This is a genomic window from Rhodococcoides kyotonense, from assembly GCF_001645385.1.
Taxonomy (GTDB): domain Bacteria; phylum Actinomycetota; class Actinomycetes; order Mycobacteriales; family Mycobacteriaceae; genus Rhodococcoides; species Rhodococcoides kyotonensis_B.
In genome coordinates, this window is record NZ_LVHI01000023.1 from 300,948 (window position 1) to 358,618 (window position 57,671).

Below are 57,671 nucleotides of genomic sequence, written 5' to 3' on the forward strand. Positions count from 1 at the left end.
CAAAGGCACCGATCTGTCCGTTCACTCCCCAGAACGGCTCGCCGAGGTCGAGGACCTACTCAACAACCGTCCCCGTAGGACCCTCGGATGGGATACTCCTCTGAAGGCATACGACAAGACGCTCGTTGCGATGACCGCTTGAGACCGCCCACATTCGCGCGCACGTCAGAAGAGTGCAGACTGCACGGCGGGCAGCGTCGAGTCGTAGTCACCGAACCGCACCCGACGACCGGTGAGCTCGTGGAGGTCGACGACGTAGGACTCGCCGTCGATGTCGACTATGGCCGTCTGGCCGATACAGGCATCGACGGTGAATCCGTGTGTGCCCGAGTCCAGTCGGCTCGGATAGGCAACCCGATTACCGGACGCCAGATCCCGGAAGCCGGCGACACGCCACGCCTCGTCGACGGTGTGGAAGCTGTCGTCGCCGGGACCGAGAATGTCGCGGACCCTCCCTGCCAACGCAGCCGTCGCCGCGTCGAGGCGAGCGGTGTCGACCGGCAACGCCAGCGCCGCAGCCTTGGCCGACGACCGCACCGACTGCCGCACCTGCAGCACCTCGGTGACCTTGTCCTCGAGCACACGGATCACTTTGCCGTCCGTGGCCCAGGCGACGTACTGCGCACAGATCGCGCCCTGCTCGGCAAGCCGACCCCACTTACGCGTGTTCGCCGCGGTGCCGACCTTGTGCACACCGTTCGCGAACGTCGCGATGTACAGCCAATGTGGTTGCATCACATGCGCTTCGAGGTCACGCGAGACGAAACCTCCACGGTGCACGGTGTGGACGAACCGAAACGGGTCCTTCGATTCGCACACCTCGCACTGCGCACCGACCTCGGCGGGCGATTGCGTCGGGCAGGGAACGTATTCGGAGCCCTTCGGCGAGAACGCAACTCGGCCCGTACACCATCGACCGTCCCCGAGAGACTCGAATCCGATTCTCGCACCACGTAGTTCGACGTACGCGACGTCTCGCGTCTCGACGTCGACGACGCGGAGCCGCGGATCGCCTTCACCGGCAGGCCACGTGACGCCGAGGACGAGCGAGACGTTCAGCGTGGGCCGAACTGCCGGTCGCCCGCGTCACCGAGGCCGGGGACGATGAAGGCGTTCTCGTTGAGTCCGTCGTCGATGCTCGCCGCCACGAGACGTACCGGCAGACCCGAGTTCTCGAGCGCCGAGACACCCTCGGGCGCGGCGACGACGCAGATGACCGTCACGTCGGCAGCGCCGCGACCCATCAGAATCTCGATCGTGTGCACCATCGACCCACCCGTCGCGAGCATCGGGTCGAGGACGTAGACGGGGGTCTGCGACAGGTCGTCGGGCAGCGATTCCATGTAAGGCACCGGCTGGTGCGTCTCCTCGTCGCGAGCCATGCCGACGAACCCGACGCGGGACTGCGGAATCAATCCGCTCGCCTTCTCGACCATGCCGAGGCCTGCACGCAGGACCGGAACCAAGAGCGGCGGACGGGAGAGTCGAGTGCCCTGAGTGACGGCGACCGGAGTCTTGACGTCGAAGTTCTCGATCTCGGCATCGCGGGTGGCCTCGTACACCAGCATGTGGGTGAGCTGGCGCAGGGCGGACCGAAATGTTGCGTTGTCGCTGCGCTCGTCGCGCATCGTCGTCAGCAAGGAGGCGGCCAGTGGATGTTCGACCACGTGAATTTCCATGGGCACAAGGATAGGTGTGGGAACCGTTCGAGCCGAACGTGCGTCGAAACGGGGTGTAGTCACTTTCCACGCGCAGGGAGTTCGAGGAACCATGGCGGAACTAGCGACGTCCACAGCCGAGCTACAGCGATACTCGGCCACCGCGGGTTCTCTCGCTGCACAGGTGGCAGGCGCGGCGGCAGCGTCGACGGCAGCGGGGCCAGCCCTGCTCGCCCCGATCTTCGGGCCGATCGGCTCCGAGTTCCTCGGCGCAGCCGCTGGCGTGCATGCGGCTCACACGACGGCAGTGGCACGCCTCGCCGAGGTCGTCGCCGGCCTCGGCGTTCAAGCGGCTGCATCGGGCGTCGGATACGAGACGACGGACATCGCCACCGCCGGGAGTCTTACGTGATCGAACTTCTTTCCAAACCGATCGTCGATCTACTCGGGGCGTTCGGCTCCGGCCATGTCCCGACGGGCGGTCCCGCCGACGTACTTCGAGCGTCGTCCCGCACGTTGGACACGGTGCAGCGCATCGGGCAGACCGCGGTCTCCGAACTCGCCACGACGTGGAGCGGCCCAGCTGCAGCCGCGGCCGTCGACCTCGCCGAGGAGGCTCACGGCAGCGCGACCCGCCTCGCCCGACACGGTGACGAGATGGCCGTGATCATCGACCGAGCGTGCGAGAAGGTACAGGCGGGAGTCGTCGAACTGCAGAGCATCGTGCAGTCGTTCACCTCGATCGCCGTGTCGTCCGCGCCGGTTCTGCTGACACCTCCGGGCCAGACGATGATCATCGCCGCCGCGGTCGAACACCTCCAGCGTGCGCTCGCCGTCGTCGCGCGGGTGCGGGCCGAACTGGCCGTGCATGCGGGCGAGATGACGGCCTTGGCGTCGCCACCCCCGGTACCGGAGCCGCCGGGCGCTCCCCCGGCAGCCACCGTTCCGACGGCAGCGACCGCGGCGACCGCCACAGATCCGAGCAACCGATTCCTGCGGAACTTCGCGCAGTCGGTCTCCGTGCCGTCGCTCCCCGACCCGCAGACCTACGCGTCGACGTCGACCGCGGCGGCCGTATCGGACCGCGACATGTCGACCTTCGCCCCGCAGCGGGAGTCTGCTGCCGTGGGCGCGCGAGGCCGCGGCGTCGAGGTCGCGCTTCCCGACGGCACCGTCGCCGTCGCTCCCAACGAGCAGGCGGCGGGCGCGGTGCGGAGCGCGCTGAGCCAGCAGGGCGTTCCCTACGTGTGGGGCGGCACCGAACCGGGCCGCGGACTCGACTGCAGCGGGCTGACGCAGTGGGCGTACGGCGAGCAGGGCGTCCAACTTCCCCGCCTCGCCCAGGAGCAGGACATCGGTACGCAGGTGAGCGAGGACGAGCTGATGCCGGGCGACCTCGCGGTCTGGGACGGGCACGTCGCCATGGTCATCGGAAACGGCCAGTTCGTCGAAGCGGGAGATCCAGTGCAGGTCAGCGCAATTCGGACGACCAACAGCGGCATGGGCTTCCAGGGCTTCTACAGGCCGACCGCATGACGCAGGACGTCACCGCGGTCGCCGGTACACGCAGCGACTCCGTGCGCGTCCGAGCCACGGAACACGGACGGCCCGTCGACATCTACATCGACCCGAACGAATTGCGTTTCGGCGGCGCCGAATTGGCAGCGACCATCCTGCAGTTGTGTCGGCGCGCCACCGACTCGGCCAAGGCGCACCGACGCGATCTCCTCGCCGACGACGGAGTGCCCACCGACGTTCTCGACCGTCTCGGCCTACCCACCCGGGCAGCCGTCGCCGACGCGGAGAACCGACACCTCGCCGACGACGAGGAACCGACCAGTTGGTTGCGGTCGGTATGACCGAACCGTTGGAGGGCTTGATCTCCCGCGGACAGCGGGCCCTGAACTCGATGCAAGGAGCAGCGGAGACGCTCGCCGGGCTCCGCATCGTGCATCGTTCCCCGGACGGTGTCGTCGAAGTCGAAGTGGACAGCCACGGCGCCGTCGTCGGGCTCGACCTGGCACCCGATCTGACACGCGAATCCGCGTCACGCCTGGGTTCGATCATCGTCGCGACCGCAGAGACCGCCGCCCGAGATGCACTGGCACGGCGAGAGGTGATCCTGCGCGACATGCAAAGTTCTCTCACGGAAACCTGAGATAGGCTTCCGGCCATGGCTGGCGACATCATCCCGATCGAACTAGGTCTCACCCGCGGCGACTTCGTCACCCTCTGGGCGCCGGAATGGCGCGAAGGCGACGACGAATGGGAAGCGTTCCTCGGTCACGAGGACGATCTGTACGGTTTCGAGGCGGTGGCGCACCTGGCCGCGTTCATCCGGAACGACGACGACAACGATCTGGTCGACCATCCGTCGTGGACGGTCGTGTCCGCGCTCGCCGCGAACGAGCTCGAGCCCGACGACCTGCACCGGTTCGACCTGGTGGGCGTTCCCGAACTCGTCGCCGAAGAACCCGACTCGGATGTTCTGGCCGAACTGAACGCGACGTTCGAGATGGTGCAGACACTCGGCGATGTCTGCGAACTGGGTTCCGTCACTTCGTTTTTCGCGAACAACCCACACCTCGGTGCGGTCGGCGTCGGCGTCGAGGCATTCCTCGGCAAGGACGGCGAGGCGCTCTGGGACCGGATCGGGTCCGCGGTCGCCAAAAGCTGGGACGACGTCGTCGACGCGATCGACTCCGTCGTGAAGACACCGGACGTCGACGCGTCCGCCGTCGAAGTCGCCGAGGCCGAACTACTCGCCGCTGCCGAGAACATCGTCGACGCCGACGACCTGTCGGAAGACGAGGACGAAACCGACGAGGACGAGACGGACGAGGAAGCCGAAGAAGACGTCGACCCCGTCGCCCGAGCTGCGTCGGACGACGGTTTCTGGACCGACGTCGGTATCGATCCCATCCGCATCATCACGTCCGACGACACGCTGTACACGCTGCGGTGCTACATCGACGACGAGCCGATCTTCCTCGGCCGCGCGGGCAGCATCACCGTCTTCGGGTCGGAGCGGTCGCTGGCCCGCTACCTCGCCGACGACCACGACCACGATCTGGCGAAAGTGAGCACGTTCACCGACGTGCAGACCGCAGCCGTCGACGGATCGCTCGAGATCGAGGTGACCGACGAGAACGTCTACGTGCTTCCGGGTCTCGCGGACGACCTCGCAGAGGGGCCTTCTGCCGTCGACGTCGACCAACTCGACCTGGCCGTCGAGTTGTTCACCGATGCCGCCGACTTCGCCGGGGACGAGTCCGTCGAAACCGCACTCGCGACGTCGACTCCGCTCGGGTGGTACGTCTCGTACACGCTGGAACCGGACCCGAACCGTCTCGCTCCGAGCGCGCCGTTCGACGCCGAAGCCGAGGCGTGGCGAGCACTCGAGCGTGAGTTCGAGGCCCGCCTCCGCAAGCAGTAGGAACAGCCGACACCAGCGAAAGCTAACCCAGGAGTACCGCGTATCCCGGCTTGACGACGTCGTCGATGAGTTCGAGTCGCTCGTCGAACGGGATGAACGCGGACTTCATCGCGTTGATCGTGAACCGTTCCAGGTCGGTCCAGCCGTAGCCGAACGCACCTACCAGCTTGTGCATCTCACGGCTCATCGTCGTGTCGCTCATCAGCCGGTTGTCGGTGTTGACGGTGACGCGGAAGCGCAGCCGCGCGAGCAGATCGAAGGGGTGCTTCTCGAGACTGTCGACGGCCCCGGTCTGCACGTTCGAACTCGGGCACAGCTCGAGCGGCATGCGGGTGTCGCGGATGTAGGCGGCCAACAGTCCCAGCGACGCATCACCGTCCGACCCGACGGTGATGTCGTCGACGATCCGGACACCGTGTCCGAGGCGATCCGTGCCGCAGAAGGCGACCGCCTCCTGGATGGACGGCAGACCGAAGGCTTCGCCGGCGTGAATGGTGAAGTGCGCGTTGGACGCTCGCATGTACTCGAACGCGTCGAGATGGCGGCTCGGAGGGAACCCGGCCTCGGCGCCCGCGATGTCGAACCCGACGACCCCGCGATCACGGAATCGGACGGCGAGTTCGGCGATCTCACGGGACCGGGCTGCATGACGCATCGCCGTCAACAGGCACCCGACCCGAATTCGCTTGCCCCGCACCCGCGCAGCCGACTCACCCGCCCGGAATCCCTCGAGCACGTGTTCGACGACCTGATCCAACGTCAGTCCGCGTTCGAGGTGCTGTTCGGGCGCGAACCGCACTTCCGCGTAGACGACGCCGTCGTCGGCGAGATCCTCTGCGCACTCCTGCGCGACGCGATTCAGACCCTCGGGCGTCTGCATCACGGCCACGGTGTGCGCGAACGTCTCCAGATACCGTTCGAGCGAACCACTGTCGGCCGCGTTGCGGAACCACTGCGCCAGCGCGGCACCGTCCGATTCGGGCAGACCGTCGTACCCGCACCGATCGGCGAGCTCGAGCACGGTCTGCGGCCGCAGACCACCGTCGAGATGGTCATGGAGCAACGCTTTCGGCGCGGTCGTGATGGACGGGAGATCGAGCGGCGTCGCGCCGCTGTTCGATGGGGAGACAGGATCGGCGGTACTCATGTCCGAACGGTATCGCGCCGATCCTGCCGCCGCCGGGTTACTGATCCCCGACCCGCCCGAGCACGAGGGCAGACGCCTCGAACGGCGAGTCGCCGATCGTCCAGGCGTCCGAGATGGCCTCGGTCGCGTAGTCGAACTTCTCCGGCGTGTCCGTGTACAGGGTGGCGACAGGTTGGCCGACGGCGACGCGGTCTCCCGGCTTCGCGTGCAGCCGCACTCCCGCGGCGGCCTGCACCGGTTCTCCCTGGCGTTCACGACCGGCGCCGAGACGCCATGCTGCACGGCCCACCGACAGCGCGTCGAGGCCGCTGACCACGCCGCTTCGCTCGGCGGTGACCGTCAGGGACTCCTTCGCCACGGGAAGCGCAGCCGTCGGATCGCCGCCCTGAGCGGCGACCATGGCACGCCAACGGTCCATCGCCGAACCGTCCGCGAGCGCATCCGCCGGATCGACGCCTTCGATGCCTGCCGCGACGAGCATGGTCCGTGCGAGCGTGACCGTCAGCTCGACCACGTCGGCCGGACCTCCGCCCGCGAGGACCTCGAGCGATTCCTCGACCTCGAGAGCGTTACCCGCCGTGAGGCCGAGCGGAGAATCCATGGCGGTCAGCAGCGCGATCGTGCGGACACCGGCGTCGGCGCCGAGATCGACCATCGCAGAGGCGAGCTCGCGCGCGTCGTCGATGTTCTTCATGAACGCACCGGCTCCGACCTTGACGTCGAGCACCAACGCCCCGGTGCCTTCGGCGATCTTCTTGCTCATGATCGAACTCGCGATCAGAGGAATCGATTCGACCGTGCCGGTGACGTCGCGCAGCGCGTACAGCCGCTTGTCCGCAGGCGCGAGATCCGCACCGGCCGCGCACACGACGGCACCGACGGCCGGATCGGCCAGTATCGAGTGAATCTCGTCGGCACTCAGATCCGCCCGCCACCCGGGAATCGACTCGAGCTTGTCCAGGGTGCCCCCGGTGTGTCCGAGCCCGCGTCCCGACAGTTGCGGAACCGCGGCGCCACAGGCTGCGACGACGGGGGCCAGCGGCAGCGTGATCTTGTCCCCGACACCGCCGGTCGAGTGCTTGTCGACGGTCGGTTTCGACAACGTCGAGAAGTCCATTCGACTGCCCGAGGCGATCATCGCCGACGTCCATGCGCTCAGTTCGGCGCGGGACATACCCCTCCACAGGATGGCCATGGCCAGCGCGGACATCTGCTCGTCGGCGACGCGGCCGTGCGTGAATGCGTCGACGACCCAGTCGATCTGAGCGGTCGAGAGTTCGTGGCCGTCACGCTTGGAGGTGATGACGGAAACGGCGTCAGACATGCCCGTCCACCCGTCCTGTCTCGAGGTCGTCGGGACCGAAAGCAGCAGGGAGAAGCCGCGCCAGCGGAGTCGGGCCGTCGTCGGTATCGACGAGGAGATCGCCGCCGCCGAACTCGTACAGCAACTGTCGACAGCGCCCGCACGGCATCAACCGCGCTCCGCGGCTGTCGCAGCAGGCGAATGCAACCAGCCGGCCACCGCCGGTGGAATGAAGGTTGGACACCAGGCCGCACTCGGCGCACAGGCCCAAACCATATGAGACATTTTCCACATTGCATCCGGTGACTATTCGGCCATCGCCTACGACAGCGGCCGCGCCGACGGGATAGTTCGAGTACGGTGCGTAGGCTTGCCTCATAGCGCCATGGGCTCTGTCGCGCAACGTTTTCCAGTCGATTTCCGGCATACGCACCATCCAATCACGCCGCGAGGGACGCCGCATCGCACTCCACTGAACCGATCACGAAGAATTGGGAAGGCATACCTAAGTCATATTTCGATCTCGGTACGAATCTCGAGTCGAATTAGTTCCGGCTTTCCAATGGGTTTACAGTTCAAAGACGGCGGCTCTTTGAATACCGGTGGAGCCGGAGTTCGACAAATCGAGCCAGGGTCAGCCCGGCAACCAGGCTCGACGCGTCCACCAATGACGTTGGAGGCTTTGCACTCGATGAGTAGCACGACGGAAGTCGCTCCGGCCAAGGAGCGTAAGCGGTCGTTGTACCGCGGAGATCCGGGAATGTGGTCCTGGGTTCTTCACCGAATCACTGGCGTGTTGACGTTCTTCTTCCTGTTCGTCCACGTCTTGGACACTGCCATGGTGCGTGTCAACCCCGAGACCTACGACGCGATCATCGACACCTACAAGACGCCGCTCGTCGGCCTCATGGAGATCGGCCTCGTCGGCGCAGTTCTGTATCACGCTCTGAACGGCATCCGCGTCATGCTGGTCGACTTCTGGTCACAGGGACCGAAGTACCAGAGGCTGATGCTGTGGATCGTCGCCGCGATCTGGTTCGTGGTCGTGATCCCCGGAGCGGGTCGAATCTTCTACAACATGTTCACGGCGGGCGGTCACTGATGGCAACGACACAAGGATCCGAGGCCAAGTCCCTCGGTAAGACCTACGACCGTCCGGCCAGCCTGGACAACCCGCGCTCGCCGCGGCGTTCGTCGCGCGGCAACTTCGAGCTGTACGCGTGGCTGTTCATGCGCTTCTCGGGCCTCGCCCTCGTCGTCCTCGTCCTGGGCCACATGTTCATCATGCTGATGCTCGACGACGGCGTGCACCGCATCAACTTCGCGTTCGTCGCCGGACGCTGGTCGAGCCCCTTCTGGCAGTTCTGGGATCTGACGATGCTGTGGCTGGCTCAGCTGCACGGCGGTAACGGCCTGCGGACGATCATCGCGGACTACTCGCGCAAGGACTCGACCCGATTCTGGCTGACGACGCTGCTCGTCCTGTCGATGATTCTCATCATGGGCCTGGGCACGTACGTCATCTTCACCTTCGATCCGAACATTTCGGCAAGCTAAGGGAACTGAAGCATTCATGCAGGAACATCGTTATGACGTGCTCATCGTCGGCGCAGGTGGCGCAGGCATGCGCGCGGCCATCGAAGCGGGCCCCCGCGCCCGCACCGCGGTACTGACCAAGCTCTACCCGACGCGTTCGCACACCGGTGCGGCGCAGGGCGGCATGTGCGCCGCTCTCGCGAACGTCGAGGAAGACAACTGGGAGTGGCACACCTTCGACACCGTCAAGGGTGGCGACTACCTCGCCGACCAGGACGCGGTCGAGATCATGGCCAAGGAAGCCATCGACGCCGTTCTCGACCTCGAGAAGATGGGCCTGCCGTTCAACCGGACGCCCGAGGGCAAGATCGACCAGCGTCGATTCGGTGGCCACACCCGCGACCACGGCAAGGCTCCCGTTCGCCGGGCCTGTTACGCAGCCGACCGCACGGGCCACATGATCCTGCAGACGCTGTACCAGAACTGCGTCAAGCACGACGTCGAGTTCTTCAACGAGTTCTACGCGCTCGATCTGTGCCTGACCGAGACCGACAACGGACCCGTTGCCACCGGCATCATCGCCTACGAGCTGGCGACCGGTGAACTGCACATCTTCCACGCCAAGTCGATCGTCTTCGCGACCGGCGGCTCGGGACGCATGTACAAGACGACGTCCAACGCCCACACCCTCACCGGTGACGGCATGGGCATCGTCTTCCGCAAGGGACTTCCCTTGGAGGACATGGAGTTCCACCAGTTCCATCCGACAGGTCTCGCAGGCCTCGGCATTCTCATCTCCGAAGCCGTTCGCGGTGAGGGCGGCATCCTGCGTAACGAGTCCGGCGAGCGTTTCATGGAGCGCTACGCCCCCACCATCAAGGACCTCGCGCCTCGCGACATCGTCGCGCGTTCGATGGTTCTCGAGGTGCTGGAGGGACGCGGTGGCGGTCCGAACAAGGACTACGTCTACATCGACGTGACGCACATCCCCGAGGAAGTTCTCGACGAGAAGCTCCCCGACATCATGGAGTTCTCGCGCACCTACCTCGGCGTCGACCCCGTCAAGGAGCCGGTCCCCGTCTACCCGACGTGCCACTACGTCATGGGCGGCATCCCGACCAAGATCAACGGCGAGGTCCTGCGCAACAACGACGACATCGTTCCCGGTCTGTACGCAGCCGGTGAGTGCGCATGCGTGTCGGTGCACGGCGCGAACCGTCTCGGCACCAACTCGCTGCTCGACATCAACGTCTTCGGACGTCGCTCGGGCATCGCGGCCGCGAAGTACGCCAACTCGGTCGACTTCACCCCGCTGCCCGACGAACCGGCCAAGATGGTCGAGGAGTGGCTGGAGCTGGTGCTGTCCGATCACGGACACGAGCGCGTCGCCGACATCCGCAGCGAGCTGCAGCAGTCGATGGACAACAACGCGTCGGTGTTCCGTACCGAGGAGCGCCTCGAAACCGCACTGAAGGACGTTCGTGCCCTCAAGGAGCGGTACAACCACATCACCGTGCAGGACAAGGGGAAGCGCTACAACAGCGACCTCCTCGAGGCCGTCGAACTCGGCTTCCTGCTGGAGATGGCGGAGGTCACCGTCGTCGGAGCCCTCAACCGGAAGGAATCGCGCGGCGGACACGCCCGCGAGGACTACCCGAACCGTAACGACGACGAGTACATGAAGCACACCATGGCCTACAAGGAAGGCACTGGCCTGCTCACCGACATCCGTCTGGACTACAAGCCGGTCGTCCAGACCCGTTACGAGCCGATGGAGCGGAAGTACTGATGAGCGCACCAGCGATCGACAAGAGCGAAGACAAGTCCGACCTTCCTCCCATGCCCGACGGCGCGGTGATCGTCAACCTGAAGATCGCCCGCTTCGACCCGGAGAACGGCGACGGACAGCGCTGGGACACTTTCCAGGTCCCGACGCTGCCGACCGACCGTCTGCTCAACCTGCTGCTGTACGTGAAGGGCTACCTCGACGGCACCCTGACGTTCCGCCGCTCGTGCGCGCACGGCGTCTGCGGATCCGACGCGATGCGCATCAACGGTGTCAACCGTCTCGCCTGCAAGGTGCTGATGCGCGACATGCTGCCGAAGGACTCGTCGAAGACGCTGACCATCACGATCGAGCCCATCAAGGGTCTGCCGGTCGAGAAGGACCTCGTCGTCGACATGGAGCCGTTCTTCGACGCGTTCCGTGCCGTCAAGCCGTTCCTCATCACGTCCGGCAACGAGCCGACGCGTGAGCGCATCCAGAGCCAGGCCGACCGCGCCCGATTCGACGACACGACCAAGTGCATCCTCTGCGCATGCTGCACCACGTCGTGCCCCGTCTTCTGGAGCGACGGCAGCTACTTCGGACCGGCCGCGATCGTCAACGCGCACCGCTTCATCTTCGACAGCCGTGACGAGGGCGCTTCCGAGCGTCTCGACATCCTCAACGACGTCGAAGGTGTGTGGCGCTGCCGCACGACGTTCAACTGCACCGACGCGTGCCCTCGTGGCATCCAGGTGACCAAGGCGATCCAGGAGGTCAAGCGGGCGTTGCTCTTCGCTCGCTAGATCCCGCACTTTTCGCGCATCGATGGCCCGCGGCAGCTGATGGACAGCTGCCACGGGCCTTCGATGTTTTCCGGGTCAGCGCGCACGCGTCGGCATCGATGTCACGCAGCATCCGATAGACAGCTGCTGCGGACCATCGATGCCGAGAGGGTGAGCAGATGAGAGTTCTCTCATCCCCTTCTCATGTCGGTCCCATCCGTCGACGGCACGGTGAAACGGTGAAGATCCTTGTGGCGGCTGTCCTCACACTTGCCTTCCTCGGGGCGGTGTTCACCGGTGTGTTCCTGGTGACCAGACAGTCCGATGCCGGCGGCCCGGCCCCGGCCCCCATCACGGCACCTGCCGTTCCGTCGACTCCCGTTCGACCGCCCGCAGACCCGTCTTCAGCGCCTCCCCCACCAGCCCCGGCGTCTCCTCCAGCCGCCGACGGCTCGGTCCAACCACCGCCGCTCCCGAGCGACGACGATGACGACTGGGACGACGGTTACGACGGTTACGACGACGACGGATACGACGACAATGACGATTGATCTTCGATGACAGGTCGTACTGCCTGGCTGAACCCGAAAAGCGCTCGTGCACGCGTCGTCGCGTGGGTTCTACCTCTGGTCCTGGGTTCGCTGGCGATCGTGACCGTCGCGACATGGCTGCTGATGATCAGGTCCGCCGACAATCGCATGCGCGAATCGCTGCGCACCGAGATCGCGGAATTCACCACGCTCACCGAAGCAGGCGTCGATCCGGCCACCGGAGCACCGTTCGCCGGCGTCACCGACGTGCTCCGCGTCGTGATCACGTACAACCTCGCGCGCCCGAACGAGAAATTCCTGGGGTACGTCGACGGAGCGTTCGCGCTGCAGAGCCGTCAACAAGCGCCGATCCGGCTGTCCGAGGACGCCGCGTTCACCACGCTGGTCGGATCGACGACACAACCGACCGAGGGTGGCTACGACAGCGCAGCCGGTGAGGTCTTCTACCTCGCGGTACCGGTCGCGCTCGACGGAGATCCGACGCCCGCCGTCGTCGTCGCCGCGTACTTCGCCGATCAGGAACGGCAGCCGGCCGACGACGTCGCCGCGTTGATGCTGCTGGTCGGCGCGGGCGCATCCGTGGTGGCCGCGATAGGGGCGTGGATCGTGGCCGGCCGAATCCTCAAGCCGATCAAGAACATCGCGGACACAGCCACGGCGATCACCGACAGCAATCTGTCCAGACGCATCACGCACGAAGGTTCAGGGAGCCGTACCGACGAGATCGGCATCCTCGTCGACAGCATCAACGCGATGCTCGGTCGCCTCGAGGCAGGCGCGGCGGCTCAACGGCGGTTCCTGGACGATGCCGGTCACGAGTTACGAACGCCGATCACGATCGTGCGTGGCCACCTCGACGTTCTCGACGCCTCGGACCCCGACGACGTGCGTGACACCGTGACGCTCGTCGACGACGAGCTCGAACGCATGAATCGCTTGGTCGCCGACCTGCTGTTGCTGATGCGGGCCGAGCAGACGTCGTTCGTGAAGCCGACCGATGTGGACGTCGACGAACTGACTCGCACGATCTTCGACAAGGTGCACCGACTCGCCGACCGCGACTGGGTCCTGGAAACGACGGCACCGGTCCGCGCACGACTCGACGAGCAGCGCATGACGCAAGCTGTGGTCGCACTCGCCGAGAACGCGACACATCACACCGAACCGGGCGATCGCATCGGCATCGGATCCCAGTTGTCCGACAACGATATTCGCTTCTGGGTCACGGACACCGGAACAGGCATCGCCGACGCCGACCGCACGCGCATCTTCGACCGCTTCGCCCGCGGTCGGGACGGAACCCGACGCAGCGAAGGCGCGGGCCTCGGACTGTCGATCGTGACCGCGATTGCGCGGGCGCACGGCGGACGAGTCGGCGTCGGTAGCGCACTCGGGCACGGATCCACCTTCACCATCACCGTTCCGGTCACTGCAGGGAAGGACCAGTAATGGCTCGTATTCTGATCGCGGAGGACGAACCCCGAATTTCGTCGTTCGTGCAGAAGGGTCTGCGCGCCAAGGGATTCACGACAACGGTCGTCGCCGACGGCGCCTCCGCCTACGACCTCGCCGGCAGCGGCGAGTTCGATCTCGTCGTGCTGGACATCGGCCTACCGCACATGGACGGATTCGAAGTTCTCGAGCGACTTCGTGGTGAGAACGTCATGATCCCGATCATCGTCCTCACTGCCCGAGACAGCGTCCGTGACGTCGTGTCCGGGCTGGAGAACGGTGCGGACGATTACATGCCGAAGCCGTTTCGTTTCGAGGAGTTGTTGGCGCGTATCCGTTTACGACTTGCCGGGGCGCGCGTGTCCGAGCAGATGGTGCTGTCATCGGGTGACCTGTCGCTGGACCTCCGAACCCGCCGGGCGCAGGTCGGTGAACGGTCCGTCGACCTGTCCGCGCGAGAGTTCGCGTTGACGGAGGCGTTCCTCCGCCACCCAGGGCAAGTACTCAGCCGCGAGCAGTTGCTTTCGCAGGTATGGGGATACGACTTCGATCCAGGGTCGAACGTCGTCGACGTCTACGTCCGATATCTCCGAGGCAAATTCGGTAGCGACCGCATCGAGACAGTCCGTGGCATGGGGTACCGACTGGCCTAGTCTCCAGACCCGAGAAAAGGCCCGGGACGAGCGTCACGTCGCTCGAACCGGGCCAGTCGAATCAGTCGTCGTGGTCATCCCAGTCGTCGTCGTGCCGATCGTCCCAGTCGTCGTCGTGCCGGTCGTCCCAGTCGTCGCGATCGTCCCAGTCGTCGTGCCGATCGTCCCAGTCGTCGTCGAACGGCACCTGCGGTGCAGGGGCGGCGGGAGCAGCCGGAGCGGGCGGCGCCGGCGCAGGCGCTTGCTGTTGAACGGAGATGGGAGTGGGGCGCTGGGTGCGCTCGGTGTCGTCGTCGGCCATCGCGACGGCCCCGATACCCCCGAGGGTCAGGGCGGTGGCAGCTACTGCGGCTGCGGCGAATTTCGCGGCGATCTTCATGATGTCCCTTTCGTTCGTTTTTCGCTGACACCACAACGATGACGGCCGAACGTGAGACGAAAAGGAATTCAGGATGAGGCTGTTCTCATGGTTCCCAACCCACGCAAACGTATGCGTCGGTGGGACTCAGCGCGCACCAGCCGTGACTGCGCGCCCCGCGTCCGTGCGCAGCCCGAGACCCCCGACCACGATGACGATCATGAGCACGCCCAGAGCGGCGAACGACATCGAGAACGCCTCCCCCGAGGGACGCCCGAGAGCCTGGACGATGCCGGTGGACAGCGTCAGCGCAATGGCTCCGAGCGCAATGCCGAAGCCGGAGAACAGTTCCTGCGCGGTCGCGTTGAACGTGTTCGCATGGTTCAGCCGTTCGCTGTCGACGTCGGCGAACGCGAGACTGCTGTACGCGGTGAATCCGATCGACCGCAGGGCACCGCTGACCACGAGTACCGCGGCGATGACGACGGGCGACGTGTCGACGGCGAGGAGCGCGATCGCGCCGAAGCAGAGAATCGACAGTGCGCCGTCGGCGACGATGACCGTTCGGATTCCGAAGCGCCGCATGAGAGGCGTCGTCGCCGGCTTGATCGCGATGTTGCCGACGAACAGCGCGATGACCATCAGTCCCGACACGAACGGCGACCACCCGAACCGCAGTTGGAACATCAGCGGCAACAGGAACGGCACCGCGGTGATGACCATCCGATAGAACGATCCGTACGTCACGGTGTTCCGGAACGTGTCGACGCGTAACACGGAGAGATCCAGCAACGGATGCTCGGTGCGTCGCAGGTGCAGGACGGCCAACGTCAGAACCACAGCCGCCACCGCGAGGCCGATACCGACGGCCGCCCACGGTGTTCCGTCGGTCCGGATGCTGTCGAGGGACACGATCAGCGCGGCGATGCCGACCGCGGTGAGGACGAATCCACGCCAGTCCAGCGTTCGCGTCGGGACGTCACCGTCGACGCCGCGGACGACGCGCAGCCCGACCACGAAGCCCGCGATGCCGAGCGGAACGTTGATCAGAAAGATCCAGCGCCACGACGCGAACGAGACGAGTGCACCACCCAGTGCAGGTGCGATCACCGGAGCGGTCAGTGCAGGCCACGTCAAATACGCTATGGCTCGGACCAATTCGGACTTCGAGGTTGCACGGAGCACCGCGAGCCTGCCGACCGGAACCATCATCGCCCCGCCCATACCCTGCAGTACTCGCATCGCGACCAGCACGGGAAGCGACGGGCTCAGCGCACATCCCACCGACGCGACGGTGAACACGACGATGGCGGCGAGGAATACGCGTCGAACACCGAAGCGGTCGGCCATCCAGCCGCTGACGGGAATCATGATCGCCAGCGTCAGGATGTACGCCGAGATGGCGATTCCGACATCGACGGCGTCGACCCCGAAGGACTCTGCCATCGCGGGCACTGCGGTCGCGATGACCGTCGCGTCGAGTATCTCCATGAAATACCCGCCCGCGACGAGCAGCGCGAGACCGCGTGGGAAGACCGGCGTCACAGACGTGTTCAGAACTCCTCGTACGTGTCGGGGTCCTGATCCCAGATCCGGCCGCGTTCGAGCGAGGAGATGGCCGAGACCTCGGCGTCGGTCAGTTCGAATCCGAAGATGTCGAGGTTCTGACGCTGACGATCCGGGTTCGACGACTTGGGCAGCGGTACTGCACCGAGCTGATGATGCCAGCGCAGCACCACCTGTCCGGCCGAGACATCGTGCGCTGCAGCAGCATCCGCGATGGGTGCCAGTTTCAGCAGCTCCGATCCACGACCGAGCGGACTCCAACTCTCGGTGACGATGCCGTGCTCGGCGTGGTAAGCCCGCAAGTCGGCCTGCGGGAAGTACGGATGCAGTTCGACCTGGTTGACGACGGGCAGCACTCCGGTCTCCTGCGCGATCCGGTCCAGGTGGGCCTCGGTGAAGTTGGAGACGCCGATCGACTTGACCAGTCCGTCCTTCTGCATGTCGATCATGGACCGCCACGTGTCGACGTACTTGTCGACCTTCGGCAGCGGCCAGTGGATCAGCAGAAGATCGATCTGTTCGAGCCCCAGGTTGGCCAGAGAGAGTCTCACCGACTCCTTCGCCTCGTCGTATCCGTGGTGCCGGCCTGGGATCTTCGTCGTCACGAGGATGTCGTCGCGTGAGACGCTCGACGCGCGCACGGCATCACCGACACCACCCTCGGTCTCGTACCTGAGCGCCGTGTCGATCAGACGGTAACCGGCGTCCAACGCGGACCCGACGGTAGCCGTCATGTCCTCCCCGTGGGCCTTGACGGTGCCGAGACCTACTGCAGGGAGGGGTGTTCCGTCGGCGAGGGTGAATGTCGGTGTCATGAGACCTCTTTCGATCAGTAGTCGACGGTGACCGTACGGCCACCCGAGTTCATCGATACCACCAACGCGTCGGCGACCACACCTGCCCGAAGGCCGTCCTCGGCGGTGGCCAGCGTCGACGGGCGACCCTCGGAGATCGCGTCGACCCATTCCTGCAGTTCGTAGCGGTACGCCTCGGCGTAGCGCGGAACCCAATCGAGCGGGTACTCGATGGACCGCTTCAATTCGCTGTCGACGATGACGTGCGCCGGAATCGCGAACTGCGCGATGCCTTCTTCGCCGACGATCTCGCAGCGCGTGTCGTAGCCGTAGCGTGCGTTCACGAACAGTTCGAGCGTCATCAGGACGTTGGACTCGGTGCGCAGCAACATGATCTGCGGGTCCTGACGAACCCCCGAGTGCCTCGACGTACGGCCCGCGTGCCAGCTCACCTCGGTGATCGGCGATCCGAGCAGCCACGGCATGCAGTCGAGTTCGTGGATCGCGGAGTTGGTGATCGTCGCGGCCGAATCACCGGGCCCGGCAACGACGTTGCGGCTGATGCAGTGCGCGACGAGCGTCTCGCCGATGCGCTCGGGCGTCGACGCGCGCTTGAGTTCGTTGTACGCGGGGTCGAAGCGGCGCATGAAGCCCACCGAGATGAGGTTCCGATCGCCCTGTGCGGCGATGATCTCGCGGCACTCCGGCGCGGTGGGGGCCAGCGGCTTCTCGCACAGCACAGGCTTGTTCGCGGCGAGGGCAGCGTGGACGAGCTCGGCGTGCGTGGAGTCGTGCGATGCGACGACGATCGCGTCCACGGCATCGCTGGAAATGAGCTCGAAGCCGTCGGATGCAACGGTCGCGTCGCGCATCTCCGCCGCGACGGCCTTGGCGCGGTCCGCGTCGAAATCGGCGACGACCGTCACCTCCGCACCCGAGATCTGGCCGTTGATCTTGCGAGCATGGTCGGCACCCATAACGCCGACACCGACGATTCCAACGCGTACAGTCATGCCCTGAGTATGACATCCGAATGTCCTAACAAAGAAGCTTTTCTCGAGAACAGGCACTGCAGATGACGATTCCACGGTCACGCGTCCCCGATCCGATGGACGCACCCTCCCTCCGCTGGGGAATCCTCGGTCCAGGATGGATCGCTCACCGGTTCGTCGAATCGCTGAAGAAGTACTCGACGCAGCAGGTGGTCGCCGTAGCCTCCCGCAATCAGGGACGGGCGGACGAGTTCGCCGCGCAGCACTCTCTTCCCCGCGCGCACGGCAGCTACGACGCGTTGCTAACCGATCCCGAGGTCGACATCGTCTACGTCGCAACTCCGCACACCGAACATCACGCGTGCGCGCTCGCTGCCATCGCCGCAGGTAAGCACGTCCTCGTCGAGAAGCCACTGGCGGTCGACGCCGCCCGCGCAGCCGAGATCGGCGCCGCAGCCGCCGACGCAGGCGTGTTCGCGGGCGAAGCGATGTGGACCAAGTTCCTCCCCAAGTTCGACGTGATCGCACAGATCCTCGAGAGCGGCGTGCTCGGCCCGGTTCGCACGGTCCTCGTCGACCACGGTGAGCACTTCACGACGGACCACCGCATCTACGACCCCTCGCTCGCCGGCGGACCACTGCTCGACCTGGGCACGTACGACGCGTCGTTCATTCACTTCGTTCTCGGCGCGCCCACGTCGGTCACCGCCGTCGGGCAGCCCGCCAACGACGAACTGAACGGTCAGGTGTCCGCGATTCTGACCGACGGCGACGGCAACCACGCCGTCATGAACACGACGATTCTGAGCGACACCCCGACCGTCGCCGTGATCTGTGGTCGCGACGCGACGCTGACCGTCCACGGCCCGTTCTTCATGCCCGGTTCGTTCACCCTCGCGATCCGCGGTGGCGAGACGATCGTCTACCGCGAGGACAAGGGCCTACAGGTCGACGGTCTGCACTTCGCTGCCGTCGACGCCGCCCGTGCGATCTCCGAGGGTCGGCTCGAGTCGAAGGTCCACACGATCTCCGACGCCGTCGAGACGCTGGCGATCGTCGACAGCATCCGCGAGCAGCTCGGCATCACAGGCGGGCCGTTCCAGCGCTAGCGCGCACCTGCACGTGCGCGGAAATACATGGCCCTCTGTGCATTTCCGTGCACGTGGTTGTTCACGCCGGCGTATTGAACCTGGTCACGACATGGATCTGCGACCGCTCGTCGACCATGCCGTCGAGCCCGCCGCCCGCCTGCATCAACAGCCGACACGCCCGCCGCGCATCGGCCCTGAGGTCGTGGTGGAGTACGGCCGACAACGCACCCGACCGCAACAGCGGCCGATTGTCGCTGTCGAGGTCGTGCGCGACGAACACCCGGCAGCGACGACCCGCACGTTCGAAAGCGCGCACGGCACCGGTGTTCCCGCCGCCGATCGAGTAGACCGCCTCGATGTCCGGATGCGCCGACAACGCAGCGCCGACGAGCTTCTCGACGGTCTCGTCGAGCCCCTCGCTGTCGGTGATCTCGACGACGCGACGCCGATTGGGGTCGCCCTGTTCGCCTCCGAGCGAGCGCAACGTGCTGCGGAACCCTATCTCGCGCTCCCCCTCGTTGCGAAAGATGTTGCTGGTCAAGATGATCAACACCGACGCGTCGGAGTCCCCGAGCCAACTGTCCACGAGATATGCTGCCGTCGCCCCGGCTGCACGGTTGTCGATTCCGACGTAGTCGAGACGCTTGCTCGCCGGCACGTCCGTCACGTAGGTGACCACCGGAATGCCGAGGTCGACGAGACGGTCGATCGCCGCGACGACGTCCGGATCGTCGGGCGCTTTGACGATGACACCGTGTGATCCCCTGGCCGTGAACTTTCCCAGCGTGTCGACCATCGCCGCCACCGACTCGGTCTCCCTGAAGTGAAACCTGCATCGCACGGCCGCGGGCGCGAGCATCGGGAGTTCCGCCTCGAGCGCCGCACGGAACTCGGCCGAGAATCGCGCCGGGGTCTGCATGACGACGTCGAACAGGAATTTTCGGCCGTTCAGTCGCAGTTGCGAACGCTGCTTGTCCAGATCCGAAATCGCTTGCTGCACTTCGGCTCTCGTGTTCGCGCGCACGCCGGGACGGTCGTGGAGTACACGGTCGACGGTCGCCTCGCTCAGACCGGACTGCTGCGCGATCTCGCGAACCTTGTACCGATGCGCCACGGGCGCCCTCCTGAGGCGTTTTTGATGGTGTCTGCCGGTTGATAGTACGGCAGGACGCCGTCAGACTCGGTGTACCCGAATTTCTTCTTTCCCTTGTGAGGACCACACTGATGGGCGTTACCATCGGCGTCGTCGGCCTCGGCCGCATCGGCGCATTCCATACCGAAACACTGAGCACGTTGGCAGGTGTCGACGGCCTCGTCGTCACCGACGAGCGACCCGCCGTCACCGAATCCGTCGCCGCGAAGTTCGACGCCAAGGCCGTCGACAGCGCGGACGCGCTTCTGAAATCCGGCGTCGACGGTGTCGTCGTCGCAGCCGCGACGCCCGCACACGCGTCGCTGGTGCTCGCCTGCGTCGACGCGGGAATCCCCGTCTTCTGCGAGAAGCCGCTCGCGGCGACACCCGGCGAGAGCCTCGCCGTCGTCCAGGCCATCGAGTCGAGCGACGTCCAGGTCCAGATCGGATACAACCGCCGATTCGCACCCGCATTCGCCGCGGCGAAGACCGCCGTCGACGCCGGTGAACTCGGCTGGTTGCACACCGTGCGTTCGACGACGCTCGACCCTGCTCCCCCGCCGCTCGACTACGTCGCCGTGTCCGGTGGGATCTTCCGCGACTGCAGCGTCCACGACTTCGACATCGTGCGGTGGATCGTCGGTCACGAGGTCGCCGAGGTCTACGCGGCAGGCTCCAACCAGGGCGATCCGGCGTTCACCGAGTACGGCGACGTCGACACCGCCACGGCGACGCTCACGTTCGAGAACGGCACCATCGGCGTCGTGTCGAACACGCGCTACAACGCACGCGGTTACGACTGCCGCCTCGAGGTCCACGGCTCGGCCGACGCCGTCGTCGCGGGCTGGGATGAGCAGGTCCCCGTACGCAATCTCGAAGCGGCAGCGACGTTCCCGAACGGTACGCCGCACAGCTTCTTCATGGACCGCTTCACGTCGGCGTACCAGGTCGAACTCGGCGCGTTCGTCGACATGGCGGCCGGCCGCATCGAATCTCCCTGCACCGCAAGCGATGCGCTCGAAGTGGCCTACATCGCCGAGGCCGCGACCCTGTCCCTGCAACAGCACCGCCCGGTGCGAATCGACGAGGTACGACTGTGACCACTTCCGCTGACATCCGCATTGCAGGCGCACCCATTTCCTGGGGTGTCTGCGAGGTCCCCGGCTGGGGTTACCAGATCGACTCCGACCGCGTCCTGACGGAGATGCGCGACGCCGGGCTCACCGCCACCGAGGTCGGCCCCGAGGGCTTTCTGCCCGCCGATCCGAACGAGCTCGCCGCCACGCTGGACAAGTACAGCCTGAAGTCCGTCGGCGGATTCGCACCGGTGCTGCTGCACCACGCGCATCACGATCCCGTTCCCGGCATCGCACCGCTTCTCGACGCGTTCATCGCCTCCCGGGCCGAGGTCCTCGTCCTCGCCGCGGCGACCGGCGCAGACGGCTACGACTCGCGTCCCGAACTCGACGACGCACAATGGGACACGTTGCTGCGCAACCTCGATCGTCTGCAGGAAGCTGCGGCCGAACGCGGCATCCGCGCCGTGCTGCACCCGCACGTCGGCACGATGATCGAGAAGCGCGACGAGGTGTACCGCGTCCTGAACGGCTCGACCATCCCGCTGTGCCTCGACACAGGACACCTCCTCATCGGCGGCACCGATCCGCTGGACCTGGTGGAGGCACACGCGTCGCGCATCACGCACGCGCACCTGAAGGATGTCGACGCCGCCCTCGCCGCGCGCGTACAAGCCGGCGAACTCACCTACACCGAGGCCGTCGCGCAGGGCATGTACACCCCGCTCGGGACCGGCGACGTGAACATCGCGCGCGTGGTGAACGAGCTGCTCGACGCGGGCTTCGACGGTTGGTTCGTGCTCGAGCAGGACACCATCCTCGCCGAGGAGCCCGCAGGCGCCGGACCTGTGTCCGACGTCATTTCCAGCGTCTCCTACCTCAGAAGCGTCGTGGAAGCCCGGGTAGCCTCGTCGGCGTGAATCAACTAAGGATCGGCGTCCTCGGCGCGTCTCGCATAGCCGAAGAAGCGATCGTCGAACCGGCGAACACTCTCGGACACCGTCTTGTCGCGTGCGCTGCACGCGACAGGACGCGTGCCGAGGTGTTCGCCGAGAAGTACGGTGTGAAGCGGGTTCTCGACTCCTACCAGGCCGTCATCGACGATCCCGAAGTGGACGTGGTCTACAACCCGCTCGCGAACTCCCTCCACGCGCCGTGGAACCTCGCGGCGGTCGAGGCGGGCAAACATGTGCTGACGGAGAAGCCCTTCGCGCGCGATCGCGCGGAGGCGTTCGCCGTCGCGGAAGCCGCCCGAGAAGCGAATGTCGTTGTGATGGAAGGCTTTCACTACCTGTTCCATCCGGTGACGCAGCGACTGCTGCAGGTGGTCGAGGACGGCACACTGGGCGACCTCCGCCATATCGACGTCGTCATGCGCATGCCCGCACCGGAGCCGGGCGACCTACGATGGTCGCTCGACCTCGCAGGCGGCGTGATGATGGATCTGGGGTGCTACGCCCTGCATGCGCTGCGGGCCTTCGGCCGATTCGCGGGCGGCGCACCGACCATCGGCGCAGCCAAGGCCGTCGAACGATTCCCGGGCGTCGACGAATCGATCGATGTCGAACTCGAATTCCCCAGCGGCGCAACAGCTGTGTCCCGCAACTCGATGATCGACGAGGACCACCTGTTCACGCTCCGTGTCATCGGGTCGAAAGGCGAGGCGTTCGCGCACGATTACATCAAGCCCAACAAGGACGACCGGGTCACCGTCACGGTCGGATCCGACACCCGCGTCGAGCATCTCGGCACGCGGTCGTCGTACACGTATCAGTTGGAGGCGTTCGCGGATCACCTGCAGAACGGGACACCCCTGCCGATCGGGCTCGACGACGCCGTCGACAACATGGCGATGATCGACGACGCGTACCGCGCCGCCGGAATGTCGCCCCGCTGAGGTTCGGCTCCCCCGTGCGCATGTGCGTACGGGGGATCTCGGGTCGCCCGCTCAGGCGCCCGGCTTCACCCAGCTCCCCGACTCGACCGAGCGCGTCATCGCGTCGAGCACCTGCGCGCTGCGCACCGCATCCCAGATCGTCGCGCCGACCGGCTTGCCGTCGGCGATGGACTGCAGGAATCGCTTGGCTTCGACGACCTTCAGATCGTCGTAGCCCATGGACGACGCGGATCCCGGCTGGAACGCGCCGTATTCACCCTGCTTCGGGCCGACGAAGATCGTCGACACCGGCTGATCCTGGTACCGGTCACCCACGCAGAGGCCCAGTTCGCCGAGGCGTCGGAAGTCCCAGAAGACAGCACCCTTGGTGCCGTGGATCTCGAAGCCGTACGCGTTCTGCTCCCCTACCGACACGCGGCTCGCCTCGAGCGTCGCGCGCGCACCCGATGCCAGACGCACCTGGCTGCTGACGTAGTCCTCGTTCTCCACCGGTCCGAGCTCGCCACCGGTCGCGAGGGCATGACCGCTGGTCGCGCCCGTCGGCTTCGCACGCTGCGGCACGAAGATCGCGGTGTCGGCGACGAGAGAGTCGATGTCTCCCAACAGGTACCAGAGCAGGTCGGCGCCGTGCGACGCGAGATCGCCCAGCACACCGTTGCCGCCGCGTGCCCGCTCGAAGCGCCAGCTGAGCGCGCCGTCCGGGTGCGCCGCGTAGTCGCTGAAGAAGCGGAAGCGAGCGTGGGTGACGGTACCGATCTCGCCGGCCTCGATCAGTGCCTTCGCCTCTTCGACGGCCGGGGCGTTGCGGTAGTTGAAGCCGACTGCGGTCTGCACACCTGCCTTGTCCGCGGCGACGGCGACAGCGCGGGCGTCGTCCTCGGACAGGCCGACCGGCTTCTCGATCCAGATGTGCTTGCCTGCCTCGACCATCGCGGTACCGATGGTGCGGTGCAGGAAGTTCGGGGCGGTGATCGACACTGCGCCGATGGACGAGTCCTTCTCGATGTCGTGCCAATCGGTGGTCGACGTCTCGAAGCCGAACTGCGCGGCAGCGTCGTCGGCGCGGCCGGGCACCTCGTCGGCGACCGACGCGAGCACCGGAGTCAGCGCGAGTTCGGGATAGTGGTGGCGGATGCGCGCGTAGGCCTGCGTGTGCACGCGGCCCATCCAGCCGAAGCCGGCGACACCCACACGGATGTTCTGCGATGAACTCACTGGATCTGTCTCCTCACGAATACTGAACGTCCGGGATCCGAACACGGTTTTGGACCGGTCCAATCTGTACTAGAGTCTGCGCCACACGACGCCGACGTGTCAACACCGACCCTGCTAGCGTCTGACGAAGACACCGCCGAGAAGGGACACGAACGTGGCGCAGCCGACCATTCGTACCGTCGCAGCGCACGCCGGTGTATCCAAATCGCTTGTCTCCCTTGTTCTCCGCGGATCCAGCTCGGTGAGCGAGGAGAAGCGCGCGGCTGTCGAGGACGCGATCCGCGAACTCGGCTACCGCCCCAATCTCAGCGCGCGCAGCCTGACGCAGAATCGCACACACATTGTCGGAGTTCTCCTCAACGACCTACGCAACCCATGGTTCGTCGACTGCCTCGAGGGCATGACTTCGATTCTGCAGCAACATGATCTGAAGATGTTCCTCGCCGACGGTCGTCTCGATCGCAGTTCCGACGAATCGTTCGTCCGCAGCTTCATGGACCTCCGCCTCGACGGTCTGGCTCTCGTCGGCACCCGACGGCCGACGCCTGCCATCGCCGAAGCAGCAGCGCTGATTCCGACGGTCGTCGTCGCCAGCCGCGACCTCGACTTCCCGGGCGTGGACGTCGTCGCCAACGACGACGAACTCGGCACCCGCTTGGCCGTCGAACACCTTGTCGCACAGGGACATCGACGCATCACCCACATCGCAGGAACCGGGGCCGTCGCCGACATCAGAGCGCAGAGCTATCACGACGCCATGGTCTCGCACGGCCTGAAGCGGCACATTCGCGTCGAGCCCGGCGGCATGACCGAGGACGCAGGCCACGCGGCCTGCTCGCGCATCCTCGACGGACGGACGCGTCCCACCGCGATCTTCGCCGTCAACGACATCGTCGCGATCGGCGCAATGACCGCCTGCCAGGAACGCGGACTGTCGATTCCGCAGCAGGTGTCGATCGTCGGCTACGACAACACGTCCATCGCTCAGCTACGCCACGTCCGGCTGACAAGCGTCGAGAACGCGACGATCGAAGTCGGCGAGCGAGCCGCGACGGCGCTCGTCGATCGCATCGCCGACCCGGATCGCCCCGGCTCGCTGACGTTGGTGCCACCCGCGATTCAGGTGCGCGGGTCGACGGCCCCGCCGGCGCCATGACTCCCGGGCCCTGACTCCGGGGCCATGACTCCCGCGCATCGTTGGTCCACGGCAACTGTCTGTCGGATGCCACGGACCATCGATGCCGAAGAATGCGGCAAGGATCAGCGATCGACGACCGTCGTGTCGAAGTAGTACCGCGACGCACGGTAGGCGTGCGAGCCGAATTCGACGACGCTCCCCGAGTCGTCGAACGCCGTGCGGTGCATCGTGAGCAGCGGGGCCTTGTACTTCTCGTCGAGCAGCAGCGCCTCGTCGCGGTCGGCGGCCTTGGCTCCGATCCGCTGGCGTGCGAGGCGGATGTGCACGCCCCTCGTCCGCAGCGACTGATAGAGGCCGTGATGTTCGAGCTCGTCGGGATCGGGCGCGATCGACGACGGCAGGTGATTCGCCATCAGCGCCAACGGTTCTCCATTGGTGCTGCGAAGCCTGCGGATGGTGACGATCTCGGTGTCGGCGGAGATGTTGAGTTCGCGTGCGACCTCTTCCGACGGCGTCCCGACGTGGTAGTCGAGCAATTTGGTCGACGGGCTCTGCCCGGCGCGCGCGAGGTCGTCGAAGAGACTGGTGAGCTCGACGGGTCGATGCACCGGACTCTGGACGACCTGAGTGCCGACACCGCGCTTACGGACCAGCAGTCCCTTGTCGACGAGTTCCTGAATTGCACGACGCGTGGTCGGACGTGACAGATTCAGTCGTTTGGCAAGTGCCAGTTCGTTCTCGAACCGATCTCCCGGGGCCAACTGCCCGCCGAGAATGGCCGACTCGATCGCCTGCGCCAACTGGAAGTACAGAGGAACCGGGCTGCCTCGATCGAGCTCGACCGACAGCGGTGTGGCCACCGTCGAACTCGCGCCGCTCGTGGGCGCATCCGACGTCGACGCATTGGAAGCAGTCACTGTCCGGCTCCGTATCTCCTCGGGGGCGGTAAATCTACAGCCCGGCTTGATCGGAAGTGTAGGCGAACACTAACATCAGCATGACTGGAAGTAAGAATGTCAGGACAAAGTCTTGACATGGACATGTGGCCTGCAGCACAGTAGTAGGCGACAGCCCCTGCCTCAGAACCTCTCGACCGTCAGTCCCCAAACACCTTTGGAGTCGAACTTGAGCACCTCAGCCGATGCCACGACCACGGCCTTCGACGTCCTCGCCATCGGGCGCAGCGGCGTCGACATCTACCCACTGCAGACCGGTGTCGGTCTGGAGGACGTCGAGTCCTTCGGCAAGTTCCTCGGAGGAAGCGCGGCGAACGTCACCGTCGCCGCGGCACGCCTCGGACGGAAGTCGGCACTGATCTCGGGCGTCGGCAACGATCCCTTCGGGCGTTACGTCGCAGGCGAACTGGCTCGCTTGGGCGTCGACAACCGCTTCGTCGTCACGGACTCGCAGTTCGCCACCCCGGTCACCTTCTGCGAGATCTTCCCGCCCGACGATTTCCCGCTGTACTTCTACCGCAAGCCGTCGGCACCGGACCTGCAGATCCGTCCGGAGAACATCGACGTCGACGCCGTCAAGAACGCACGGCTGTACTGGTCTACCGTCACCGGCCTGTCCGAAGAGCCGAGCCGCAGTGCGCATTTCACCGCGTGGGAAGCTCGTGGCCGCGCACCGCTGACCGTCCTCGACCTCGACTACCGTCCGATGTTCTGGGAGACGACCGCCGCTGCGACCGAGCAGGTCCAGAAGGCGCTCCAGCACGTCACCGTCGCCGTCGGCAACAAGGAGGAGTGCGAGGTCGCCGTCGGCGAAACCGATCCGAACAAGGCTGCCGACGCATTGCTGGACCTGGGCGTCGAACTCGCCATCGTCAAGATGGGCCCGAAGGGCGTCATGGGCAAGACCAAGAACGAGACCGTCACCGTGCCGCCGAACTTCGTCGACGTCGTCAACGGCCTCGGTGCAGGCGACAGCTTCGGCGGATCGCTGTGCAACGGCCTGCTCGCCGAGTGGCCGCTCGAGAAGATTCTCCGTTACGGCAACGCGGCAGGCGCCATCGTCGCTTCGCGCCTGGAGTGCTCCACCGCCATGCCCACCGCGACCGAGGTCGCCGAACTCGCCGACAAGGCTGCTACGGAGTCCGTGAATGTCTGAGACCACCTTGACCCCCGCACCCGCTGCATCCAGCTACGCCGAGGTCACCGCGATCCGCGCAAGCGATCCGCAGGCCATCGAGCGTGCCTGGGCGACGCGTACGACGCGTGAGACCATTCGAGGCAACGGCCGGCTCATGATCGTCGCCGCCGACCACCCTGCCCGTGGCGCGCTGTCCGTCGGCTCGAACATGACGGCGATGAACAGCCGCACCGAGCTGCTCGACCGGCTGCGCACCGCACTCGCGAACCCCGGCGTCGACGGCGTCCTCGCCTCCCCCGAGATCCTCGACGACCTCGTGCTCCTCGGCGCTCTCGAGGACAAGGTCGTGTTCTCGTCGATGAACCGCGGCGGCCTCGCAGGCGCGTCGTTCGAGCTCGACGACCGCATGACCGCAGCGACCGCAGCCGCCACGGCCAAGGCGCGTATGAACGGCGCGAAGATGCTGACCCGCATCGCACTCGACGACCCGGGCACGCTGTCCACGATGACCGCCTGCGCCCAGGCCATCGACGAACTCGCCGAGCGTCAGCTCATCGCCATGGTCGAGCCGTTCCTGTCACGCCGTGTCGACGGACGCGTCAAGAACGACCTGAGCACCGACGCCGTCATCAAGTCCATTCACGTCACCCAGGGCCTCGGATCCACGTCCGCGTACACCTGGATGAAGCTGCCCGTCGTCGACGAGATGGAACGCGTCATGGACGCCACGACGCTCCCGACGCTTCTTCTCGGCGGCGACCCGCAGACCGCTCCGGAAGAGACCTTCGCCAGCTGGGCGAACGCGCTCGCGATCCCGGCCGTGCGCGGTCTGATCGTCGGACGCACCCTGCTGTACCCCAAGGACGGCGACGTCGCAGCCGCCGTCGCGACCGCAGTGAACATGGTGAGGTGACATGAACTCCGAGTACTACATCGCAGCAGGCGACGGAGCCAAGGACGGCTTCGACGTCGTCGTCACGCCCGAATCCGCGGGGTGGACCGAATCCAGCCTCTGGACACTGACTCTCGCCGCAGGGCAGTCCGTCGATCTGTCGTCAGGCCCCGACGAGATCATGGTCGTGCCGCTGTCGGGTTCGGCGACGGTCACCAGTGACGGCACGAAGTTCGAGCTCGCCGGCCGTGCATCGGTGTTCGACGGCCCGTCCGACTTCGCTTACGTCGGAAAGGATTCGGCCTACACCGTCTCCAGCACCGACGGCGGACGGTTCGCTCTCTGCGGCGCCCGCGCCGAGAAGAAGCTGCCGTTCCGCTACGTTCCGGCAGCCGACATCTCCGTCGAACTGCGCGGCGCGGGCAACTGCAGCCGACAGGTCCACAACTTCGGTACCGCCGACACGTTCGAGGCCGACTCGATCATCGCGTGCGAGGTGATCACTCCCGGCGGCAACTGGTCGTCGTACCCCGGCCACAAGCACGACGAGAACACCGAGCACGAGTCCGCTCTCGAGGAGATCTACTACTTCGAGATCGCGCCGGGACCTGACCAGAGCAACGGATTTGGTTACCACCGCGTCTACGGCACACCGCAGCGTCCGATCGAGGTGCTCGAAGAGGTCCGCACCGGTGACGTCGTGCTGGTGCCGCACGGCTACCACGGCCCGTCCGTCGCAGCCCCGGGGTACCACATGTACTACCTGAACGTCATGGCCGGACCGGGCAAGGAACGGGCCTGGAACATCGTCGACGATCCCGAGCACACCTGGATCCGCGGCACCTGGGCAGACCAGGCCGTCGATCCGCGCCTGCCCCTCCACAGCTCTTCCACCAACACCGCATCCGAAGGAGCATGATCGTGGTGTCCACCGCGCCGATCTCGGCGAGCAAGACCGAAAACACCGAGGGCACAGTTCGTCTCACGGTGTCCCAGGCGACCGTCAAGTTCCTGGCGAACCAGTACGTGGAGCGTGACGGCGTTCGCACCAAGTTCTTCGCCGGCGCGTTCGGCATCTTCGGACACGGCAACGTCGCCGGCCTCGGCCAGGCGCTGCTGCAGGCCGAGATCGACGCCGTCGAAGCAGGCACCGACCCCGAACTGCCTTACGTCCTCGGGCGCAACGAGCAGGCCATGGTGCACAGCGCCGTCGCCTACGCACGCCAGAAGGACCGCCTGCAGACGTGGGCCGTCACGGCCTCCGTCGGCCCCGGCTCCACGAACATGCTGACCGGCGCCGCGCTGGCGACGATCAACCGCCTGCCCGTGCTGCTGCTTCCCGCCGACACGTTCGCCACCCGTGCGAGCGCACCCGTGCTGCAGGAGCTCGAACTTCCGTCCAGCGGCGACGTCACGGTCAACGATTCGTTCAAGCCGCTCTCGCGCTACTTCGACCGCGTGTGGCGTCCCGAGCAGCTGCCCGGCGCTCTGCTCGGTGCGATGCGTGTGTTGACCGATCCGGTCGAGACCGGCGCGGCCACCGTCGCCATCCCGCAGGACGTTCAGGCCGAGGCGTTCGACTGGCCCGAGTCGCTGTTCGCACCGCGTACCTGGCACGTCGCACGCCCGCTGCCGGAGAAGTCCGTCATCGCCCGTGCCGCCGAGGTCATCCGTACGGCGAAGAAGCCGATGATCGTCGCAGGCGGTGGCGTCATCTACTCCGGCGCGACCGACGCGCTGGCGTCGTTCTGCGAGAAGACCGGGATCCCGGTCGGCCAGAGCCAGGCGGGCAAGGGTTCGCTGAAGTACGACCACCCGCAGTCCGTCGGCGCTCTCGGCTCGACCGGTACGACGTCGGCCAACGCCCTCGCCACCGAAGCCGACGTCATCATCGGAATCGGCACGCGCTACAGCGACTTCACGTCCGCGTCGCGCACCGCGTTCAACAACCCCGACGTTCGCTTCGTCAACATCAACGTCGCGTCGATCGACTCGGTGAAGCAGGGCGGCATCTCGGTCGTGTCCGACGCTCGCGAAGCGCTGGAGGCTCTTGCGGTCGAATTGGGCGACTACACTGTTCCGTCCGAATACCGCACGCGTACAAGCGAACTCGCACAGGAGTGGGACGACACGGTGGCGTCGGTCTACAAGATCGAAGACCCGTCGGCACCACTGAACCAGAACCAGGTGATCGGTCTGGCCAACACGCTGTCCGATCCTCGCGACGTCGTGGTCTGCGCTGCAGGATCGATGCCCGGTGACCTCCACAAGCTGTGGCGCACACGCGATTCCAAGGGTTATCACGTCGAGTACGGCTTCTCCTGCATGGGATACGAGGTTGCCGGCGGCATCGGCGCCAAGATGGCCGAGCCCGATCGCGACGTGTTCATCATGGTCGGCGACGGCTCCTACCTCATGATGGCGACCGAACTGGTCACCGCCGTGCAGGAGGGCGTCAAGATCATCATGATCCTCGTGCAGAACCACGGATTCGCATCCATCGGTTCGCTGTCGGAATCCCTTGGCTCGCAGCGCTTCGGCACCGACTACCGCTACCGCGCGGAGAACGGCCGCCTGCAGGGAGACAAGCTGCCTGTGGATCTCGCTGCCAACGCAGCCAGCCTCGGCGTCGAGGTCGTCCGCGTGAACAACGGCTCCGAGTTCACCGACGCGGTCAAGGCCGCCAAGGCGAGCGAGACGTCCACCGTCATCCACGTCGAGACCGACCCGCTGATCGCGGCTCCGGACTCCGAGTCGTGGTGGGACGTCCCGGTCAGCGCGACCTCCACGCTCGAGTCGACGCAGACCGCGTACGCCACCTACGAGAAGTGGAAGAAGATCCAGCGCCCCTTCCTCCGTCCGTCCGGAAACTGACAGGAATCTCCACACGATGAAGATCGCACTCGATCCCACCCCGTTCCACCACGATTTCTCGCTACTGGAGCTGCCTCGTGTCGTGGCCGACCTCGGCTACGAGTACCTGCAGCTCACGCCGCACGTGGACATGATCCCGTTCTTCAACCACCCGAAGGCCGACGACGACCTGGTCGCCAAGTTCAAGAAGGCCTGCAAGGACGCCGGCGTCGGCATCGCCTCGGTGCTGCCCGTGCTGCGCTGGTCCGGCCCGGACGAGGACGCCCGCGAAGCAGCCGTACGGTACTGGAAGCGTGCCATCCAGATCACCGTCGACCTCGGCGTGAACGTCATGAACACCGAGTTCAGCGGACGCCCGGAGAAGGCCGAAGAGTCCGAGCGCGCCTTCTACCGTTCGATGGAAGAACTCGTTCCGATCGTCGAGCGTGAAGGCATCGACGTCCGAATCGATCCGCACCCGGACGATTTCGTCGAGGACGGCCAGGCGGCCATTCGCGTCATCCGGGGCATCAATTCGAAGAACTTCGGCATGGTCGTCGTCGCGTGCCACCAGTTCCACATGGGCGGAGACCTGCCCGGAATCCTGCGCACCGCAGGCGATCTCGTGCGCCTGGTGCACGTCGCCGACACGATGGACCACCACCGTTCGCACGGCCTGCGCTACATCACCAACCCGCCCGGAAACGCAGTACGCGTCCACCAGCACCTGAAGATCGGTGACGGCGACGTCAACTGGAACGAATTCTTCGGCGGCCTGGGCGAATTGGGCTTCTACGACAAGGACGACACCGTGATGGTGTCGAGCGTCTTCGGAGAGAACGAGAACGCGCACGAAGTGTCTCGCTACCAGCTGAAGACGATGAACGAGTACATCGCAAAGTTCAAGAAGTAAGGACGGATATGAGCAACGTGATCAGCCACTGGCTGGACAACAAGGAATTCGCCGGCACCTCCGGTAACACCGCACCGGTCACCAACCCCGCTACCGGCGAGGTCACCGGACAACTGGCACTGGCCAATCTGGACGATGCCCGCACCGTCATCGACGCCGCCGCAGCCGCGTTCCCCGCCTGGCGCGACACCTCCCTCGCCAAGCGCGTGCAGGTCCTGTTCAAATTCCGCGAACTCCTGAACGAACGCAAGGGTGAGTTAGCGGAAATCATCACCGCCGAACACGGCAAAGTACTCTCCGACGCATTGGGTGAAATCTCCCGCGGCCAGGAAGTCGTCGAATTCGCCTGCGGCATCCCGCATTTGTTGAAGGGCGGCTTCACCGAGAACGCCTCCACCAAAGTCGACGTCTACTCCATCCGCCAACCCCTCGGCCCCGTCGGCATCATCTCCCCCTTCAACTTTCCCGCCATGGTCCCGATGTGGTTCTTCCCCGTCGCCATCGCCGCCGGCAACACCGTCGTACTCAAGCCGTCGGAAAAAGACCCCACCGCCTCCATCTGGATCGCGAACCTCTGGGCCGAAGCAGGCCTGCCCGCAGGCGTGTTCAACGTCCTGCAAGGCGACAAGCTCGCCGTCGACGAACTCCTCGAGAACAAGAAGATCAAAGCGATCTCCTTCGTCGGCTCCACCCCCATCGCCCAATACGTCTACAGCGTCGGCACCGCGAACGGTAAACGCGTCCAAGCTTTGGGTGGCGCGAAGAANCAAGGCGACAAGCTCGCCGTCGACGAACTCCTCGAGAACAAGAAGATCAAAGCGATCTCCTTCGTCGGCTCCACCCCCATCGCCCAATACGTCTACAGCGTCGGCACCGCGAACGGTAAACGCGTCCAAGCTTTGGGTGGCGCGAAGAACCACGCCATCGTCCTGCCCGACGCCGACCTCGACCTCGCCGCCGACGCCATGGTCAACGCCGGCTTCGGCTCCGCAGGCGAACGCTGCATGGCCATCTCCGCACTCGTCGCCGTCGGCGACATCGCCGACGACCTCGTCGCGAAAATCGTCGAACGCACCACCCCCCTCGTCACCGGCGACGGCACCAAGAACTCCGACATGGGCCCCCTCGTCACCCAGGCGCACCGCGACAAAGTCGCCTCCTACGTCGACGCAGGCGAAGCAGCAGGCGCCACCATCGTCGTCGACGGCCGCCAAGTCCAGCCCGACGGCGGCAAAGACGGATTCTGGCTCGGACCGACCCTGATCGACAACGTCACCACCGACATGTCGATCTACACCGACGAAATCTTCGGACCCGTCCTGTCCGTCGTCCGCGTCGACAGCTACGACGAAGCCCTCCAACTGATCAACGACAACCCCTACGGCAACGGCACCGCCATCTTCACCAACGACGGCGGCGCAGCACGCAGGTTCCAGAACGAAGTCGAGGTCGGCATGGTCGGTATCAACGTCCCCATCCCCGTCCCCATGGCCTACTACAGCTTCGGCGGCTGGAAGAACAGCCTCTTCGGCGACACCCACGCCCACGGCACCGAAGGCATCCACTTCTTCACCCGCGGCAAAGCCATCACCAGCCGCTGGCTCGACCCCAGCCACGGCGGCATCAACCTCGGATTCCCCGAAAACAGCTGACACCCCCTCGTGCGCGCGAATGTATAGCCCGCTATACATTCGCGCGCACGAGGCGTAGCCCTGGGGAGTAGGTTCGGTGAGTCGGCGGCATACACCGAACTCCGAGTCCTAGGGTAGTTCGCGATGAGAACGATTTTCCGGGCGGCAGCGGCCTTGACTGCTACGGCGCTGCTGTTCGCAGGCGGCGGACCGGCACTTGCTCAACCTCCGGTCCAGCCTCCGAACGAGACGACCACCACGCCGTTCACTACGCCGAACACCGACGACTGCCCGTACGCGGCGTCGCCTCCCCCGGCGATCGATCTGTCCGAAGTCCCCGCACCCGGCGATCCGACGCCGGAGCCCCTTCCGGTCCCCGCGGAGGCAGTCGGCGGGGACGCTCTGGCCGCGTGCGGCACGATCACTCCCGACGGTGCAGGTCCGCTACCGGCCGACATCTCGGCGACCGGCTGGGTTCTGTCCGATCTCGACACCGGCGACGTCATTGCCGCCAAGGATCCGCACGGACGCTATCGACCGGCGAGCACCATCAAGATTTTGCTCGCATTGGTCGCTCTCGACGAGCTCGACCCGAATACGACGATCGTCGCCACTGCCGACGACGCCAATGCGGAGGGCAGCGCTGTCGGCATCGGAAAGAACGGCGTCTACACCAACTTCCAATTGATGCAGGGACTCGTCATGGCGTCGGGCAACGACGCGGCGCACGCTCTCGCTGCACAGATGGGCGGCGACGCGGCAACCGTCGCCAAGATGAACGCGAAAGCGAAAGAACTGGGCGCCCTCGATACGCGCACCGCGACGCCGTCAGGCCTGGACGGACCCGGAATGTCCAGTTCTGCATACGATCTCGCCTTGTTCTTCCGGGAAGCGATGCGGAACCCGATGTTCGCGCAACTGATCTCCACGGAGACGGTCGAATTTCCGGGCTTTCCCAAGGACCCGACGATTCCCGACGATCAGGATCGCCCCGGCTTCACGTTGTCCAACGACAACCCACTGCTCTACAACTACGAGGGAGCGCTGGGAGGGAAGACTGGCTACACCGACGACGCACGTCAGACGTTCGTCGGAGGCGCGGAACGCGGTGGCAGACGGCTCGCGGTCACGATCATGAAGGGCGACGTCCTGCCGATCCGCCCATGGGAACAGGCTGCTCGGCTTCTCGATTACGGATTCGCGACGGCTCCCGGCACCAGCGTCGCTGAGCTGGTCGACGCGAATTCGGTGGGCGCCGTGAGCAGTACGCGTCCGACGCCGCAGAGCCCGACCCTGGCTGCCCCACCTGACAACGCCACCCAGCGAGCCACCGCGGCCGACGACGGTGGCAGTGACACGACTGCGCTCCGCATCGGAATCGGCGTGGTCGGAGGCATCGTCGTCCTGGCCCTTCTGATCGGTGCGCGCCGACTCAGTCGACGACCATGAGGTTCAGCGCCGTCGGCCGAGGAACCCTCCCAGACCCACGACGGCAAGCGCACCCGCGCCGACCAGAGCGAGTCCGCCCCTGACCGTCGGTCCGTTGTTGACCTCGAGACGCGGTGCGATCACGGCCGAATCCGGTGGCGGAACGAATGCCAACGCCAACGCCTCCCGGGTCGTGGCCGCGAAAGCGGTGGCGAACAGGATGAACCGCGACGTCGTGAAGACGAACACAAGCAGACCGATGATCGGGCCGAACACCACTCCCGCTGGGCCGGACGTCACCGACGCGAGGTAGATGGCCGCGATCTGTTTGAAGATCTCGAATCCGACGGCCGCCAACAGGCCGCCCTTCAAGGCGCTGCGGAACGGAACGGGCTCGCGGGGCAGCCGCGAGATGACCCAGGTGAACACCAACCACGATGCAACGATGGCCAGAACCACCGACACGATGCGTAGGAAGACCCCGACGCCGGGCGCATTGTCGAGTTTGACGAGTTCGAGAATGCCACGCATGACGCCGCTGCCGTTCAGCGCCGACAGTCCCAACGACACCGCCGCCGCGAGACCGAGCCCGAGCAGAGCAGCGAAGTCGCGCAGCTTGGTCGACAGGAAACCGCCCTGCTCGTGCGTCGACTCCCACATCGCGGTCAATGCGGCGCGCAGGTTGGCCACCCAGCCGAGTCCCGCGTACAGCGCACCGAGCAGACCGATGATGCCGACGCTGGTGCGCGACTCGATGGCCGTGTCGACGAGCGAATTGACCGTGTCGCCGAGGCTTCCGGGAATGTTGTCGGTGATCTGCTTGCGAATCTCGTCGAGCCATTCGGGATGGCCGACCAGCACGAAGCCGGCGACGGCGAACGCCACCATCAGTAGCGGGAACAATGCCAGGACGCTGAAATACGTCATCCCGGCGGCGTAGTAATCGCCCTTCTGAGACTGATAGCGCGACGCAGCACGCACCGTGTGGTCGAACCACGGCCACTTCGCACGACGCTCCGCAAGGATCGCTTGGAAGTCGGGAACGACAATCACCCTCTCGCTGTCAGGCCCTCACTGCCAACGAGCCCGCTGTCAGGAGAGCGGAGCCAGGAACCCCACCCGGTCGTACACCTGCGCCAACGTGCGTGACGCTACCTCTCGGGCCCGATCCGCACCGTCGGCGAGGATCTTGTCCAGTTCGGCAATATCGGACATATACCCGTCGACCCTAGCCTTAAGCGGCGTCACGAACTCGGTCAACACGTCCGCGGTGTCGGACTTGAGGTCTCCGTAACCCTTGCCGGCGTACCCCGCGACGAGCTCGTCGATGGTCCGATCCGACAGCGCAGACTGAATGACCAGAAGATTGCTGACGCCCGGCTTGGCAACCGGATCGAAGACGATGTCGCGTTCGTTGTCGGTGACCGCCGACCGCAATTTCTTCGCCGTCACCTTCGGATCGTCGAGGAGGTTGACGATGCCCGCCGGGTTGGACCCCGACTTGCTCATCTTCGCGGTGGGCTCCTGCAGGTCGAAGATCTTCGCGGTGCCCTTGATGATGTGCGCCTCGGGCACGAGGAACGTCTTCTTGAACCGAGTGTTGAAGCGCTGCGCCAGGTCACGCGTCAGTTCGAGGTGCTGACGCTGATCCTCGCCGACGGGCACGAGGTTGGGGCGGTAGAGCAGGATGTCGGCAGCCTGCAGGATCGGATACGTGAACAGACCGACGGTCGTCTGATCACGACCCTGCTTGACCGACTTGTCCTTGAACTGCGTCATCCGCCCGGCCTCACCGAAACCGGTGAGGCAGTTGAGGACCCACGCGAGCTGAGCATGTTCGGGAACCTGGCTCTGCACGAACAGCGTCGAACGCGACGGATCGATGCCGACGGCCAGCAATTGCGCCGCCGCGATGCGGGTGCGCTGCCGCAGGGCCTTCGGATCCTGCGGAACGGTGATGGCGTGCAAATCCGGGATGAAGTAGAACGCGTCGTAGTCCTCCTGCAACGCCACCCACTGACGCACGGCACCCAGGTAGTTGCCGAGGTGGAACGAGTCCGCCGTCGGCTGGATGCCGGACAGAACGCGCTGACGCGGTCCCTGTGGAGTGTCGGATTGTGCGGGGGAAGACATGGTCACGATCTTTTCACGTCCCGGCAAGCCGATTCTCAGCGGTACCGAACGGTGACAGGCGCATGATCGGACCACCGCTGGTCGTACGCGTCGACACGTTCGGTGACGGCTTCCTTCGCACGTTCGGCGAGCGTGCGCGTCGCGAACTGGTAGTCGATGCGCCAGCCTGCGTCGTTGTCGAACGCCTTGCCGCGGTACGACCACCAGCTGTACGGACCTTCGACGTCCGGGTGCAGCTGACGCACGACGTCGGTCCAGTGCGCGCCGTCCGCCAGCAGCGCAGAGACCCATTCGCGCTCCTCCGGGAGGAACCCGGAATTCTTACGGTTGGTCTTCCACGCCTTCAGGTCGTTCTCGGTGTGCGCGATGTTCCAGTCGCCGCAGATGACGAGATCACGATCGGCCGACGTGGCTGCCGACGCGGCCGCGTCGAGGTACGCCGCGAACGCCGCCATGAACCGTTCCTTCTCCTCCTGACGCTCGGTACCGACCTCGCCCGAGGGGAGATAGAGACTCGCGACGGTGACGTCGTCGAAATCGGCTTCGATGTAGCGCCCGGACTCTGCGAACTCGGCAGCATCCGCATCGGCACCGATACCGACTCGGACGGCGTCCGGTGCGGTGCGCGACAGGATCGCGACACCGTTGCGTCCCTTGGCCGACGGCTCGGCCGACGCCAGATGCCACCCGGCGTCGAGCGCCGGAGCCAGGGCCTTCGTCAACTCACCGTCGTTCGCGCGTGTTTCCTGCAAACAGATGACGTCTGCGTCGGTGGTCTCGAGCCACGGCAACATTCCCTTGCGGGCAGCAGCGCGGATTCCGTTGACATTGACAGTGGAAACGGTGAACGGGGAGTCAGTCACGTCCCGCACCGTAGCGGAGACCACCGACAGACCGGCAATCGCGAACGTCGTCCAGACGTCGATCCCGTCGGCTTTCCCTGTGGAAGACCCTCACCGCACCGACGGGCATGGAAGAACCGGGCGCCCGTCCAGAACGGTGCGCGCACGGGAGTCGGCGACGTTCCATTCGTTCCAACGTCGAGGCTCGACGCGCGGCAGGACGCAACTGCGGTACGGCTCGGGCAGGCGATCGAGTTCGCCCGTCGCATCGGCGGACAGTTCGGCGAGATATCGGGTGTCGATCTCGCCTGTCTCGACGAAGCGATCGACGTTGTGCCGGGCGACGTACGCGTCGGGGTTCAGCAGCGCGAGACCGAGAACCGTGGCGACGACGGCGACACCCACCGCGCGTGGCAGCCAGCGGCCCGACATGGACACACCCGCGATCAGCACGAGAACGAACACGCCGCCCAGCAGTAACTCGACCGCGGTGACGAACAGCCGCAACGTGGTGTAGCCGTACTGCTCCTCGTACAGCGACATCCGGTGCAATGCCGACGCGACGACGACGAGCGACAGTAGACACAGCGCACCGAGAAGGGCCCGCAGCACGACGCGATCGCGTCGAGTCTCTCGCGACGCCTTCCGAACGGTGACTGCGAGGACGACCAGCGTCAGTCCCGTCACGGTGAGCAGCTGCCAGAAGCCCTGCCTGGCGTACTCGGCGTTGGTCAATCCGTCGGTGACGAGCACGTGCTCTTGTCCCCCGAACAACGTAGCCGCCTGTACCGCGACGAACACACAGAACACGGCGACGAGCGCGCCGAGAGGAATTGCCCACTCCCACAACCGAACACGCGAGCGCGGTTTGCGGGCGAAAACATCGAACCGTGGCGGATGTCCGACGACGTACGCAGCCGTCAGCGCAGCGAGCGTCACGAGAGCGAACAGCACGGTCCGCGCCACGACGACGTCCGATCGCCACCGTGGTGTCACGGCATCGACCGCCCGCGCGAACACCGGGTCCGCTCCGGCGAACAAGGTCACGAACACGACGACGAGCACAGCCGTCGTCGCGAGAACTGCCACGACCCGACCTGCACGCAGCTCGCCGGCCCGCACGTCTCTGGCACCTCGCGAGCACCACCGGTACAGACGCGCCGGCACGAAGAGCGGTACGAGCGCGCCGAGTGCAAGACCGATCCACGTACGCCCGCGGCACGCGACGGCGCCTGCGACGATCACGGCCAGCCACAGCGACAGCGTCACCAGCCACTCGGACGTCCGGAACGCCGCGACCGAGACGAGCGCAAGTACTGCCGCTGCTCCGGCAACGCCCCATGCGGTCGGACGACGTCGCGCTGCGACGAGCACGACGCCGGTGACGGCTATAGCGGTGAGCGGATAGGCGATGCCTGGGGCACCCAGGAGAATCGCCCCTGCGACGCCCGCGGCGATCGCCGCCAGCAGCACACGGGGCGACGCCGCGCGATAGGCCCGCCTGGGCCAGACGCGCGGGGGCCACAGCGATTCCATGGGTGTACGGGTGACAGCTTTCGGTTCCACGTCGACGATCACGGCACGACCTTTCTGTTGCGGGCACGACGAGATGAACGCAGGAGCCCTGCGTCGGATTCGGAGAACTGTTGCCTTGTAGGGAGATCAGGCGTGTGGGACGGTGACGCGAATGCGGCACCCAGGACTGCGGTCGAGGACCTCGATCGTCCCGCCGTGCAGCTCCGTCGCCCATCGAGCGATAGCGAGCCCGAGGCCGGTACTGCCGTCGGTTGCGCCACCCCGGGTGAATCGGTCGAACACCGAAAGTCGTTCCTCGGGAGCGATTCCGGGGCCGGCGTCGGCAACCTCGAGGTGCAGCCCGGCCGACGTCGCGCGTGCGGACACCGTCACCTCCGACCCTGCCGGTGCGTGCCGGACCGCGTTCTCGACGAGATTGGTGACAACCTGCGTCAGCCTGGATCTGTCGGCCGTCACGGTCAGGTCAGCAGGATCGACATCGGCACGTACACAGGCATATTCGACGGTCACCTCGTCGAGAAAGGAGCCGACGGCGAAGGACTCGGGGCGCAGCGGCAGCACTCCCCCTTCGAGCCGAGACAGGTCCAACAGCTCGGTCACCAAATCGCCGAGCCGCTCGGTCTGCCGGAGCGCGAGCTCCAACGACGTTCGGTCAGGCGCGGTGACGCCGTCGACCATGTTCTCCAGCACGGCTCGCAGTGCGGCAATCGGTGTCTTGAGTTCGTGCGAGACGTTGCCGATCAGTTCTCGTCGATACGTATCGGCAGCTTCGAGATCGTGAGACATGGTGTTGAACGCCGCGGCGAGCTGTCCGACCTCGTCACGTGACGTGGCGCGCACCCGCGTCGAATAGTCCCCGCGCGCCATGGCTTTCGCGGCCGACGTCATCTCACGCAACGGCGACGTCATGCCGTGCGCCAACACCTGCACCGCAACCAACGACATGACCAGCGCCGCCACGAGGGCGTACCTGAACTGCCATCCCGCGCCGATCCAGAACACGACGCTGGCGACGACCAACACGACGCCGACGATCAGCGAGACCTTGAGTTTGAACGAGGTCAGTGCGTCGAGCGGCCGCGGAATCGTGCGCGTCATCGCGGCACGTCCAACGCATACCCGACGCCGTGGACGGTTCGGATCATGTCGCCACCGATCTTGCGACGCAACGCTTTGACGTGACTGTCGACGGTTCGGCTGCTGGCAGAATCTCCCCAACCCCACAGTTCGGCGAGCAACGTCTCGCGGGTCACGGCCGCACCCGGACGATGGGACAGAAACGCAAGAATGTCGAATTCGGTACGCGTCAAATGTATTTCGTCGCTTCCATGGCACACACGCCGAGCCTGGTGGTCGATTCGAATGGGGCCGAACGACAGTGCCGTCGCCGACGCGTTTCGATTCGCGCGACGCACGAGCGCGTGAACACGAGCGACGAGTTCTCGCATGCTGAACGGTTTGGACAGGTAGTCGTCGGCGCCGACACCGAGCCCGACGAGCATGTCGGTCTCGTCGGACTTCGCGGTGAGCATCAGCACCGGTACGGGACGGTCGGCCTGAATGCGCCTGCACACCTCGAGCCCGTCGAACCCCGGAAGCATGACGTCGAGAACCACCACGTCGGGATCGACGCGCGCGCATGCCTGCACGGCCGACGGCCCGTCCCCTGCCGTCACGACGTCGAAGCCCTCGCCGCGCAGGCGTGCCGCGAGCGCGTCGGAGATCGTCGGTTCGTCGTCGACGACGAGCACGGTGCGGTTCATGTTCACGACACTAGAGGGCCGTCATGGAGGAGTTCGGCAGGAAATGTGGAGGTTCCGTGAAGATCGACACCACGTGAACGTTAGGGTCGGCTACCCTTAGCCGTCACTCATCCTCCGAAAGGGACCTCGATGGTCGGATCCGCCCGTTCGTTCCAGATCGCCACCGTTGCCTTCGCGGCTGCGCTGGTGCTGTCCGCGTGCTCGACCCCGTCCGACGACGGTGAAGCCGACGCGGCGGTCGCCGGAAACGGCGCCTTCCCGGTCACCGTCGAGCACGCGTTCGGTGACACGACGATCACCGCCGAGCCGACGCGCGTCGTCGTCGCCGGGTACACCGAGCAGGACACGGTGCTCGCCCTCGGCGTGACACCCGTCGCCGTCACCGAGTGGTACGGCGAACAGCCGTATGCGACATGGCCGTGGGCGCAGGAAGCATTGGGCGACGCCACACCCGAGGTCCTCAGCGCCGACGACGGCTTCCAGTACGAACGCATCGTCGCCCTGGACCCGGACCTGATCATCGCAACCAACGCCGGACTCGACCGCGACAGCTACGACAAACTGTCCGAGATCGCACCGACGATCGCGCACTCGGGCCAGTACACGCAGTACTTCGAACCGTGGGACGTCCAGGCTCGCAACATCGGCAAGGCGCTGGGCAAGGCGAACGAGGTCGACCAGCAGATCGACGCCGTCGAGCAGAAGTTCGAGGCCGCCAGGGCCGAGCACCCCGAGTTCGTGGGAACCAAGGCGATCTTCCTGCAGAACGCGTTCTACGACGGCGCAGCCATCGCGTACCAGAACGGACTCAGCACGGACTTCCTGACGGACCTCGGGTTCGTCGTCCCGTCGGAGATCGATCGATACGCACCACCGGAAGGCGGCGGTCAGGCCGCCATCCCGCTGGAGAACCTGTCGGTGCTCGACACCGCGGACGTGCTGCTGTGGGGAACCGAGAAGCCGGAGGATCGCACCGCGCTGGAGCAGGAGCCCGTGTACCGAAACCTCGATGCCGTCGAGGAGGACAAGTTGGTCTTCACCGACGGCATCACAGCAGGGGCGATCTACTTCACGTCGCTGCTGAGCTTGCCGTACGTGGTCGACAAGTTGACGCCCGCATTCGCGAGCACGCTCGCCGGGGACGGCGCGGCCACGACCAGCAGCTAGCCCCCGCGGGCGACGCTAAGCAGCTGCGGAACCATCCGCACGCACAGCCTTGGCGTCGTCACGGCGCTGCATCCACATCGCGGTGGCGAGGACGCCGAGTCCGGCCACCGCGAGGATCGCACCCGCAGCGGCGGGCGCGGTGTACCCGAACCCGGCCGCGATGACCGCGCCGCCGAGCGCGGCACCGATGGCGTTCGCGAGATTGAACGCAGCGTGGTTCAGCGACGCCGCCAACGTCTGAGCATCGTCGGCGACATCCATCAGCCGAGTCTGCAGACCCGGGATGACCGAGGAACCCGACGCACCGATGAGGAACAACAGAACGAGCGCGGTGACCGAGTTGTGCGAGGCGATCACGAACAACGCGAGGAACACGGCCATGGCAGAAATCGAGACGAACGTACCGCGCAGTTGCAGCTTGTCCGCGATCCAACCGCCGAAGTAGTTTCCGGCGATCATGCCGAGTCCGTAGATCATCAGCGCTACCGGGACGAGACCCTTGGCCAGGCCCGAGACGTCGGTGAGCGTCGATGCGATGTACGTGTACACCGCGAACATTCCACCGAATCCGACCATGCCGACCAGCAGCGTCATCCAGACCTGGACGCGCCGGAGTGCACCCAACTCGGTGATCGGGTTCGTCGTCGGCATTCCGTCCAGACGCGGCATCCACATGATCAGCGCCGTGACCGTGAGTGCACCGATGACGGCGACGACGGCGAAAGCACTGCGCCATCCGAGGCTCTGGCCGAGCCACGTCGCCGCGGGCACGCCGACGACGTTCGCGATGGACAATCCCATCATGACCATGGCTACGGCTTTCGCGCGCTTGCCGGGCTCCGCGAGATGCGCGGCGACGAGCGCGGCGATACCGAAGTACGCGCCGTGCGGGAGTCCGGCGACGAACCGCGATGCGACCAACTCGTGGAAGCTCGGCGCGAACACCGTGCCGAGGTTGCCGAGCGTGAACGCGGCCATCAGCAGGATGAGCAGAAGCCTTCGCGGAACACGTGCGGCCAGCGTGGCGATCGCCGGGGCTCCGACGACGACACCCAACGCGTACGCAGAGATCATGTGGCCGGCGGACGGCTCGGAAATTCCCATCGACGACGCGACATCCGGCAGCAGACCCATCGATGCGAACTCGGTGGTTCCGATGCCGAAACCGCCGATCGACAACGCCACCATCGCGAGCCGTCTACTCGTGGAGTGCGGCCGCTTCTCGGTACTCAGGCCGTGAGACACCTTCGAACGCACGGCGCCGACATTCTTGGCGAGGGCGGAATCGGTGACAGACACAGCAGAACGACCTTGTCTCGAGAGGGGGAACGGAAGCATGAAGAAGGGACGGACCCTGGAGGGAACGTCCCTGCGATCCATTGTCGTCCCGCACGCAACGGATTTTCTTCTCGATCGGCGGTGATTGTGCTCACGGGACACTTATTCGCAGGTCACAGTGCACGATTTCGGAGTTCCGACGTCGCTATTCCTCCCGCCCGGGCGCACCGCTAGGATTCCAGCAGGTCATGAGCGCCAGCATCGAGCCCCGGCTTGCTGGCCGGCAACCCTCCAACCGCGGTGGGGTGCTCCGGGTGAAGACCTGGTTACTCGGTTGCAGAACGCAACCGAAGAACAAGCGCGGGTCCGCAGGACGGTCTTCAGGCCGACTCGGCGGGCCCACTGACCGGGCACGACTGGCCAGACGGGCACGACTGGACCGCGAAGGCCCCCGAGGAGGTTTGCATGTGTTGTTGTCTCGATAGGCCCCGCCCGGCCCTCGCATGCGAGTGCCGTTTCGAATTCTGCACATCCTTCGAAGACGGAGTATTCACGACATGACCGAGAACAACCCCGACGTAGTCGACGCCGCAGGCGCCCCGATCGAGGATCCGACCGCGTCCTGGAGTTTCGAGACCAAGCAGATTCACGTCGGCCAGAACGCCGACGGAGTCACCCGTGCGCGTGCTCTGCCGATCTACCAGACCACGTCGTACACGTTCGAGAACACCGACCACGCCGCCGCACTGTTCGGACTCGCCGAACCCGGCAACATCTACACCCGCATCATGAATCCGACGCAGGACGCCGTCGAGCAGCGCATCGCCGCGCTCGAAGGTGGCGTCGCCGCACTGCTGCTGTCGTCGGGCCAGGCCGCCGAGACGCTCGCCATTCTCAACCTCGCCGAGGCAGGCGACCACATCGTCTCCAGTCCGCGCCTGTACGGCGGCACGTACAACCTCTTCCACTACACACTCCCCAAGCTCGGCATCGAGGTCTCCTTCGTCGAGAACCCCGACGACCTCGAGCAGTGGAAGGCCGCGATCAAGCCGAACACCAAGGCCTTCTACGGCGAGACCATCTCGAACCCGAAGAACGACATCTTCGACATTCCCGGTGTCGCCGAGGTTGCGCACGCCAGCGGGATTCCGCTGATCGTCGACAACACGGTCGCCACCCCGTACCTCATCCAGCCGTTGACGTTGGGCGCCGACATCGTCGTGCATTCGGCGACGAAGTACCTGGGAGGCCACGGAACCGCGATCGCAGGCGTCATCGTCGACGGCGGCACGTTCGACTGGACGCAGGGCCGTCACCCGAATTTCACGACGCCCGATCCGAGCTACCACGGCGTCGTGTTCGCCGAACTCGGTGCGCCTGCCTACGCGCTCAAGGCTCGTGTGCAGCTGCTCCGCGACATCGGCGCGGCCGTGTCCCCGTTCAACGCCTTCCTCATCAGCCAGGGACTCGAAACGCTCAGCCTGCGTATCGAGCGCCACGTCGAGAACGCGCAGAAGGTCGCCGCGTTCCTCGAAGCACGCGAGGATGTCTCCAGCGTCGGCTATGCGGGTCTTCCGTCCTCGCCGTCGTACGAGCGAGGACAGAAGCTGGCACCCAAGGGACAGGGCGCGATCGTGTCGTTCGAACTGACCGGCGGCGTGGACGCGGGCAAGAAGTTCGTCGACGCGCTGAGCCTCCACAGCCATGTCGCTAACATCGGGGACGTGCGTTCACTAGTCATCCATCCCGCGTCGACCACTCATTCGCAGTTGACTCCGGAGGAACAGCTCGCCTCCGGCGTCACTCCCGGCCTGGTCAGGCTCGCAGTGGGCATCGAGGGAATCGACGACATTCTCGCCGATCTCGAACGCGGTTTCGCAGCGGCGGCGTCTTGACCATCAGCTCCGTGCACGACGCTCTGTCGGCCGCAGGATTTCCTGCGGCCGACGGGCGGCTCGGCCATGTCGACATAGGTGACCTCGAACTCGAAAGCGGCGCGACGCTGCGCGGTGTGACGATCGGGCTGCAGCGGTGGGGCACCATCTCGCCCGCTCGCGACAACGTGGTGCTCGTCGAGCACGCGCTGACCGGTGATTCGCATGTGTCCGGCCCTCCCGACGACGCCCACGCGTTGGCGGGGTGGTGGGACGGAATGATCGGCCCCGGCGCACCCGTCGACACCGACGAGTGGTGCGTCGTCGCCACCAATGTTCTCGGTGGGTGCGGCGGCACGACGGGTCCGTCGTCGATCGCGCCGGACGGCAAGCCCTACGGCAGCCGATTCCCGGAGATCTCGATCCGCGATCAGGTCGCCGCCGAGGCCGCACTCGCCGATGCCCTGGGCATCGAGCGTTTCGCTGCCGTCGTCGGCGGCTCGATGGGCGGCATGCGCACGCTCGAATGGATCGTCGAATACCCCGAACGTGTTGCCGCCGCGCTGGTTCTGGCCGTAGGCGCTCGCGCGACGGCAGACCAGATCGGCACCCAGACCACACAGATCGCGGCCATCATGTCCGATCCCGACTGGCAGGGTGGTGACTACTACGGCACCGGCAAGGCTCCGCTCACCGGCCTCGGCATCGCACGCAGGATCGCGCACCTGACGTACCGCACGGAGAGCGAGCTCGATCTACGTTTCTCGAATTCGCCTCAGGCGGAAGAGGATCCGTGGAACGGCGGTCGCTACGCGATCGAAAGCTATCTCCAGCACCAGGCCACGAAGCTGGTCGGCCGTTTCGACGCGGGAACCTACGTGCTGCTCAGCGAGGCGATGAACCGCCACGACATCGGCCGTGGCCGCGGCGGAGTCGAAGCCGCGCTGGCTCGCGCGACCGTGCCGACGATCGTCGGCGGTGTCGACTCCGATCGGCTCTACCCGCTGCGCCAGCAGAAGGAGATCGCACGGGGACTGCCGAACTGCAGCGGCCTCGAAGTGATCCAGTCACGCGACGGCCACGACGGCTTCCTCACGGAGGCGGGAGCGGTGGCGAAACTGCTCGGCGAGACGATGGACCAGGCACGACGGAACCGCACCGCCGACAACTGAGCGGCGGGCGGTCAGTCGGTGCCCAGAGGATCGATGGAGGCGGAGAGAAACACGATCGCTCCGCCCACCAACGCCAGTGCGGCGACGTCGAATCCGCGGCTGCGCACCTGAAGCAGGCCGACGCGGTTCTCCGGTAGACACAGGCGGAAGCCCGCCGCAAGAATGGTCGCCACTCCGAGGACGAAGGCGCCGCGCCGCCACCGGTCCGCGAGGACCAGCGCCAGCGCGGCGAGGATGACGAGCAGCACCACCAGCAACGGAAGGTTCTTGCGGATCCGCTCGCCCATCGGATCAGACCGCCGCGGTCGTCGCGTGCATCTGCTCGGCCCGTTCGACGACATTGGCCAGCAGGAACGCACGCGTCAGCGGTCCGACGCCACCCGGGTTGGGAGACAGGAAGCCCGCCACCTCGGCGACATCGGCGGCGACGTCGCCGCGCAGTCCCTCGTCCGTGCGCGTGACGCCGACGTCGAGAACGGCTGCACCGGGCTTGACCATGTCGGCGGTGACGATCCCCGGGACACCCGCGGCTGCGATGACGATGTCGGCACGACGAACCTCGGCGGCCAGGTCTTTGGTCCCGGTGTGGCACAAGGTCACCGTCGAGTTCTCGGATTTGCGAGTCAGCAGCAGGCCGATCGGGCGACCGACCGTGACACCGCGGCCGATCACGACGGCGTGCGCGCCGTTCAGCTCGACGTCGTAGCGACGCAGCAGGTGCACGATGCCGCGCGGGGTGCACGGAAGCGCCGCTTCCTTGCCCAGCACGAGGCGTCCCAGGTTGATGGGGTGCAGGCCGTCGGCGTCCTTGGACGGGTCGATGCGCTCGAGCGCTGCGTTCTCGTCGAGGTGCTTCGGCAGCGGCAACTGCACGATGTAGCCGGTGCACTCGGGGTTCGCGTTCAGCTCGTCGATGACGGCTTCGAGATCTGCCTGCGAGATGTCGGCCGGCAGGTCGCGGCGGATCGACGTGATGCCGACCTTCGCGCAGTCGCTGTGCTTGCCGCGCACGTAGGCGGCCGAGCCCGGGTCGTCGCCCACCAGAACGGTGGCCAACCCTGGCACGACGCCGCGCTCACGCAGAGCCGTCACACGCTGGGTCAGGTCGACGAAGATCTCGTCGCGGGTCGCCTTGCCGTCAAGAATTCTCGCAGTCACGGCTGCCATTGTTCCAGGCGACGCCGAACCCGTGTAGTCAACCCTCGACGGACAATCCGTGCGCCTGGGCGTACGCGACGGCCTGCGTCAACTCGATGCGCGCGCCGGTCACGACGGCGGCGACCCACAGGTTCGCGTCGACCCGCGCGCCTCGGAGGTCGGCCTCCTGCAGTTTCGCGCCCGTGGCCCGAGCGCCGGACAGGTCGGCCGACCGCAGCACGGCCTTGCGCAGATCGGTGTTCACGAGATTGGCCTCGGCCAGGCGACAACCGGTCAGGTCCATGCCGCGCATGACCGCTCCCCCCAGCCCGACGAGCGTGAAATCGACCTCGTCGAACGTCGACGGCCGCATCCGCGAATCGACGAACGTCGACCCGATCAGCGTCGAATTGCGAAACGTACTGTGCTGCAGGTTCGTTCGAGTGAACGTGCACGACCGGAAAGCGGTGTTGACGTGGACCGACTCGGTCATGTCCGTCCCGGTGAAGTCGCATTCGGTGAACACCACCGACGACGTCTTCACGCCGCTGAGGTCGGCATCGCGGAACGTGCACGAGACGTACTGCCGGTCCGTCCACTGCTGCTGGTCGAGTCGCGCGTCGGAGAAGTCCTCGCCGATGATCTGTTCGCCGTCCACCTGCTCCATCCTTGCGGTCCCGCTAGTGGCAGAGTGAACCGGGTGTTTCGACTCATGTTCTTCGAGCCCCGCATCCCACAGAACACCGGCAACGCGATCCGCCTGGTGGCCGGGACCGGGTGCGAACTGCACCTCGTGGGGCCCCTCGGTTTCGACATGTCCGAGCCGAAGCTCAAACGCGCAGGCCTGGACTACCACGACCTCGCGTCGGTCACCGTGCACGAGAACCTCGCCGCCGCCTGGGATGCATTGGCACCCGAACGCGTCTACGCCTACACCGCACATACGACGCGTTTTCACACCGACGTCGCGTACCAGCCCGGCGACGTACTGCTGTTCGGACCGGAACCGACGGGACTTCCCGACGAGGTACTGGACGACCCCCGAGTCACAGACAAGCTACGCATTCCCATGATCGCCGGTCGCCGATCGCTCAACCTCGCCAACTCTGCGGCGGTCGTCATGTACGAGGCGTGGAGGCAACACGGATTCGACGGCGCGGTCTAGGTATCAGGTGTCGCTCGGGTCCGGTTCGGGCTCGGTCGCAGGCTCCGTGTCCGACGTCTTCCTCGCGGTCCCTCGAATCGCCCGGACGACCCCGTAGACGACCCCGGCCGCGATCGCGAGCGCCCCGATCCACGGGATCGCGCGTCCCAGCGCGACGACGCCGTCGGCCATCGCGTCCAGCAGCGAATGCCAACCCGCGACGAGACCGTCCCAGAACGAATCGGGTCCAGGAGACGGCGTCGCATCGTCGGTGGTGAATTGGATTGTGATGGTGGACAAATCGACTTGGTCCGCAAGGTAGTTCTTCTGTGACGTGAGACTGTCCAGTTCGCCCTGCCTGCTCGACAGCGCGGACTCCGCTTCGATCAGATCCGCAGTGGTGGTCGCGCCGGCAATCAGCCCCTTCAGCCGATCGACGGACTCCTGCAGCGCACCGATGCGCGCATCGAGGTCCTGGTACTGCATGGTGACGTCGTCGCGCGAAATACTGACGGACGTCACCTTCCCGAGCCCCTCGATGCGGTCGAGGGTGCCGGTCAATTCGTCGGCAGGGATACGTGCAGTGATGGAACTGCTTGCCGTCGAATTGTCCGTCGCGGGATTCTCGGACCGATTGTCGACGCGTCCGCCCACCTCTTCGACGACGGACGTCGCGTCCCGTGCCGCCGCGATCGGATCGACCGCGGTGATGTAAACCTGGCCCGTCACAACCTCTTTGCGCTCCGACGAGTCCGACGAACCGGGCGCCTGATCCCGCGCCGCGGTTCCCGATTCGGGCGCAAGCGCCGCGCCCGGTTGCGAAAAGGACTCTTCGGGCGCCGGGGCTCCGGAGGTCCCGTCCGATCCACCGCATCCCACGACGAGAAACAACGATCCGACCAGGGCGGCAACCAAGCTGCGCGTCATCCCAGGATGGTAGATCAGCGTGGCCCATCGGCGGGGAGTACCGAATCGTTACAGCTATAGGGATATCTCACTGATGACCTGAGCGCGGAACCGGGGTACGGTGTCCCGCACCGACCCATTTCGTTTCGTGAAGGAGCCTCCTGTTGTTCTCCGCTTCCACCGTTTTTTCTTCGCTCCGTCGCACGTCTCAGGAGAGCTCTTCAGCTCGGTTCGGTAGTCGAATCTCGCGCACGGCAGCACTTTTCGCTGTCGGTGGTTCAGTCGCCGCAGCCGGTTTCCTCGGAGCAGGCACCGCAGCTGCCGCTCCGGTGAGCTGTGTGTCGCCTCCCGCCGCCAACGACATTCGAGTCGACGGCACCGCCAGCTGCGGCGCGACATCCACCGGCCCCGGCATCGCGAACGCAGGTGCCGCAGAGAGCGGCACCGCGGTCAGCGTCACCGACGGCCCGGGCGCAACCACCACCTACGCCAACGGATTCGGAACGGCGCTCGGTGCATCGAAGAACGCGGGCACCGCCTACGCATGGGCTCTCGGCGGAGGCATCGCGCACTCCTGGGCCGACGAGGGCGCGACGACGGTGGCCGTCGCGGGCTGGGGCTCGGGGGCGACGGCAGAAGCTGCAGGCGTCGACTGCGTCGGACCGCTGTCGATGGCTCTGAACCTGAAGACCGGACAGTTCTGCATGCTCGGAAACTGACTCATTTTCTCGGGCGTCGAATCCCGTCACCGGCCTTCGGTGACGGGATTCGCTGTTTCTACGACCTTGGGTAGTACCTGAGGCCACGCCGGTTTAGGATTGACGCACTCGCGTCGTCAGGAGGATCAGTGACTGCCCTAGCGCCTAGGCCGACTCCCGCGGTGGAAGCGGCACGGCCGTTTCCGCCGCGGATGGGACCGAAGGGTTCATTCATTCACAAGGCGGTGACGACGACTGATCCCAAGGTGTTGGGGATCATGTACATCGCGACGTCGATCGCGTTCTTCTTGGTCGGCGGGTTGATGGCGTTGTTGATGCGCGCCGAGTTGGCTGTGCCGGGGATGCAGTTCCTGTCGAANTTCATTCACAAGGCGGTGACGACGACTGATCCCAAGGTGTTGGGGATCATGTACATCGCGACGTCGATCGCGTTCTTCTTGGTCGGCGGGTTGATGGCGTTGTTGATGCGCGCCGAGTTGGCTGTGCCGGGGATGCAGTTCCTGTCGAACGAGCAGTACAACCAGTTGTTCACCATGCACGGCACGATCATGTTGCTGTTGTATGCGACGCCGATCGTGTTCGGGTTCGCCAATTACATTCTGCCGTTGCAGATCGGCGCCCCGGATGTGGCGTTCCCGCGGTTGAATGCGTTCTCGTAYTGGTTGTATCTGTTCGGTGCGTTGATCACCACGGCCGGGTTCATCACCCCCGGTGGCGCRGCGGACTTCGGCTGGACYGCGTACACCCCGCTCACGTCGGCGTTGCATTCGCCGGGTGTGGGTGCRGATCTGTGGATCATGGGTCTGGCGGTYGCTGGTCTGGGYACCATTTTGGGTGGCGTSAACATGATCACCACGGTGATCTGTCTGCGGGCGCCGGGAATGACGATGTTCCGGATGCCGATCTTCACCTGGAACATTCTGGTCACCTCGATCCTGATCCTGCTGGCGTTCCCGTTGTTGACCGCGGCRYTGYTSGGKTTGGCGGCGGATCGGCATCTGGGTGCGCATCTGTTCGACCCGGCCACCGGTGGGGTGTTGTTGTGGCAGCACYTGTTCTGGTTCTTCGGTCACCCCGAGGTGTACATCATCGCGTTGCCGTTCTTCGGGATCGTCTCCGAGATTTTCCCGGTGTTCTCGCGTAAGCCGATGTTCGGGTACACCACGTTGATCTACGCGACGATCGCGATCGCTGCGTTGTCGATCGCGGTGTGGGCGCACCACATGTATGCCACCGGYGCGGTGTTGTTGCCGTTCTTCTCGTTCATGACGTTCCTGATCGCGGTGCCGACGGGTGTGAAGATCTTCAACTGGATCGGCACCATGTGGCGGGGGCAGGTGACGTTGGAGACKCCGATGYTGTTCTCCATCGGCTTCTTGATCACCTTCTTGTTCGGTGGCTTGTCGGGTGTGTTGCTCGCGTCGCCGCCGATCGATTTCCATGTCACCGACACCTACTTCGTGATCGCGCATTTCCATTACGTGGTGTTCGGCACGGTCGTGTTCGCCACCTACGCCGGGATCTACTTCTGGTTCCCGAAGATGACCGGCCGGATGATGGACGAACGTCTCGGCAAGTGGCATTTCTGGTTGACGTTCCTCGGGTTCCACGGCACGTTCCTGGTCCAGCACTGGCTCGGGAACGAGGGCATGCCCCGCCGGTACGCGGACTACCTGTCCTCGGACGGGTTCACCACCTTGAACATCATTTCCACGGTCGGTGCGTTCGTGCTCGGTGCGTCGACGCTGCCGTTCGTGTGGAACGTGTTCAAGTCCTACCGGTACGGCGAAGTCGTCACCGTCGACGACCCGTGGGGCTACGGCAACTCGCTGGAATGGGCCACCTCCTGCCCGCCGCCGCGTCACAACTTCACCGAACTGCCCCGTATCCGTTCCGAGCGTCCCGCGTTCGAGCTGCACTACCCACACATGGTCGAACGCATGCGCTCCGAAGCCCACGTCGGACCCGGCAGCCACGGCGGACACACCACCGANTCCTGCCCGCCGCCGCGTCACAACTTCACCGAACTGCCCCGTATCCGTTCCGAGCGTCCCGCGTTCGAGCTGCACTACCCACACATGGTCGAACGCATGCGCTCCGAAGCCCACGTCGGACCCGGCAGCCACGGCGGACACACCACCGAGGTACTCGAACAGGCACGCCGTGCACCCATCAGTACGAGCGACCACGAGCACTCCGGCGACCCGGATCCAGGCAGGGATCTGAAGTAGCAGGTACGCGATAGCCCCGAAGAGCCCCTCCCGGTACCCGGGCGGGGCTCTTCGCTTGCAAGAATCGAAACCCACGACCACATTCGGACAGCGGATTCGCACGCGATGCGGATCCGCGCGTGAAGGGAGATCCGGTGGCCTCATCGGACACCGCTGTACTCGTGACGGTCACCGGGCCGGACAAGCCTGGCGTCACGTCGGTTCTGTTCGCTGCGCTCTCACGTCACGAGGTGACCCTGCTCGACGTCGAACAGGTCGTCATCCGGGGACGCCTGACACTGGGCGTACTGCTGAACTGTCCCCGAGATCCCGAACACCTGCAGGAAGAACTCGAAGAGGCCATGTCGACGGTCGGCGTGCACGTCGACGTCGAGATCGGCGCGGACCAGAACGGCAAGCCCGGACTTCCGACACACGTCGTCGTCGTTCTGGGCCGTCCGGTCACCGCCCGCGCGTTCAGCACCCTCTCGCGGGAGCTCGCGCGGCAGGGTGCGAACATCGACTCGATTCGCGGCGTCGCCGATTACCCGGTCACCGGCCTCGAACTGCAGGTGTCGACGACCAACACCTCGCCCGACGCCGATCGTCAGCTGCGCACGGGGCTGTCCGAGATCGCCGCGGGGGTCGGCGTCGACGTCGCGGTCGAACGGGCGGGAATCGCGCGGCGTTCCAAGCGGCTCATCGTGTTCGACGTCGACTCGACGCTCGTGCAGGGTGAAGTCATCGAGATGCTTGCCGCCAAGGCCGGTCGGGAAGCCGAGGTTCGCGCGATCACCGAATCCGCGATGCGCGGTGAGATCGATTTCACCGAATCGCTGCACCAACGCGTCGCAGCGCTGGCAGGGCTGGACGCATCGGTGATCGACGAGGTGGGCGAGGACCTCGAACTCACTCCGGGTGCGAGGACGACCATTCGAACGCTCCGCAGGCTCGGGTATTCGTGTGGTGTCGTGTCCGGTGGATTCCGCCAGGTCATCGAAGGCCTCGCACACGAACTCGAACTCGACTTCGTTCGCGCGAACACTCTGGAGATCGTCGACGGCAAGCTGACCGGCCGCGTCGTCGGCGAGGTCGTCGACCGTGCCGCGAAGGCGATCGCTCTGCGTGAGTTCGCAGCCCAGTCCGGGGTGCCGATGGAGCAGACCGTCGCTGTCGGTGACGGCGCCAACGACATCGACATGCTCACCGCGGCGGGTCTCGGCGTTGCCTTCAACGCCAAACCCGCCCTCCGCGAGATCGCCGACACGGCGATCTCGCACCCTTATCTCGACGCCGTGCTGTTCATGCTCGGCGTCACACGCGGTGAGATCGAGGCAGCCGACGCCGTCGACGGCGGTGTGCGACGCGTTCCGATCCTGTGAGCGAGTCGCCGATCGAGGACACACCGCGGAGCACGTTCGCCGAACGACACGAAGTCCTCGCGCAGGGCTACGGGGGACGGCCGGACCCCGACGACCCCGCCGACGTCCTCGCGATGCCGATCGTGCTGAACATCCCCAAGGCCGATCCGCCGCCGCGCAGCCGGTTGCTCGAAGCGGCGGCGTCGGCCTCGGTCGCGCTGTGCTTCGACGAGCGCGTCGGACCGGGCGGGGAATGGGAAGAGTCGTTCCGCGCGTGGACGTCGTCACGCATCCGCAAGGTGGCCAGACGAGCTCGTGGGGCCCATTGGACCGCCGCGCAGGATGTGCCAGGCGTGACCGTGGACGTCGGCGACGCGCAGGCCCGTGCCCTGGTTCCCGGACGCGTCGGCGACCTCGATGCGCGGATCAGGAGACTGCAGATCGGCGGCACCGATCTGAGTCACGACGAACCGGATCGGGTGGCCGACGACCTTCCGGTGCTCTGGATCGACCCTGCGCTCGAGATGACCGTGGGAAAGGCTGCAGCGCAGGTCGGGCACGCGTCGATGCTGCTCGCCGGAACGATGTCGACCGAGCAGTGCGAAGCATGGGCGGCACGCGGTTTCGCGTGTTCGGTCCGCGACGCGAACGCCCAGCAGTGGGCGACAGCCCGCGCACTCGTCGACGCCGGTCGCGCCGCAGCCGTACGCGACGCCGGATTCACGGAGGTGGCGCCCGGCTCGATGACGGTCGTCGGCGTCGCACCCGAGATGTGGCGATAGGGTCCACCGCTTCGAAACTGGCCGTTTCTGCGGCATCCAGTGTGCTCGACACTGAATGCATGCGTACATCGAACATCTCTTCCGGATCGGCCAGGAATCTCGTACTGCGCCTCGGCGCCCTGTACATCGGACTATGGCTGTACGGACTGTCGATGGCCGCGATGATCACGGCAGGGCTCGGCCTCGATCCGTGGGACGTCTTTCATCAGGGGATCGGTCGGCACGTCGATCTGAGCTTCGGAACCATCACGGCCGTGACGGGGATTCTGGTGTTGCTGGCGTGGATTCCGTTGCGCCAGAAGCCAGGATTGGGGACCGTCAGCAACGTCGTCGTCATCGCGATCGCAGTCGACGTGTCGCTCGCGTGGTTACCCGACGTCGATTCGCTCGCGGTCCGCATTCCGTTGATGCTGGCGGGCATCGTGACCAACGGCTTCGCGACGGCGTTGTACATCGGTGCGGGCATGGGACCCGGCCCGCGTGACGGACTGATGACGGGCTTCGTGGCGCGAACGGGCCTGTCGATCCGTCTGGTTCGCACCTGCATCGAGATCACCGTCCTCGCGACGGGCTGGCTGCTCGGCGGCAACGCCGGAATCGGAACCCTGTTGTACGCCTTCGGTATCGGGCCGATCGTGCAGTTCTTCGTCCATCACCTCCCGACGCTGCGCAGCACGAGCACGGTCGAACCCGACAGCGACAGTGGCGAACCCGCATCGATGGCCGTCGCGTCGACGGGCGTGCCGTCGGCAGTGCTGGAATCGAAGACGGCGACGAATCTTTCGGCCGCCCAGGGCGGGCACGCCAGCGATACCTCGGTCGGGCCGCCGGAGTGCAGTACGAGCAGCGAACTGGCGTCGTCGACGCGATGCCCGTCCGAGGCGTAGGAGCGGACGTCGCCGCCGTCCACCCATGCCTGGATGGTGCGGATCGAATCGTCGTGCCACTGGTCGGTCGTCAGTTCGTTGCCGCGTCCGTCGAACCAGACGAGATCCGGCCTGCCGCTGGGAGTATCGCGCCCGAAGAAGAATTCCTGCTGGCGCAGTGACGGGGCGCTTCGCCTGATCCGCAACAGTCGCGAGACGAACGCGAGGAGATCGCGGTCGGCGGACTCCCAGTCGATGGCCCACGACCGATCCGCGGGTGCATCCTCCGGCACGCAGTACGCATTGTTGTTGCCGCCCTGCGTGTGTCCGATCTCGTCGCCGGCCAACAGCATCGGCGTCCCGGTCGACAGGGTCAGCGTGGCGAGCAGTGCGCGGACGTGGCGGCCCCGCGCAGCGATGACATCGGGATCGTCGGTCGGGCCCTCGACGCCGTGGTTCTCCGAGATGTTGTTGTCGGTGCCGTCTCGGTTGTCCTCACCGTTCGCGTCGTTGTGCTTGCGCGAGTACGACACCAGGTCGCGGGCGGTGAAGCCGTCGTGTGCGGTCACGAAATTGACCGAGGCCCAAGGCTTTCGGACGCCGCCGCCGAAGATGTCCTCGGAACCCGCTATGCGCGAGGCGAGTTCACGCACGCCGGTCTGTCCCGCCCAGAACCGACGGACGGTGTCGCGGTACCGGTCGTTCCACTCCGACCACATCGCGCCGAACCCGCCGACCTGATAGCCGGCGCCTGTCGCGTCCCACGGTTCGGCGATCAGTTTGCGTGTCGACAGCACGGGATCCGTCGCGATCGCAGTCAGAAGCGGTGCGCGCGCATCGAATCGCCACGCGGGGCGGCCGAGCGTGCTCGCGAGGTCGAAACGGAACCCGTCGACACCCATGTCCGTCGCCCAGTAGCGGAGACTGTCGCAGACCATGCGTACGACAGCAGGTGACGCCGAGTCGGTCGTGTTTCCGCACCCGGTCAGGTCGACGTCGTGGCCACGTCCGTCGAGAAGGTAGTAACCGGGTGCGTCGAGCCCGCGCCAACTGATGGACGGACCGTCGACCGAGCTCTCGCACGTGTGGTTGTAGACGACGTCGAGTATCACTTCGATACCGACCGAGTGCAGCGCGTCGACCATCGTGCGGAATTCGGCGATCTCGGCTCCTGGCGTCGACGCGAACCGTGGATCGGGTGCGAAGAACGCGCCGGTCGAGTATCCCCAGTGATTACGCATCCCACGGGCACGGACGCCCGGCTCGGTGATCGTCGCATGCACCGGCAGCAGTTCGACGGTCGTCACGCCGAGGCGGGTGAGATGGTCGAGTACTGCAGGGGTCGTCAGTCCGAGATAGGTGCCGCGATGCTCGGCCGGTACGTCCGGGTGCCGGGCAGTGAACGCGCCGACGTGCATCTCGTAG

Annotated in this window: 56 protein-coding genes, 2 pseudogenes and 1 riboswitch (1 of these 59 only partly in view); of the genes and pseudogenes, 34 read left to right on the forward strand and 24 right to left on the reverse strand. The window is 65.8% G+C overall.

Annotation, left to right across the window (positions count from 1 at the left end; all coding sequences use genetic code 11):
• A pseudogene (locus A3K89_RS26440) lies at positions 1-142 on the forward strand (IS30 family transposase); the annotation flags it as partial.
• A 23-nt stretch (positions 143-165) separates the two neighbouring features.
• On the opposite strand, the gene A3K89_RS17285 reads toward A3K89_RS26440, so the two are convergent.
• Complete coding sequence (locus tag A3K89_RS17285; protein ID WP_068429078.1) at positions 166-735, reverse strand: DUF2797 domain-containing protein; 570 nt, start codon at positions 733-735, stop codon at positions 166-168.
• A gap of 320 nt (positions 736-1,055) precedes the next feature.
• Entirely contained in the window at positions 1,056-1,679 is a 624-nt protein-coding gene (gene upp / locus A3K89_RS17295) for a uracil phosphoribosyltransferase (RefSeq protein WP_068428260.1), read from the reverse strand.
• Positions 1,680-1,770: 91 nt separating this feature from the next.
• Here upp and A3K89_RS17300 point away from each other — a divergent pair, with 91 nt between their 5' ends.
• From A3K89_RS17300 to A3K89_RS17320, 5 genes are read left to right on the forward strand one after another with little or no spacing between them, the layout of a single operon-like run.
• Positions 1,771-2,070, forward strand: a complete 300-nt coding sequence (locus tag A3K89_RS17300; RefSeq protein ID WP_068429081.1) for a type VII secretion target — start codon at positions 1,771-1,773, stop codon at positions 2,068-2,070.
• Positions 2,067-3,194: a C40 family peptidase gene (locus A3K89_RS17305; protein WP_068428263.1), complete on the forward strand. Its 1,128-nt coding sequence runs from the start codon at positions 2,067-2,069 to the stop codon at positions 3,192-3,194. The genes A3K89_RS17300 and A3K89_RS17305 overlap by 4 nt, the downstream gene beginning before the upstream one ends.
• Positions 3,191-3,517, forward strand: a complete 327-nt coding sequence (locus A3K89_RS17310) for a hypothetical protein (protein ID WP_068428264.1) — start codon at positions 3,191-3,193, stop codon at positions 3,515-3,517. Before A3K89_RS17305 ends, A3K89_RS17310 begins: the two co-directional genes overlap by 4 nt.
• Positions 3,514-3,816: a YbaB/EbfC family nucleoid-associated protein gene (locus A3K89_RS17315; RefSeq protein WP_068428265.1), complete on the forward strand. Its 303-nt coding sequence runs from the start codon at positions 3,514-3,516 to the stop codon at positions 3,814-3,816. The genes A3K89_RS17310 and A3K89_RS17315 overlap by 4 nt, the downstream gene beginning before the upstream one ends.
• A 15-nt stretch (positions 3,817-3,831) precedes the next feature.
• On the forward strand, positions 3,832-5,094 hold the full coding sequence (locus A3K89_RS17320; protein WP_068428266.1) for a primosomal protein: 1,263 nt from the start codon (positions 3,832-3,834) through the stop codon (positions 5,092-5,094).
• A 22-nt stretch (positions 5,095-5,116) separates the two neighbouring features.
• On the opposite strand, the gene A3K89_RS17325 is transcribed toward A3K89_RS17320, so the two are convergent.
• The 3 genes from A3K89_RS17325 to A3K89_RS25525 are packed head-to-tail and all read right to left on the reverse strand — an operon-like array spanning position 5,117 to position 7,971.
• Positions 5,117-6,241: an adenosine deaminase gene (locus tag A3K89_RS17325; protein WP_068428269.1), complete on the reverse strand. Its 1,125-nt coding sequence runs from the start codon at positions 6,239-6,241 to the stop codon at positions 5,117-5,119.
• Between the two features lie 37 nt (positions 6,242-6,278).
• Entirely contained in the window at positions 6,279-7,565 is a 1,287-nt protein-coding gene (locus A3K89_RS17330; RefSeq protein ID WP_068428270.1) for a thymidine phosphorylase, read from the reverse strand.
• Positions 7,558-7,971: a cytidine deaminase gene (locus A3K89_RS25525; RefSeq protein ID WP_084423880.1), complete on the reverse strand. Its 414-nt coding sequence runs from the start codon at positions 7,969-7,971 to the stop codon at positions 7,558-7,560. Before A3K89_RS25525 ends, A3K89_RS17330 begins: the two co-directional genes overlap by 8 nt.
• Before the next feature lie 264 nt (positions 7,972-8,235).
• Here A3K89_RS25525 and sdhC point away from each other — a divergent pair, with 264 nt between their 5' ends.
• From sdhC to A3K89_RS17370, 7 genes are all read left to right on the forward strand, one after another.
• Positions 8,236-8,646 (forward strand): succinate dehydrogenase, cytochrome b556 subunit, encoded by a 411-nt coding sequence (gene sdhC / locus A3K89_RS17340; protein WP_114332421.1) that lies wholly within the window; start codon positions 8,236-8,238, stop codon positions 8,644-8,646.
• Complete coding sequence (locus A3K89_RS17345; RefSeq protein ID WP_068428273.1) at positions 8,646-9,101, forward strand: succinate dehydrogenase hydrophobic membrane anchor subunit; 456 nt, start codon at positions 8,646-8,648, stop codon at positions 9,099-9,101. Before sdhC ends, A3K89_RS17345 begins: the two co-directional genes overlap by 1 nt.
• A gap of 16 nt (positions 9,102-9,117) precedes the next feature.
• Positions 9,118-10,869 (forward strand): succinate dehydrogenase flavoprotein subunit, encoded by a 1,752-nt coding sequence (gene sdhA, locus A3K89_RS17350; RefSeq protein ID WP_068428275.1) that lies wholly within the window; start codon positions 9,118-9,120, stop codon positions 10,867-10,869.
• Complete coding sequence (locus A3K89_RS17355; RefSeq protein ID WP_068428278.1) at positions 10,869-11,651, forward strand: succinate dehydrogenase iron-sulfur subunit; 783 nt, start codon at positions 10,869-10,871, stop codon at positions 11,649-11,651. Before sdhA ends, A3K89_RS17355 begins: the two co-directional genes overlap by 1 nt.
• Positions 11,652-11,869: 218 nt before the next feature.
• The gene (locus A3K89_RS17360; protein ID WP_068428279.1) at positions 11,870-12,181 is read left to right on the forward strand and encodes a hypothetical protein; all 312 of its coding nucleotides are present in this window, start codon (positions 11,870-11,872) and stop codon (positions 12,179-12,181) included.
• A gap of 6 nt (positions 12,182-12,187) precedes the next feature.
• Positions 12,188-13,630: a sensor histidine kinase gene (locus A3K89_RS17365; RefSeq protein WP_068428280.1), complete on the forward strand. Its 1,443-nt coding sequence runs from the start codon at positions 12,188-12,190 to the stop codon at positions 13,628-13,630.
• Entirely contained in the window at positions 13,630-14,286 is a 657-nt protein-coding gene (locus tag A3K89_RS17370) for a response regulator transcription factor (RefSeq protein ID WP_068428285.1), read from the forward strand. Before A3K89_RS17365 ends, A3K89_RS17370 begins: the two co-directional genes overlap by 1 nt.
• 61 nt (positions 14,287-14,347) lie before the next feature.
• Here the strand turns inward: A3K89_RS17370 and A3K89_RS17375 are convergent, their stop codons facing one another.
• The 4 genes from A3K89_RS17375 to A3K89_RS17390 all read right to left on the reverse strand — a co-directional run bounded on the left by A3K89_RS17375 (position 14,348) and on the right by A3K89_RS17390 (position 18,017).
• Complete coding sequence (locus tag A3K89_RS17375; RefSeq protein ID WP_068428288.1) at positions 14,348-14,665, reverse strand: hypothetical protein; 318 nt, start codon at positions 14,663-14,665, stop codon at positions 14,348-14,350.
• 126 nt (positions 14,666-14,791) lie between these two features.
• On the reverse strand, positions 14,792-16,189 hold the full coding sequence (locus tag A3K89_RS17380; protein ID WP_302050737.1) for an MFS transporter: 1,398 nt from the start codon (positions 16,187-16,189) through the stop codon (positions 14,792-14,794).
• Positions 16,190-16,197: 8 nt separating this feature from the next.
• The gene (locus tag A3K89_RS17385; RefSeq protein ID WP_068428291.1) at positions 16,198-17,025 is read right to left on the reverse strand and encodes an aldo/keto reductase; all 828 of its coding nucleotides are present in this window, start codon (positions 17,023-17,025) and stop codon (positions 16,198-16,200) included.
• A gap of 14 nt (positions 17,026-17,039) precedes the next feature.
• Positions 17,040-18,017, reverse strand: coding sequence for a Gfo/Idh/MocA family oxidoreductase (locus A3K89_RS17390; protein ID WP_068428292.1), 978 nt, complete (start codon positions 18,015-18,017; stop codon positions 17,040-17,042).
• Between the two features lie 62 nt (positions 18,018-18,079).
• On the opposite strand from A3K89_RS17390, the gene A3K89_RS17395 reads away from it, so the two are divergent.
• Positions 18,080-19,105, forward strand: a complete 1,026-nt coding sequence (locus A3K89_RS17395) for a Gfo/Idh/MocA family protein (protein WP_068428295.1) — start codon at positions 18,080-18,082, stop codon at positions 19,103-19,105.
• A gap of 61 nt (positions 19,106-19,166) precedes the next feature.
• Here the strand turns inward: A3K89_RS17395 and A3K89_RS17400 are convergent, their stop codons facing one another.
• Entirely contained in the window at positions 19,167-20,201 is a 1,035-nt protein-coding gene (locus A3K89_RS17400) for a LacI family DNA-binding transcriptional regulator (RefSeq protein WP_068428301.1), read from the reverse strand.
• 110 nt (positions 20,202-20,311) lie between these two features.
• On the opposite strand from A3K89_RS17400, the gene A3K89_RS17405 reads away from it, so the two are divergent.
• Genes A3K89_RS17405 through A3K89_RS17415 form a run of 3 tightly spaced genes read left to right on the forward strand, consistent with a single transcriptional unit; the run spans position 20,312 to position 23,192 of the window.
• Positions 20,312-21,319 (forward strand): Gfo/Idh/MocA family protein, encoded by a 1,008-nt coding sequence (locus A3K89_RS17405; protein WP_068428304.1) that lies wholly within the window; start codon positions 20,312-20,314, stop codon positions 21,317-21,319.
• Positions 21,316-22,215, forward strand: coding sequence for a sugar phosphate isomerase/epimerase family protein (locus A3K89_RS17410; RefSeq protein ID WP_068428305.1), 900 nt, complete (start codon positions 21,316-21,318; stop codon positions 22,213-22,215). Before A3K89_RS17405 ends, A3K89_RS17410 begins: the two co-directional genes overlap by 4 nt.
• Positions 22,212-23,192: a Gfo/Idh/MocA family protein gene (locus tag A3K89_RS17415; protein ID WP_068428306.1), complete on the forward strand. Its 981-nt coding sequence runs from the start codon at positions 22,212-22,214 to the stop codon at positions 23,190-23,192. The genes A3K89_RS17410 and A3K89_RS17415 overlap by 4 nt, the downstream gene beginning before the upstream one ends.
• A 51-nt stretch (positions 23,193-23,243) precedes the next feature.
• On the opposite strand, the gene A3K89_RS17420 is transcribed toward A3K89_RS17415, so the two are convergent.
• Positions 23,244-24,407, reverse strand: coding sequence for a Gfo/Idh/MocA family protein (locus tag A3K89_RS17420; protein WP_302050738.1), 1,164 nt, complete (start codon positions 24,405-24,407; stop codon positions 23,244-23,246).
• 154 nt (positions 24,408-24,561) lie between these two features.
• Here A3K89_RS17420 and A3K89_RS17425 point away from each other — a divergent pair, with 154 nt between their 5' ends.
• The gene (locus A3K89_RS17425; RefSeq protein ID WP_068428308.1) at positions 24,562-25,563 is read left to right on the forward strand and encodes a LacI family DNA-binding transcriptional regulator; all 1,002 of its coding nucleotides are present in this window, start codon (positions 24,562-24,564) and stop codon (positions 25,561-25,563) included.
• Between the two features lie 104 nt (positions 25,564-25,667).
• Here the strand turns inward: A3K89_RS17425 and A3K89_RS17430 are convergent, their stop codons facing one another.
• Positions 25,668-26,405: a GntR family transcriptional regulator gene (locus A3K89_RS17430; protein ID WP_068428309.1), complete on the reverse strand. Its 738-nt coding sequence runs from the start codon at positions 26,403-26,405 to the stop codon at positions 25,668-25,670.
• A gap of 265 nt (positions 26,406-26,670) precedes the next feature.
• Here A3K89_RS17430 and iolC point away from each other — a divergent pair, with 265 nt between their 5' ends.
• From iolC to A3K89_RS17470, 7 genes are all read left to right on the forward strand, one after another.
• Positions 26,671-27,657 (forward strand): 5-dehydro-2-deoxygluconokinase, encoded by a 987-nt coding sequence (gene iolC, locus A3K89_RS17435; RefSeq protein ID WP_068429094.1) that lies wholly within the window; start codon positions 26,671-26,673, stop codon positions 27,655-27,657.
• Entirely contained in the window at positions 27,650-28,552 is a 903-nt protein-coding gene (locus A3K89_RS17440; RefSeq protein WP_068428312.1) for a Cgl0159 family (beta/alpha)8-fold protein, read from the forward strand. Before iolC ends, A3K89_RS17440 begins: the two co-directional genes overlap by 8 nt.
• Position 28,553: 1 nt before the next feature.
• Entirely contained in the window at positions 28,554-29,450 is an 897-nt protein-coding gene (gene iolB / locus A3K89_RS17445; protein ID WP_068428315.1) for a 5-deoxy-glucuronate isomerase, read from the forward strand.
• Between the two features lie 2 nt (positions 29,451-29,452).
• Entirely contained in the window at positions 29,453-31,405 is a 1,953-nt protein-coding gene (gene iolD, locus A3K89_RS17450; RefSeq protein ID WP_068429097.1) for a 3D-(3,5/4)-trihydroxycyclohexane-1,2-dione acylhydrolase (decyclizing), read from the forward strand.
• Between the two features lie 16 nt (positions 31,406-31,421).
• A complete protein-coding gene (locus A3K89_RS17455; RefSeq protein ID WP_068428317.1) occupies positions 31,422-32,297 on the forward strand; it encodes a sugar phosphate isomerase/epimerase family protein in 876 nt (291 codons plus the stop codon).
• A gap of 8 nt (positions 32,298-32,305) precedes the next feature.
• Positions 32,306-33,949, forward strand: coding sequence for a CoA-acylating methylmalonate-semialdehyde dehydrogenase (locus tag A3K89_RS26445; RefSeq protein ID WP_254303566.1), 1,644 nt, complete (start codon positions 32,306-32,308; stop codon positions 33,947-33,949).
• Positions 33,950-34,072: 123 nt separating this feature from the next.
• Complete coding sequence (locus A3K89_RS17470) at positions 34,073-35,377, forward strand: D-alanyl-D-alanine carboxypeptidase family protein (RefSeq protein WP_068428323.1); 1,305 nt, start codon at positions 34,073-34,075, stop codon at positions 35,375-35,377.
• Positions 35,378-35,380: 3 nt separating this feature from the next.
• Here the strand turns inward: A3K89_RS17470 and yhjD are convergent, their stop codons facing one another.
• The 6 genes from yhjD to A3K89_RS17500 form a co-directional block, all read right to left on the reverse strand.
• Positions 35,381-36,409 (reverse strand): inner membrane protein YhjD, encoded by a 1,029-nt coding sequence (gene yhjD / locus A3K89_RS17475; protein WP_068428326.1) that lies wholly within the window; start codon positions 36,407-36,409, stop codon positions 35,381-35,383.
• A 39-nt stretch (positions 36,410-36,448) separates the two neighbouring features.
• Positions 36,449-37,489, reverse strand: a complete 1,041-nt coding sequence (gene trpS / locus A3K89_RS17480; protein ID WP_068429100.1) for a tryptophan--tRNA ligase — start codon at positions 37,487-37,489, stop codon at positions 36,449-36,451.
• Positions 37,490-37,524: 35 nt separating this feature from the next.
• Complete coding sequence (locus A3K89_RS17485; RefSeq protein ID WP_302050739.1) at positions 37,525-38,352, reverse strand: exodeoxyribonuclease III; 828 nt, start codon at positions 38,350-38,352, stop codon at positions 37,525-37,527.
• 90 nt (positions 38,353-38,442) lie between these two features.
• Positions 38,443-39,909: a DUF4153 domain-containing protein gene (locus A3K89_RS17490; RefSeq protein ID WP_254303567.1), complete on the reverse strand. Its 1,467-nt coding sequence runs from the start codon at positions 39,907-39,909 to the stop codon at positions 38,443-38,445.
• An 84-nt stretch (positions 39,910-39,993) separates the two neighbouring features.
• The gene (locus A3K89_RS17495) at positions 39,994-40,965 is read right to left on the reverse strand and encodes a HAMP domain-containing sensor histidine kinase (RefSeq protein ID WP_068428330.1); all 972 of its coding nucleotides are present in this window, start codon (positions 40,963-40,965) and stop codon (positions 39,994-39,996) included.
• Positions 40,962-41,630 carry a response regulator transcription factor gene (locus tag A3K89_RS17500; RefSeq protein ID WP_068429109.1) on the reverse strand — a complete coding sequence of 223 codons (669 nt, stop codon included), beginning with the start codon at positions 41,628-41,630 and terminating at the stop codon, positions 40,962-40,964. Before A3K89_RS17500 ends, A3K89_RS17495 begins: the two co-directional genes overlap by 4 nt.
• A gap of 129 nt (positions 41,631-41,759) precedes the next feature.
• Between A3K89_RS17500 and A3K89_RS17505 the strand changes: the two genes are divergently transcribed.
• Positions 41,760-42,797 carry an ABC transporter substrate-binding protein gene (locus A3K89_RS17505; protein WP_068428332.1) on the forward strand — a complete coding sequence of 346 codons (1,038 nt, stop codon included), beginning with the start codon at positions 41,760-41,762 and terminating at the stop codon, positions 42,795-42,797.
• A 15-nt stretch (positions 42,798-42,812) separates the two neighbouring features.
• On the opposite strand, the gene A3K89_RS17510 is transcribed toward A3K89_RS17505, so the two are convergent.
• Positions 42,813-43,985, reverse strand: a complete 1,173-nt coding sequence (locus A3K89_RS17510) for an MFS transporter (protein ID WP_068429112.1) — start codon at positions 43,983-43,985, stop codon at positions 42,813-42,815.
• A 334-nt stretch (positions 43,986-44,319) separates the two neighbouring features.
• A riboswitch (SAM riboswitch) is annotated at positions 44,320-44,442 on the forward strand.
• Positions 44,443-44,632: 190 nt separating this feature from the next.
• On the opposite strand from A3K89_RS17510, the gene A3K89_RS17515 reads away from it, so the two are divergent.
• A complete protein-coding gene (locus tag A3K89_RS17515; RefSeq protein ID WP_084423857.1) occupies positions 44,633-45,970 on the forward strand; it encodes a bifunctional o-acetylhomoserine/o-acetylserine sulfhydrylase in 1,338 nt (445 codons plus the stop codon).
• On the forward strand, positions 45,967-47,121 hold the full coding sequence (metX, locus tag A3K89_RS17520; protein ID WP_068428336.1) for a homoserine O-acetyltransferase MetX: 1,155 nt from the start codon (positions 45,967-45,969) through the stop codon (positions 47,119-47,121). Before A3K89_RS17515 ends, metX begins: the two co-directional genes overlap by 4 nt.
• 11 nt (positions 47,122-47,132) lie before the next feature.
• Here the strand turns inward: metX and A3K89_RS17525 are convergent, their stop codons facing one another.
• The 3 genes from A3K89_RS17525 to A3K89_RS17535 are packed head-to-tail and all read right to left on the reverse strand — an operon-like array spanning position 47,133 to position 48,925.
• Positions 47,133-47,408: a DUF3017 domain-containing protein gene (locus A3K89_RS17525; protein ID WP_068428339.1), complete on the reverse strand. Its 276-nt coding sequence runs from the start codon at positions 47,406-47,408 to the stop codon at positions 47,133-47,135.
• A gap of 4 nt (positions 47,409-47,412) precedes the next feature.
• Positions 47,413-48,279: a bifunctional methylenetetrahydrofolate dehydrogenase/methenyltetrahydrofolate cyclohydrolase gene (locus tag A3K89_RS17530; RefSeq protein WP_217266267.1), complete on the reverse strand. Its 867-nt coding sequence runs from the start codon at positions 48,277-48,279 to the stop codon at positions 47,413-47,415.
• 37 nt (positions 48,280-48,316) lie between these two features.
• Complete coding sequence (locus A3K89_RS17535; RefSeq protein WP_068428346.1) at positions 48,317-48,925, reverse strand: pentapeptide repeat-containing protein; 609 nt, start codon at positions 48,923-48,925, stop codon at positions 48,317-48,319.
• A 33-nt stretch (positions 48,926-48,958) separates the two neighbouring features.
• Between A3K89_RS17535 and A3K89_RS17540 the strand changes: the two genes are divergently transcribed.
• Positions 48,959-49,423 carry a tRNA (cytidine(34)-2'-O)-methyltransferase gene (locus A3K89_RS17540; RefSeq protein ID WP_217266268.1) on the forward strand — a complete coding sequence of 155 codons (465 nt, stop codon included), beginning with the start codon at positions 48,959-48,961 and terminating at the stop codon, positions 49,421-49,423.
• A gap of 3 nt (positions 49,424-49,426) precedes the next feature.
• Here the strand turns inward: A3K89_RS17540 and A3K89_RS17545 are convergent, their stop codons facing one another.
• Positions 49,427-50,329 (reverse strand): DUF4349 domain-containing protein, encoded by a 903-nt coding sequence (locus A3K89_RS17545; RefSeq protein WP_068428352.1) that lies wholly within the window; start codon positions 50,327-50,329, stop codon positions 49,427-49,429.
• A 143-nt stretch (positions 50,330-50,472) separates the two neighbouring features.
• Between A3K89_RS17545 and A3K89_RS17550 the strand changes: the two genes are divergently transcribed.
• The 5 genes and pseudogenes from A3K89_RS17550 to yczE form a co-directional block, all read left to right on the forward strand.
• The gene (locus tag A3K89_RS17550) at positions 50,473-51,027 is read left to right on the forward strand and encodes a DUF6764 family protein (protein ID WP_206031011.1); all 555 of its coding nucleotides are present in this window, start codon (positions 50,473-50,475) and stop codon (positions 51,025-51,027) included.
• 302 nt (positions 51,028-51,329) lie between these two features.
• Positions 51,330-53,258 carry an aa3-type cytochrome oxidase subunit I gene (gene ctaD / locus A3K89_RS17555; protein ID WP_442978243.1) on the forward strand — a complete coding sequence of 643 codons (1,929 nt, stop codon included), beginning with the start codon at positions 51,330-51,332 and terminating at the stop codon, positions 53,256-53,258.
• Between the two features lie 134 nt (positions 53,259-53,392).
• On the forward strand, positions 53,393-54,619 hold the full coding sequence (gene serB, locus A3K89_RS17560; RefSeq protein WP_068429120.1) for a phosphoserine phosphatase SerB: 1,227 nt from the start codon (positions 53,393-53,395) through the stop codon (positions 54,617-54,619).
• Entirely contained in the window at positions 54,616-55,380 is a 765-nt protein-coding gene (locus tag A3K89_RS17565; protein ID WP_068428358.1) for an aminoacyl-tRNA hydrolase, read from the forward strand. The genes serB and A3K89_RS17565 overlap by 4 nt, the downstream gene beginning before the upstream one ends.
• A gap of 59 nt (positions 55,381-55,439) precedes the next feature.
• A pseudogene (yczE, locus tag A3K89_RS26850) lies at positions 55,440-56,042 on the forward strand (membrane protein YczE); the annotation flags it as partial.
• On the opposite strand, the gene glgX reads toward yczE, so the two are convergent.
• Positions 56,033-57,671 carry the 3' portion of a glycogen debranching protein GlgX gene (gene glgX / locus A3K89_RS17575; protein ID WP_068428361.1) on the reverse strand. The gene runs 509 nt beyond the window's last position, so only the last 1,639 of its 2,148 coding nucleotides appear in the window; its start codon lies beyond the right edge, outside the window — the gene reads right to left on this strand; it ends in the stop codon at positions 56,033-56,035. The pseudogene yczE and the gene glgX sit on opposite strands and share 10 nt — an antisense overlap.

Coding starts and splice junctions, on each gene's coding strand:
- iolB (WP_068428315.1), top strand. CDS start 28,554: ATGAACTCCGAGTACTACATCGCAGCAGGCGACGGAGCCAAGGACGGC.
- A3K89_RS17370 (WP_068428285.1), top strand. CDS start 13,630: ATGGCTCGTATTCTGATCGCGGAGGACGAACCCCGAATTTCGTCGTTC.
- A3K89_RS17345 (WP_068428273.1), top strand. CDS start 8,646: ATGGCAACGACACAAGGATCCGAGGCCAAGTCCCTCGGTAAGACCTAC.
- A3K89_RS17300 (WP_068429081.1), top strand. CDS start 1,771: ATGGCGGAACTAGCGACGTCCACAGCCGAGCTACAGCGATACTCGGCC.
- A3K89_RS17315 (WP_068428265.1), top strand. CDS start 3,514: ATGACCGAACCGTTGGAGGGCTTGATCTCCCGCGGACAGCGGGCCCTG.
- A3K89_RS17390 (WP_068428292.1), bottom strand. CDS start 18,017: ATGACTGTACGCGTTGGAATCGTCGGTGTCGGCGTTATGGGTGCCGAC.
- A3K89_RS17455 (WP_068428317.1), top strand. CDS start 31,422: ATGAAGATCGCACTCGATCCCACCCCGTTCCACCACGATTTCTCGCTA.
- A3K89_RS17500 (WP_068429109.1), bottom strand. CDS start 41,630: ATGAACCGCACCGTGCTCGTCGTCGACGACGAACCGACGATCTCCGAC.
- A3K89_RS17440 (WP_068428312.1), top strand. CDS start 27,650: ATGTCTGAGACCACCTTGACCCCCGCACCCGCTGCATCCAGCTACGCC.
- A3K89_RS17285 (WP_068429078.1), bottom strand. CDS start 735: ATGCAACCACATTGGCTGTACATCGCGACGTTCGCGAACGGTGTGCAC.
- sdhC (WP_114332421.1), top strand. CDS start 8,236: ATGAGTAGCACGACGGAAGTCGCTCCGGCCAAGGAGCGTAAGCGGTCG.
- A3K89_RS17515 (WP_084423857.1), top strand. CDS start 44,633: ATGACCGAGAACAACCCCGACGTAGTCGACGCCGCAGGCGCCCCGATC.
- A3K89_RS17330 (WP_068428270.1), bottom strand. CDS start 7,565: ATGTCTGACGCCGTTTCCGTCATCACCTCCAAGCGTGACGGCCACGAA.
- A3K89_RS25525 (WP_084423880.1), bottom strand. CDS start 7,971: ATGCCGGAAATCGACTGGAAAACGTTGCGCGACAGAGCCCATGGCGCT.
- trpS (WP_068429100.1), bottom strand. CDS start 37,489: ATGTCTTCCCCCGCACAATCCGACACTCCACAGGGACCGCGTCAGCGC.
- A3K89_RS17535 (WP_068428346.1), bottom strand. CDS start 48,925: ATGGAGCAGGTGGACGGCGAACAGATCATCGGCGAGGACTTCTCCGAC.
- A3K89_RS17510 (WP_068429112.1), bottom strand. CDS start 43,985: ATGGTGGCGTTGTCGATCGGCGGTTTCGGCATCGGAACCACCGAGTTC.
- A3K89_RS17470 (WP_068428323.1), top strand. CDS start 34,073: ATGAGAACGATTTTCCGGGCGGCAGCGGCCTTGACTGCTACGGCGCTG.
- A3K89_RS17395 (WP_068428295.1), top strand. CDS start 18,080: ATGACGATTCCACGGTCACGCGTCCCCGATCCGATGGACGCACCCTCC.
- sdhA (WP_068428275.1), top strand. CDS start 9,118: ATGCAGGAACATCGTTATGACGTGCTCATCGTCGGCGCAGGTGGCGCA.
- A3K89_RS17545 (WP_068428352.1), bottom strand. CDS start 50,329: ATGACGCGCAGCTTGGTTGCCGCCCTGGTCGGATCGTTGTTTCTCGTC.
- A3K89_RS17385 (WP_068428291.1), bottom strand. CDS start 17,025: ATGACACCGACATTCACCCTCGCCGACGGAACACCCCTCCCTGCAGTA.
- A3K89_RS17375 (WP_068428288.1), bottom strand. CDS start 14,665: ATGAAGATCGCCGCGAAATTCGCCGCAGCCGCAGTAGCTGCCACCGCC.
- A3K89_RS17365 (WP_068428280.1), top strand. CDS start 12,188: ATGACAGGTCGTACTGCCTGGCTGAACCCGAAAAGCGCTCGTGCACGC.
- A3K89_RS17505 (WP_068428332.1), top strand. CDS start 41,760: ATGGTCGGATCCGCCCGTTCGTTCCAGATCGCCACCGTTGCCTTCGCG.
- upp (WP_068428260.1), bottom strand. CDS start 1,679: ATGGAAATTCACGTGGTCGAACATCCACTGGCCGCCTCCTTGCTGACG.
- A3K89_RS17405 (WP_068428304.1), top strand. CDS start 20,312: ATGGGCGTTACCATCGGCGTCGTCGGCCTCGGCCGCATCGGCGCATTC.
- A3K89_RS17495 (WP_068428330.1), bottom strand. CDS start 40,965: ATGACGCGCACGATTCCGCGGCCGCTCGACGCACTGACCTCGTTCAAA.
- A3K89_RS17320 (WP_068428266.1), top strand. CDS start 3,832: ATGGCTGGCGACATCATCCCGATCGAACTAGGTCTCACCCGCGGCGAC.
- A3K89_RS17525 (WP_068428339.1), bottom strand. CDS start 47,408: ATGGGCGAGCGGATCCGCAAGAACCTTCCGTTGCTGGTGGTGCTGCTC.
- A3K89_RS17310 (WP_068428264.1), top strand. CDS start 3,191: ATGACGCAGGACGTCACCGCGGTCGCCGGTACACGCAGCGACTCCGTG.
- A3K89_RS17325 (WP_068428269.1), bottom strand. CDS start 6,241: ATGAGTACCGCCGATCCTGTCTCCCCATCGAACAGCGGCGCGACGCCG.
- A3K89_RS17355 (WP_068428278.1), top strand. CDS start 10,869: ATGAGCGCACCAGCGATCGACAAGAGCGAAGACAAGTCCGACCTTCCT.